The sequence below is a fragment of the Streptomyces sp. 8N114 genome (assembly GCF_052245835.1).
GTDB lineage: Bacteria > Actinomycetota > Actinomycetes > Streptomycetales > Streptomycetaceae > Streptomyces.
Genome location: NZ_JBQQBT010000036.1, coordinates 1 through 45,826, shown reverse-complemented (window position 1 = coordinate 45,826; position 45,826 = coordinate 1). Strand labels below are relative to the sequence as shown.

40 protein-coding genes, 1 tRNA gene and 1 pseudogene are annotated in these 45,826 nt (G+C 70.3%); 21 read left to right on the top strand and 21 right to left on the bottom strand.

The window, feature by feature from the left end; all coding sequences use genetic code 11:
• Window positions 1-158 precede the first annotated feature (158 nt).
• From ACTWQF_RS35010 to ACTWQF_RS34995, 4 genes are all read right to left on the bottom strand, one after another.
• Complete coding sequence (locus ACTWQF_RS35010) at window positions 159-1,163, bottom strand: hypothetical protein (RefSeq protein WP_443283796.1); 1,005 nt, start codon at window positions 1,161-1,163, stop codon at window positions 159-161.
• Between the two features lie 153 nt (window positions 1,164-1,316).
• A complete protein-coding gene (locus tag ACTWQF_RS35005; RefSeq protein WP_443283795.1) occupies window positions 1,317-2,048 on the bottom strand; it encodes an N-acetyltransferase in 732 nt (243 codons plus the stop codon).
• A gap of 90 nt (window positions 2,049-2,138) precedes the next feature.
• Entirely contained in the window at window positions 2,139-2,894 is a 756-nt protein-coding gene (locus tag ACTWQF_RS35000; RefSeq protein WP_443283794.1) for a class I SAM-dependent methyltransferase, read from the bottom strand.
• Between the two features lie 250 nt (window positions 2,895-3,144).
• A complete protein-coding gene (locus ACTWQF_RS34995; RefSeq protein ID WP_443283793.1) occupies window positions 3,145-3,474 on the bottom strand; it encodes a winged helix-turn-helix transcriptional regulator in 330 nt (109 codons plus the stop codon).
• A 180-nt stretch (window positions 3,475-3,654) separates the two neighbouring features.
• On the opposite strand from ACTWQF_RS34995, the gene ACTWQF_RS34990 reads away from it, so the two are divergent.
• Window positions 3,655-4,545, top strand: coding sequence for an NAD(P)-dependent oxidoreductase (locus tag ACTWQF_RS34990; RefSeq protein ID WP_443283792.1), 891 nt, complete (start codon window positions 3,655-3,657; stop codon window positions 4,543-4,545).
• Between the two features lie 368 nt (window positions 4,546-4,913).
• Here the strand turns inward: ACTWQF_RS34990 and ACTWQF_RS34985 are convergent, their stop codons facing one another.
• The 4 genes and pseudogenes from ACTWQF_RS34985 to ACTWQF_RS34970 all read right to left on the bottom strand — a co-directional run bounded on the left by ACTWQF_RS34985 (window position 4,914) and on the right by ACTWQF_RS34970 (window position 8,740).
• Entirely contained in the window at window positions 4,914-5,717 is an 804-nt protein-coding gene (locus ACTWQF_RS34985; RefSeq protein ID WP_443283791.1) for a MerR family transcriptional regulator, read from the bottom strand.
• Window positions 5,718-7,339: 1,622 nt separating this feature from the next.
• Window positions 7,340-7,528 (bottom strand): annotated as a pseudogene (locus ACTWQF_RS34980) (DUF488 family protein); the annotation flags it as partial.
• Between the two features lie 122 nt (window positions 7,529-7,650).
• Window positions 7,651-7,724, bottom strand: a tRNA-Pro gene (locus tag ACTWQF_RS34975).
• A 71-nt stretch (window positions 7,725-7,795) separates the two neighbouring features.
• Window positions 7,796-8,740 (bottom strand): metallophosphoesterase, encoded by a 945-nt coding sequence (locus ACTWQF_RS34970; protein ID WP_443283790.1) that lies wholly within the window; start codon window positions 8,738-8,740, stop codon window positions 7,796-7,798.
• A 220-nt stretch (window positions 8,741-8,960) separates the two neighbouring features.
• On the opposite strand from ACTWQF_RS34970, the gene ACTWQF_RS34965 reads away from it, so the two are divergent.
• On the top strand, window positions 8,961-9,425 hold the full coding sequence (locus tag ACTWQF_RS34965; RefSeq protein WP_443283789.1) for a GatB/YqeY domain-containing protein: 465 nt from the start codon (window positions 8,961-8,963) through the stop codon (window positions 9,423-9,425).
• A gap of 99 nt (window positions 9,426-9,524) precedes the next feature.
• Here ACTWQF_RS34965 and ACTWQF_RS34960 read toward each other — a convergent pair whose 3' ends face one another.
• Window positions 9,525-11,825 carry a transglycosylase domain-containing protein gene (locus tag ACTWQF_RS34960; protein ID WP_443283788.1) on the bottom strand — a complete coding sequence of 767 codons (2,301 nt, stop codon included), beginning with the start codon at window positions 11,823-11,825 and terminating at the stop codon, window positions 9,525-9,527.
• Between the two features lie 474 nt (window positions 11,826-12,299).
• On the opposite strand from ACTWQF_RS34960, the gene ACTWQF_RS34955 reads away from it, so the two are divergent.
• Complete coding sequence (locus ACTWQF_RS34955) at window positions 12,300-12,650, top strand: WhiB family transcriptional regulator (RefSeq protein WP_443246320.1); 351 nt, start codon at window positions 12,300-12,302, stop codon at window positions 12,648-12,650.
• A 204-nt stretch (window positions 12,651-12,854) separates the two neighbouring features.
• On the opposite strand, the gene ACTWQF_RS34950 is transcribed toward ACTWQF_RS34955, so the two are convergent.
• Together ACTWQF_RS34950 and ACTWQF_RS34945 are read right to left on the bottom strand one after the other, a co-directional pair.
• Window positions 12,855-14,303 carry an ArsA family ATPase gene (locus ACTWQF_RS34950; RefSeq protein WP_443283787.1) on the bottom strand — a complete coding sequence of 483 codons (1,449 nt, stop codon included), beginning with the start codon at window positions 14,301-14,303 and terminating at the stop codon, window positions 12,855-12,857.
• 77 nt (window positions 14,304-14,380) lie between these two features.
• Window positions 14,381-15,400, bottom strand: coding sequence for an ArsA-related P-loop ATPase (locus ACTWQF_RS34945; RefSeq protein ID WP_443283786.1), 1,020 nt, complete (start codon window positions 15,398-15,400; stop codon window positions 14,381-14,383).
• 111 nt (window positions 15,401-15,511) lie between these two features.
• On the opposite strand from ACTWQF_RS34945, the gene ACTWQF_RS34940 reads away from it, so the two are divergent.
• From ACTWQF_RS34940 to ACTWQF_RS34925, 4 genes are all read left to right on the top strand, one after another.
• Window positions 15,512-15,673, top strand: a complete 162-nt coding sequence (locus tag ACTWQF_RS34940) for a DUF4177 domain-containing protein (protein WP_003975360.1) — start codon at window positions 15,512-15,514, stop codon at window positions 15,671-15,673.
• Window positions 15,670-16,134 (top strand): RidA family protein, encoded by a 465-nt coding sequence (locus ACTWQF_RS34935; RefSeq protein ID WP_443246323.1) that lies wholly within the window; start codon window positions 15,670-15,672, stop codon window positions 16,132-16,134. Before ACTWQF_RS34940 ends, ACTWQF_RS34935 begins: the two co-directional genes overlap by 4 nt.
• A gap of 125 nt (window positions 16,135-16,259) precedes the next feature.
• Window positions 16,260-17,144, top strand: coding sequence for an NUDIX hydrolase (locus tag ACTWQF_RS34930; protein WP_443283785.1), 885 nt, complete (start codon window positions 16,260-16,262; stop codon window positions 17,142-17,144).
• The gene (locus tag ACTWQF_RS34925) at window positions 17,141-17,971 is read left to right on the top strand and encodes an MBL fold metallo-hydrolase (RefSeq protein ID WP_443283784.1); all 831 of its coding nucleotides are present in this window, start codon (window positions 17,141-17,143) and stop codon (window positions 17,969-17,971) included. Before ACTWQF_RS34930 ends, ACTWQF_RS34925 begins: the two co-directional genes overlap by 4 nt.
• A 124-nt stretch (window positions 17,972-18,095) precedes the next feature.
• Here the strand turns inward: ACTWQF_RS34925 and ACTWQF_RS34920 are convergent, their stop codons facing one another.
• On the bottom strand, window positions 18,096-18,770 hold the full coding sequence (locus tag ACTWQF_RS34920) for a Crp/Fnr family transcriptional regulator (protein WP_019355551.1): 675 nt from the start codon (window positions 18,768-18,770) through the stop codon (window positions 18,096-18,098).
• Window positions 18,771-19,035: 265 nt separating this feature from the next.
• On the opposite strand from ACTWQF_RS34920, the gene nth reads away from it, so the two are divergent.
• The 3 genes from nth to ACTWQF_RS34905 all read left to right on the top strand — a co-directional run bounded on the left by nth (window position 19,036) and on the right by ACTWQF_RS34905 (window position 22,324).
• Window positions 19,036-20,202 (top strand): endonuclease III, encoded by a 1,167-nt coding sequence (gene nth / locus ACTWQF_RS34915; protein ID WP_443283783.1) that lies wholly within the window; start codon window positions 19,036-19,038, stop codon window positions 20,200-20,202.
• On the top strand, window positions 20,199-20,921 hold the full coding sequence (locus tag ACTWQF_RS34910; RefSeq protein ID WP_443283782.1) for an NUDIX hydrolase: 723 nt from the start codon (window positions 20,199-20,201) through the stop codon (window positions 20,919-20,921). Before nth ends, ACTWQF_RS34910 begins: the two co-directional genes overlap by 4 nt.
• 203 nt (window positions 20,922-21,124) lie before the next feature.
• Window positions 21,125-22,324: a MarP family serine protease gene (locus ACTWQF_RS34905; protein ID WP_443283781.1), complete on the top strand. Its 1,200-nt coding sequence runs from the start codon at window positions 21,125-21,127 to the stop codon at window positions 22,322-22,324.
• A gap of 54 nt (window positions 22,325-22,378) precedes the next feature.
• On the opposite strand, the gene ACTWQF_RS34900 is transcribed toward ACTWQF_RS34905, so the two are convergent.
• The 6 genes from ACTWQF_RS34900 to ACTWQF_RS34875 form a co-directional block, all read right to left on the bottom strand.
• Window positions 22,379-22,564: a hypothetical protein gene (locus tag ACTWQF_RS34900; RefSeq protein WP_443283780.1), complete on the bottom strand. Its 186-nt coding sequence runs from the start codon at window positions 22,562-22,564 to the stop codon at window positions 22,379-22,381.
• A 129-nt stretch (window positions 22,565-22,693) separates the two neighbouring features.
• A complete protein-coding gene (locus ACTWQF_RS34895; protein ID WP_443283779.1) occupies window positions 22,694-23,683 on the bottom strand; it encodes an alpha/beta fold hydrolase in 990 nt (329 codons plus the stop codon).
• The gene (locus ACTWQF_RS34890) at window positions 23,680-24,150 is read right to left on the bottom strand and encodes a phage holin family protein (protein WP_443283778.1); all 471 of its coding nucleotides are present in this window, start codon (window positions 24,148-24,150) and stop codon (window positions 23,680-23,682) included. The genes ACTWQF_RS34895 and ACTWQF_RS34890 overlap by 4 nt, the downstream gene beginning before the upstream one ends.
• A 101-nt stretch (window positions 24,151-24,251) precedes the next feature.
• On the bottom strand, window positions 24,252-25,682 hold the full coding sequence (gene nhaA, locus ACTWQF_RS34885) for a Na+/H+ antiporter NhaA (protein WP_443283777.1): 1,431 nt from the start codon (window positions 25,680-25,682) through the stop codon (window positions 24,252-24,254).
• A 176-nt stretch (window positions 25,683-25,858) separates the two neighbouring features.
• Window positions 25,859-27,826 carry an acetate--CoA ligase gene (gene acs / locus ACTWQF_RS34880; protein WP_443283776.1) on the bottom strand — a complete coding sequence of 656 codons (1,968 nt, stop codon included), beginning with the start codon at window positions 27,824-27,826 and terminating at the stop codon, window positions 25,859-25,861.
• Between the two features lie 198 nt (window positions 27,827-28,024).
• The gene (locus ACTWQF_RS34875) at window positions 28,025-30,586 is read right to left on the bottom strand and encodes a SulP family inorganic anion transporter (protein WP_443283775.1); all 2,562 of its coding nucleotides are present in this window, start codon (window positions 30,584-30,586) and stop codon (window positions 28,025-28,027) included.
• A gap of 259 nt (window positions 30,587-30,845) precedes the next feature.
• On the opposite strand from ACTWQF_RS34875, the gene ACTWQF_RS34870 reads away from it, so the two are divergent.
• Window positions 30,846-32,099 (top strand): hypothetical protein, encoded by a 1,254-nt coding sequence (locus ACTWQF_RS34870; protein ID WP_443283774.1) that lies wholly within the window; start codon window positions 30,846-30,848, stop codon window positions 32,097-32,099.
• A gap of 87 nt (window positions 32,100-32,186) precedes the next feature.
• On the opposite strand, the gene ACTWQF_RS34865 is transcribed toward ACTWQF_RS34870, so the two are convergent.
• Window positions 32,187-33,185 (bottom strand): nucleotide-binding protein, encoded by a 999-nt coding sequence (locus ACTWQF_RS34865; RefSeq protein ID WP_443283773.1) that lies wholly within the window; start codon window positions 33,183-33,185, stop codon window positions 32,187-32,189.
• A gap of 106 nt (window positions 33,186-33,291) precedes the next feature.
• On the opposite strand from ACTWQF_RS34865, the gene ACTWQF_RS34860 reads away from it, so the two are divergent.
• On the top strand, window positions 33,292-34,167 hold the full coding sequence (locus ACTWQF_RS34860) for an oxidoreductase (protein WP_443283772.1): 876 nt from the start codon (window positions 33,292-33,294) through the stop codon (window positions 34,165-34,167).
• 421 nt (window positions 34,168-34,588) lie between these two features.
• Here the strand turns inward: ACTWQF_RS34860 and ACTWQF_RS34855 are convergent, their stop codons facing one another.
• Window positions 34,589-35,428 carry an HAD family hydrolase gene (locus ACTWQF_RS34855; protein WP_443283771.1) on the bottom strand — a complete coding sequence of 280 codons (840 nt, stop codon included), beginning with the start codon at window positions 35,426-35,428 and terminating at the stop codon, window positions 34,589-34,591.
• Between the two features lie 452 nt (window positions 35,429-35,880).
• Here ACTWQF_RS34855 and ssd point away from each other — a divergent pair, with 452 nt between their 5' ends.
• From ssd to ACTWQF_RS34820, 7 genes are all read left to right on the top strand, one after another.
• The gene (gene ssd / locus ACTWQF_RS34850; protein ID WP_443283769.1) at window positions 35,881-37,041 is read left to right on the top strand and encodes a septum site-determining protein Ssd; all 1,161 of its coding nucleotides are present in this window, start codon (window positions 35,881-35,883) and stop codon (window positions 37,039-37,041) included.
• A gap of 35 nt (window positions 37,042-37,076) precedes the next feature.
• Complete coding sequence (locus ACTWQF_RS34845; protein ID WP_443283799.1) at window positions 37,077-38,438, top strand: TadA family conjugal transfer-associated ATPase; 1,362 nt, start codon at window positions 37,077-37,079, stop codon at window positions 38,436-38,438.
• A complete protein-coding gene (locus tag ACTWQF_RS34840; RefSeq protein WP_443283768.1) occupies window positions 38,435-39,469 on the top strand; it encodes a type II secretion system F family protein in 1,035 nt (344 codons plus the stop codon). Before ACTWQF_RS34845 ends, ACTWQF_RS34840 begins: the two co-directional genes overlap by 4 nt.
• Window positions 39,470-39,504: 35 nt before the next feature.
• Complete coding sequence (locus ACTWQF_RS34835; protein ID WP_443283767.1) at window positions 39,505-40,329, top strand: type II secretion system F family protein; 825 nt, start codon at window positions 39,505-39,507, stop codon at window positions 40,327-40,329.
• Window positions 40,330-40,432: 103 nt separating this feature from the next.
• The gene (locus tag ACTWQF_RS34830) at window positions 40,433-40,645 is read left to right on the top strand and encodes a DUF4244 domain-containing protein (protein WP_443283798.1); all 213 of its coding nucleotides are present in this window, start codon (window positions 40,433-40,435) and stop codon (window positions 40,643-40,645) included.
• A complete protein-coding gene (locus ACTWQF_RS34825) occupies window positions 40,632-41,075 on the top strand; it encodes a TadE family type IV pilus minor pilin (RefSeq protein ID WP_443283766.1) in 444 nt (147 codons plus the stop codon). The genes ACTWQF_RS34830 and ACTWQF_RS34825 overlap by 14 nt, the downstream gene beginning before the upstream one ends.
• Window positions 41,062-41,547 carry an Rv3654c family TadE-like protein gene (locus ACTWQF_RS34820; RefSeq protein WP_443283765.1) on the top strand — a complete coding sequence of 162 codons (486 nt, stop codon included), beginning with the start codon at window positions 41,062-41,064 and terminating at the stop codon, window positions 41,545-41,547. Before ACTWQF_RS34825 ends, ACTWQF_RS34820 begins: the two co-directional genes overlap by 14 nt.
• Window positions 41,548-41,664: 117 nt before the next feature.
• Here the strand turns inward: ACTWQF_RS34820 and ACTWQF_RS34815 are convergent, their stop codons facing one another.
• Window positions 41,665-44,247, bottom strand: a complete 2,583-nt coding sequence (locus tag ACTWQF_RS34815) for a DEAD/DEAH box helicase (RefSeq protein ID WP_443283764.1) — start codon at window positions 44,245-44,247, stop codon at window positions 41,665-41,667.
• A gap of 189 nt (window positions 44,248-44,436) precedes the next feature.
• On the opposite strand from ACTWQF_RS34815, the gene bldG reads away from it, so the two are divergent.
• Together bldG and ACTWQF_RS34805 are read left to right on the top strand one after the other, a co-directional pair.
• Window positions 44,437-44,778: an anti-sigma factor antagonist BldG gene (gene bldG, locus ACTWQF_RS34810; RefSeq protein WP_016473000.1), complete on the top strand. Its 342-nt coding sequence runs from the start codon at window positions 44,437-44,439 to the stop codon at window positions 44,776-44,778.
• Window positions 44,779-44,914: 136 nt separating this feature from the next.
• Window positions 44,915-45,469 (top strand): ATP-binding protein, encoded by a 555-nt coding sequence (locus tag ACTWQF_RS34805; protein WP_443283763.1) that lies wholly within the window; start codon window positions 44,915-44,917, stop codon window positions 45,467-45,469.
• Window positions 45,470-45,826: the final 357 nt, after the last annotated feature.

Below are 45,826 nucleotides of genomic sequence, written 5' to 3'. Positions count from 1 at the left end.
ACGCCGTATCGTTGCCACCGGACGGGTGGAGACGCTAAACGCCTGTGGAGTGCCGGTAAGACGGGCACACGTGCCCGCACAGCGCAGTGAAGCAGGAAGCCCCCGGAAGGGTCAGGCGACCCAGGCCGGAATCCCTGGACTTCAGGCCAGGGAGCACGTCAACCCAACTCGCGATCAACCTGGTGCAGATAACTGAAGGGGTGCTCATTCCTCGCGCGGAACAGCGGGCGAACTTCACGGGTAGCGAGGTTGAATCCGATACTGCCCGCTATACCGGCAACCCAGGCGAGATCCGCGACGACCAAGGCACCTGCAGCAGCGGTAGCCACTCCCACCGTGACTGAGACGGACCTGTGCACCCAGGCCATACGGCTGGCCCGGGCAGCCGCCTGGTAGTCCTCGCGCGCCTGCTTCAGCCCCGCCCGCATGCGTTCCAGCACGTCGGCCGGGTGTTCCCATTCGCGGCGTAATTCGCAGAGCATGGTCTGGGTAGCGCCCATCAAGCGTTCCCGTTCGGCGGCGTACCAGTCACGGAAGGCCAGGACCTCTGATGTCGGAGTGGCCGGTGCCGGCATGGGCATGAGACGGCCGAGCTCAACTCGCCAGGCTGCCACACCGGTGGCAGGTGCCAGTGGCCGCAGCGACGTCTCGTGGGCGGATCGCTGATCGGTGTACGGCGTGTAGGCCCGATCAGCGCTCTTCGAGGCCACTTCCTGTGCCAGTGCGGCCAGCAACAGGAGTTGCACCTCCGTGGACGCGGCCAGACCTGCGCCGTCCCACATCCCCGAGCCCCCCAGCCTTCGCCCCAGGCCGAGGCGGACGATTTCGCCCTGCAAGAAGTGGCCGACCTTCGAGCGGAAGACGAACGCGTCCATGACGGAAGCCTGAGGACTGGGTGGCCTGTCGGCGAGTTCACCAAGTTCCTGGAGCAAGACGGGAAACTGCTCCGCGTCGTCGTCGAGTGGTCGGCGGTACTCGGTACCGAGGACGACGGGGTGGTAGAGCCCTCGCTCTTCGAGGTCCTTCAAATCCGCCGAGACCGCCGCCTCGTAAATGCCTGGATCCCCCGGCACCACGGACGCAATGGCGTCCCAGTACAACAGCGCCTGGTGGAGGACCTCCTGGGGCGGTCTGACCAGAGGGTAGTAGAGCAGCGTAGGCATCGGGTCCCTCTCGACACTTGCCGTACCGGCAGAGTGGTCAACCGTGGTGGGCCACCACCCACGCCGAGGCAACCAAGTGGCCGATGGCGCCCTCTGTCGCGCGCTCGCTGTGCCGTACGGCGCCGCGCCGAGCACCGCTTCCGGGGGCGAGCGTCAGGACAGGTCGTAGCGCACCCACACGTTGGGTTCGACGTACACCGCGTGCTGCTGAGACAACGAGCAGTACACCGGAGCCAAAGCCCGGGGAACCTCCACCGGTCCCTCAGTTGTGAAGGGCATTCCCGTCCAGCGGCGCCACTGCGCCAGCGACCCCGAGATGGTCATCGCTGCCGGGGCGACTCCGGTGATCTTTCCGCCCGCGCGCACGTGCGTGCGTAGCCAGGGGTCACTGGGCAGGCCGTCGTCCCGGACACGAGCGGCGTACTCGCTCATCGGCACGCTCGGCTCCTGAGCCTTGTCCTCAGGACGCACAGGCACCACGGCGGTCTTCAGGCCCTGTGAGCGGGCCAGGTCTTTCAGCGTCCCCAGCATCCGGCCCGCAAGACCCACCCCCCGCCGCTCGGCAGACACTGTCACGCTGATGAAGGCGATGGTGTCCACAGCAGTACCCTCCCGAGCGTCTTCGGCGGCCCACTGGAGCACCTGATACCAGCCTCGATCGGGAAGTTCCCGCCGATCGGGCCCGGACGCGGAGAACGGAACCGCTGAGCCTCGTGCGACGACGCCCTCGGGTTCAGTGGCCACGATACTGAAAGGCAAATGGAGTCCATCAGCAATAGCAGAGGGTTTGTCGTTCCCCTGAAGCATGAACTCCGGCCACTTGAAGGGCTGTACCAGAGGAACCTCGGCAAGCCAAGGCCGCTCCGCCAGAGTCGTTACCTTCATTCAAATTCCCTCCCGACTGCGCTGAGCAGTTGATCACCACAAGGGCGCCCCAATGGGCCCGGCAAATGTTCGGGCCGTGTGAATGAACCTTCAGATTCGGATGGCGTGGAGGTACCACATTTCAAGTTGTAGGTGGCCTTGGCTGTCGCGTTGCCAGCGGACGTTTCCGGCTGGATTGTGGTCAGATCCACGCTGGGAGAGAAGTTTGCCGCTGACTGCATCAAGGGAGTCGGGGGTGAAGGTCGTGCTGAATTGGATTTGTGTAATGTGGTCGATATTCCAATGGGCGTCGAATGTGGTACGCAATTTGTCTTGTGTGATGCCGGAGTTCAGGGGGTAGCTTTCGGGGAGATCATCTGCGAAGGTCAAAAGATGCAGATGTGCCCCAGGGGCGCTGACGCGGTGGATGGCTGCGGCGTACGGGAGGCGGCCGTGATCAGGCAGAGAGTGATACAGGGCACTGCTGAGGATGGAGTCGTAGCCGGTTCCGACATCGTCGAGCCGGGTGGCGTCTGCGACTCGGAACTCGACGAGGTTGGCGCCACGGGCTGAGGCACGGTCCCCGGCCTGGGAGATGGCAGCGGGAGAGCAGTCGACGCCCATAACGTGGTGTCCCCTGAGGGCGAGGTAGATGGCGTTGTCGCCAAGACCACAGCCAGTGTCGAGCACACGGCCATGGAATGCGCCCGCTTCTTCAAGCGCAATGACATGTGGCTGCGCTGCACCGATGTCCCAAGGGAGTGTTTCGAAAACAAATGGGCTGCCGGTTGCGGCGATTTGTTCTTTGCTTGCTGCGTAGAAGTCGATCTCCTCGGCCGAAGGTGAACCCTGGGTGGGGGTGTTCATGCCGACTCCCATTCTTGTTCCTTTTCTGCGAATGAAGGACCGTGGCTCGTGTTTACTGCCCACGAGGCGTCGATCCAGCCCGAGGTTCCCCCGAAGGTGTGAGCGGCCAATTTTGGCCCGCAAACACGCCGCGCAGCCCCAGCCGAATACCTGAGGAGGGCGTGACCGGCCAGCAGACCGCGACGAGACCTGACCGACATGGTGCCCGTCGGAGCGGCGGCGATCCCGAGCTCCCTCGGGTGTGCCCGGCTCACGGGAGGGTCTCAAGACGCTCCATGTGTTCTTCGCCCCACTGGCCGAGTGGTTCGAGTGCGGCGATGAGCGAGCCGCCGAACTCGGTCAGTGAGTACACCACCTTCGGTGGGACCTGGTGATGGACCTCGCGGTGCACGAGGCCGCTGGCCTCCAGTTCCCGCAGTTGCAGGATCAGCATCCGCTCACTGATGCCGGCCACGGTCCGGCGCAACTCGCCGAAGCGCAGCGGTCCTTCGCCGAGCCAGAACAGGATCAGTCCCTTCCATTTCCCTCCCATGACGTCGATGGCAGCGTCCAGCCCGCAGGTATAACTCCGCCTCTTCACCAGCACTCCCCCTAACAAGAATGTGGGTACCGGACAGAATTGTAGGTACTTGCAGAAACATTGGTGCCCCTCGCAGCATGGAGCAGGCATCGCACCGAGAGCGCAACAACTCCGTGCGAAGGACCTGTTATTGGCCCCTTTCCGGGCTCCAGGTAAATCGGCATCAGGCAGGAGCAACGTATGACCGGGCATCACCGCACTCCCGTAACTCTCATCGGGCTGGGCTCAATGGGCAGCGCACTGGCCGAGGCATTCATTGACGCAGGACACCCGACCACCGTCTGGAACCGGAACTCGTCGAAGGCCGCGCCGCTGGTGTCCAAGGGAGCTGTTCACGCGCACACGGTGGACGAGGCGGTCGCGGCGAGTCCGCTGGTCATCGCCTGCCTGACCACGTATGACAGCACCATCGAGGCCCTGCAACCGGCTGCTGCCACGCTCAAGGGGCGGGCTCTTGTGACGCTCAACAGCGGTTCACCAGCCGGGGCCCGTCAGATGGCCGCATGGGCACACGAGCATGGCGCACGCTACCTCGATGGAGCGATCAAGAACGTGCCGTCCGCCGTGGGTGCCGAGGACACCCTCCTGTACTACGGCGGCGACAACAGCGTCTTCGACGAGTTCGCATCGACGCTGCGGGTGCTGGGTGGCGACACCGTCTACCTCGGCACCGACGCGGACCTCGCCGCTCTGTACGAGATGGCGGTGGGCGGCACCCTGCTACCCGCGCTCGTCGGCTTCTTCCAGGGCGCGGCAGCTGTACAGGCCCGCGGCCTCACGGCTGCCTCGATGGTTCGGTTCAGCATCAAGTGGTTCGAGATGATCAACTCGATACTGCCGCTTTTCGCCGAGGAGATTGACCGCGGCGACTACAGCAAGCCCGCGTCCTCAGTAAACCTGTTCCTGGCCGGAGCCGCCCATGACGAGGAACTCGGCAAGGAAGCGAACCTCGACATGGAGTGGCACAAGCCCTTCCACGACCTGCTCAAGCGAGCGGCCGAAGCCGGCCATGGCGACCACAGCATCTCCGCCCTGACAGAAATCCTCAAAACCCCAACGCAGCCCGCATAGCCCAGGACCACATACGACTCTGCGGGAAGCGAATAAATCACCCAACTCGCCCGCATTACGGCCGAGGCCACAGCCCCAACAATCGCCACCCCGACCGCGAGTACCAGCGAACCACCTCTCGTCGGGAAGAGCGGTCCTGGAGTCCTGCGTCACCTTCAGTTGCGTAGCAGGTCGAGTCGGCGCTCACGCAGTGGCGAGCCACCCATGGCTGCAGCGCCGTGCGCCTGTGTCCAGCCCGCATGGACCGCTCAATGATCAGTCAGCCGCCTTCCGAGAGGGGTCAGACGGGCGCTGGGTGAGTCAGGAGACCCTCCGGGTTCGTAAAGGCGTCGGACGCCCCCACGGGTGCAGGCTTTTGGGCCCGCGCTCTACTGCCAGGTCGCGGTATCGGGGTCGATGCTGTGGGCGCGCGCACTGGCGTCGATGATTTGACGGAACCACGTGGCAAGGCCGGCGCGGATGCCGTCGTAGTGGGCAGCAAATCCCGGATCAGCCTCAAACATGCGGCCGAGACAGACCTGCATCTGTCTGGTGAGGGGAAAGTACGAAGCAAAAACTTCGCGGTGCCGCTCGACGAGTTGATTCGCTTCTGGGCTGCCAGGTGTGACGCCGGCGTCCATCGCATCCCCGAGTGTGCGGTCGAGGTCGGCAACGGCGTCGGCGATGGTCTGCCATTCCTCAGGATCGCGAGAGGCTGAGCGTTCGGCGTATTGCCGCCATTGCGTCGTGTCTCCGTAGCGCTGACGGGCTTGGGCGGGCCAGTCCGGGTTCCATTCGGGGCCGAAGATCGCGGCCTGCTGCTCGATGTTCAGCAGCAGGCCGCGCTCATGGGCGTCGATCATCCGATCCAGCCCGGCGCTGAGCTTCTGGAGGCGGTCGATCCGTTCAGCAACCTGCGCGCGTTGCGCGCGCAATGCGCCGGGCACATCTGCGGCCGAGTCGTCCAAGACGGCCCGAATCCTGTCCAGGCCGAGGCCGATCTCACGGTAGACGACGATGCGGTGCAGGCGTTCCAGATCACCAGCGGTGTAGAGCCGGTACCCGGCAGCCGTACGCAGCGACGGTCGCGCCAGACCGATCTCATCCCAGTGGTGCAGCGCGCGGACTGTCACGCCCAGACGCGCTGAGACCTGTCCGACGGTCAGGCCATCGGCGTCAGTGGCATCATGCATGCCCCTCATTGTCGCCGCGACCGACGCCCGGCGGTGAAGTGATCCCGATGGCTTCAAGGTTCCGCGCATTTTTCTTACTTCCGGCGCCTTTTGCGGAACCTACCCAGACCCAGCCCCCCCACAACGCCCCTGTCCAAGAGGCAAGTTCAACAGGCTTTCCGCGGATTCTGCGCTCTCTCCGGTGGCGGCTGCGTGGGGTTCTCGTGGCGGCATTCTGCGTGCCGGAGCCGAGCCCGCACGCAGGAGATCTGTAGCTCATGAGCGGTCGCTGTCGAGGGGCAGCGGGTTGGAAGCCGCGCGAGCTTCGTGCGCGAGAAAGCCACGGTGTGCGAGAAAGCCACGACGGACCAGGTCGCAATTAGGGATCGGGACGGTCGGTCGCGGCCAAGGAGAGGAGCATGGGCCGCCCACGGACTGTCGCTCGACCGTCGGTGTGGAGCCCGAACTGGTCGCCTCGCTCCAGCCCAGCCAGTTAGGGTGGCGAAGTCGCCTGCCTCAGACGTCTGTTCGCCGCGAGACTTCCTCACGGCACTGCGACATGGACGACGCTGACCACGCGTGGCGGTGGGCGGCGGCAAGACAAAAGGGGGAACGGCGGCCGGGCGGGGAGGTGTGACACCCACGGTCGGACCGCTGTGCTACACGAAAGGCATTGACATGCGAAGCACTCTTCGGCGGACCGGGGGAGTCCTGGCGGCGACCGTGATGGGCGGTGCCCTGCTCGCCCTTGCCCCATCGGCTCAGGCCGCGCCGCTCAGCGCTCAGGCCGGCGCTTCTGCGGAAGGGCCCAGGTGCACGCTGGTCCGCCATGACGCGGTCAACTACGAGGTCAGGAACGAATCGTCCGAGCCGTCGCTCTGTGAGGTCCAGCGGCGGGACGGCACACCGGCCGGCAGGCTCTGCGTAGCACCTCACAGCGCTATCCCGCAGACAGGGCTCTCGACCATGAACCCCGAAACGTACGCCGTGTACGTCGGCACCTGCCGCCCGTAATCCGCCGGATCGTCCGTAACCTGCTGGCTGCCCACCGACTTCCGCTGGGCCTCACGCCCAGCCACGATGAAGGGCCGGACCCCAATGGGCCCGGCCCTTCGTCCTGCCGGCTCACAGCAGTAGCAGTGGGATTTGAACCCACGAAGGAGTTGCTCTTCACTCGCTTTCGTGGTCTGTTCGGGCTGGTCAGGGGCTGTAAGGGGTCGTTCAGGTACGTTCAGAACGCGCGGGGGACGTTCTGTGCGAACCTGAGCGGACGGCGCTGGACGCCCATGAATGAGACCCAAATTGAGACCCGTGGCGCGGCCTCCTGACGTCCCTTCAGCCGAAGCTTCCGCTGGCAGGTAAGGGCTTTCCACCCCGGTCATCGTCCTTCTCGTCCTCGTCGGCTTCAACGGCCTCATAGTCCGCCAGGCGGTCACCTGCTGTCAGCGACGCGGAGCGCATCGGTCAGCGCCCGGTTGGAGGCTTCAAGTGCCTGGCGGAGCGCGCCCGCGTCTGCCGCGCCGTTGTCCAGCACTTCTTGCCCACCCTCGCGGGCCGCGTCAGTCGTCGCACAGTTGCTCCTCTTCGACCGCCTCGGCGAGCAGCGCAAGCACGCTCGCGCCGTCTCCTGGGCTGAGGAAGCAAGGATTGCCCAGGCCCCGCAGGTGCGTGTACTCGATGCCGACCCCGGCGAGCGCCTGACCGAGGCGGGTCTTGCTGAAGCCTTTCTTACGACTGATCGGCGTGAGCCGTACGTCCGCCACGACATCGATACGCTGGTCATGAACGTGCTGGTACGAGTGCCCGTGGTCGCTGACTTCACGTGGCCCCAGAGCACCCGGTGGGAGAAGCCGACCAAGATCTTCTCCCAAATTTCTCCCAAAACAGACCCCGAAACGAATCAGGGGCCCGACCCGCTCTCACGGATCAGGCCCCTGACCTGGTGTTTCCTCTGTCGGGGTGGCGGGATTTGAACCCACGACCTCTTCGTCCCGAACGAAGCGCGCTGCCAAGCTGCGCTACACCCCGAAGCAACGACGACTACTTTAGCCCAGGGGAGCGCTGAGGCGAAATCGGGTTTTGAGGGGGTCCGCCGGGGGTCAGGTCCGGCGGGGGGTGAGGGTGAGGAGGGTGGCTTCGGGGGGGCAGGCGAAGCGGACGGGGGTGTAGCGGTTGGTGCCGCAGCCCGCGCTGACGTGCAGATACGACTCGTGACCGCCCGCGCGGTGGGTGGAGAGGCCCTTGACGCGGTCGGTGTCGATGTCGCAGTTGGTGACGAGGGCGCCGTAGAAGGGAACGCAGAGCTGGCCGCCGTGGGTGTGACCGGCCAGGATCAGCGGGTAGCGGTCGGCGGTGAACGCGTCGAGTACGCGCAGGTACGGAGCGTGTACGACGGCCAGCGAGAGATCCGCGTCCGCTTCGGGGCCGCCGGCGACCTCTCCGTAGCGGTCGCGCTTGATGTGCGGGTCGTCCAGCCCGGTCAGCGCGATCTCCTGGCCGCCGTCCAGCTTGAGGCGGCCCCTGGTGTTGGAGAGGCCCACCCAGCCCGCGGTGTCGAAGGCGTCCCGCAACTCCTCCCACGGGTTGTGGACGGCGCCGACGGCGGGCGGATTGCCATTGAGGCCGTGTCGGCCGGTGGCCTTCTCCACCAGGTACTTGGCGGGGTTGCGCAGCTTGGGCCCGTAGTAGTCGTTGGAGCCGAAGACATAGGCGCCCGGGTACTCCAGCAACGGGCCCAGCGCGTCGAGGACTTCGGGTACGCCCTCGGGGTCGGAGAGGTTGTCCCCGGTGTTGATCACGAAGTCGGGCCGTAGCCCTGCCAGCTCCCGCAGCCACCGCTGCTTCTTCCGCTGGCCGCGGACCATGTGGATGTCGGAGACCTGAAGGACGCGCAGCGGGTGCATGCCGGGGGGCAGTACGGGCACGGAGACCCGTCGCAGGCGGAACGAACGGACTTCGACACCCGCCGCGTACCCGACGCAGGCCGCGCCGAGCGCCGTGATGCCGACGGCTGTCTTCAGGGGGATCCGGTATCGCGCGCGCATGGCCCCATGGTCGCAGACCCTGGAGGCCGCCCGCAGGGCCTGTGGAAGAGCTGCCCCGCACCGATGCTCCCGCCCCGAAGAGCCGTCCGGCCCCGATGCCCCGCCCCGGTGCTTCCGCCCCGAAGAGCTGTCCCGCCCCGATGCAAGCCCGCATGCCTCCGAGTCACCCGGCCCCGATATCTTCGGCGCGCCCCGGCACGGTCCTGGCACACTGGCCCCCATGACCACGCTCAAGTCCCGGCTGCAGGACGACCTGACCGCAGCGATCAAGGAGCGCGACGAGCTCCGTTCCGCCACTCTCCGGATGACCCTTGCCGCGATCACGAAGGAGGAGGTCGCGGGCACCAGCGCGCGCGAGCTCTCCGACGACGAGGTGCAGAAGGTGATCGCCCGCGAGGCGAAGAAGCGGCGCGAGGCGGCAGAGGCGTTCGCGGACGGGGGCCGTGCCGAGCAGGCGGAGCGGGAGCGGGCCGAGGGCGAGGTGCTGGCGGACTATCTGCCCAAGCAGCTCACGGACGAGGAACTGGACGCGCTGGTCGCCGAGGCTGTCGAGGAGGCCCGTGCGGCTGGTGCCGAGGGGCCGAGGGCGATGGGTGCCGTCATGAAGATCGTCAACCCGAAGGTCGCGGGCCGGGCGGAGGGCGGCCGGGTCGCGGCAGCGGTCAAGAAGCGCCTGGCGGGCTAGCCACCGGCTGTACCAGACGCGTAAGGGGCGCCCTCCCAGGGAGGGCGCCCCTTACATCTGGGCCGACTGGCGCTCGCAGCCGACAGGGCCCGCCGCGGGTTACGGCCAGCCACCACCGCCGTCCGTATCCCAGCCGCCGGCACCGTTGCCCCCATTACCGTTGCCGTTGCCGCCGGGCCAGCCGCCGCCTCCGATGCCGCCACCGTCACCGGTGCCGCCCATGGCGTCCCCGCCACCGATGACGTCCGGCGGTACGGAGGGGTCGGGCCACGGGTCGGTGGGCCGGTCGTCCCCGGCGTCGTCGTCCGGCTTCGGTGGGGAGGGCGGCTTGGGCACGCGGGGCTTCTTACCGCCGTCCCGGATCGGTACGTGGTGGAAGTCCGGCGCTGCCTCACCGGCCAGCGCGCCTGCCATCGCGTCCCGCCAGATCGGGCCCGGCACCTCGCCACCGAAGACCTTGTCGTGCCGGACGCCGCCGATGGAGATGTTGACCATCCGCGTACGGTGCGCCGGGTCTCCGACCCAGACGGCGCCGGACATGTTCGGGGTGTAGCCGACGAACCAGGCCGCGTACCTCTGGTCGGTGGTACCCGTCTTGCCCGCACTGTCGCGGCCGCTCAGGCCCGCCTTCTTGCCGGTGCCGTCCTCGACCACGCCGCGCAGCAGCGAGTTGACCGTATCGGCGGTCTTGGTCTTCATCGCGCGCTCGCACCTGGTCTTGGGCACGCTCAGCTTCTTGCCCTGCGCGTCGGTGATCGACTCGATGGCGACGGGGGTGCAGTGAACGCCGCGGTTGGCGAAGGTGGCGTATCCCTCGGCCATGGTCAGCGGCGACATCTCCTGGGTGCCGAGCGAGATGGACGGCACCTGGTCGATCTTCTTGCCGTCGGCCCGCTCGATGCCCATCTTCTTCGCCATGTTCGTCACCGGGCAGATGCCGGTTTCCCCTATCAGCGAGACGAAGTAGGTGTTGACCGACTTCGCGGTCGCCTCCTTCATCCGATAGGGGCCGACTTCAGAGCTGTTCTCGTTCTCGACCGGTGCCTTGCCGCGCCACTTGCCCTTGCAGGTGTTGACCGGCGAGGGGTACTGCATGCGGTACGGCGAAGGGTAGGACTTGTAGGGGCTCATCCCCTTGTCCAGCGCGGCCGCGGCGATCACGGGCTTGAACGTCGACCCCGGCTGGTATCCGGCGCCGCCGCCCGCGGACTTGTCCACCGAGAGATTTATCTGCGTCTCGTTCTTCCCGAAGCCGTACGGGCGCGACTGCCCCATGCCCAGGATCTTTCCGGTGCCCGGCTGCACTATCGTGGCGGCGGTCGCGACCTTGTCCGACTTGTTCACATGGGACTCGATCGAGTTCTTCACCGACTGCTGCGCCTTCGGATCCAGCGTGGTCCTGACGGTGAGACCGCCCCGGTTCCACCGCTTAGCGCGCTCCTTGCGGGTCTTGCCGAACGCCTCGTCGTTCAGGAAGACCTCGCGTACGTAGTCACAGAAGAAGCCCGCACCGTTGGTTGCGGTGATGCAGCCGTTCTTGGGCTCGCTGACGTCCAGCCCGAGGGGCTTTTCCTTGGCGGCCTCGGCCTGCTTGCGGGTGATGTCGTGGTGCGTCGCCATCCTGTTGAGCACGGTGTTGCGCCGCTTGGTCGCCTCGTCCTTGTGGATGACCGGGTCGTACCGGCTCGGGGACTGGACGATGCCCGCCAGCAGCGCCGCCTGCTCCAGGTTCAGCTCCTTGGCCGACTTGGAGAAGTAGCGCTGCGACGCCGCCTCCACGCCGTACGCCTGCTGGCCGAAGAAGGTGATGTTGAGGTAGTTCTCCAGGATCTTCTTCTTGCCCAGCTCCTCCTCGACCTGGATCGCGTACTTCAGCTCCTTGATCTTGCGGCCGATCGTCTGCTGGGTGGCCTGGGCGACCTTGTCCGGGTCGTTGCCGGCCTCCTCCACGAAGACGTTCTTGACGTACTGCTGGGTGAGCGTCGAGGCGCCCTGGGAGACCTGGCCCGACTGTGCGTTCCGGTTCAGCGCCCGCAGTACGCCCTTGAGGTCGACGGCACCGTGCTTGTAGAAGCGCGCGTCCTCGATGGCGACGATCGCCTTGCGCATGTACGGGGAGATGTCCTTGAGGTCGACCACCGTGCGGTCACGGGAGTAGACCTTGGCGATCTCGCCGCCCTCGTTGTCCAGGATCGTCGTCCGCTGGCTGAGCGGCGGGCGCTTGAGATTGACCGGCAGCTCGTCGAAGCCCTCCACGGTGCCCTTCGTCGCCAGGCCGAGCGTCCCGACAGCGGGCAGCGCGAGTCCGGCCATCACCGTGCCCGCCAGCACACTGACGCCGACGAACTTGGCGATCTGCTGGGGCTTGCTGACTCCGCTGCCCGCGCGCTTCTTAGCCATGGGGAAGAGCCTACGACGCGTCGGTGTCAGAGCCTACGATGCGTCGATGTGACCGCACCGGCTGGGAAGCATGGCAAACGCCGGACAGCGTCGCGCCGGTCACTTAGGCTGAGACTGTTGTCACTCTGACACCTCCCTTCACCTCCCCTTACCTCCCTTCCTTCGCACTTCACCCCTCACCCGTCGCCCCTCTCTCTCCCTCGCGCCGCCGCGCGCCGCACGTTGTCGCCTTACGTCTGAGGCGACCGTCCCGTCGTCCGCCCCCCTGTCCGCCCCCGGATTCTGCGCAGCGCTTCCGGCTCACTCCGTTGGGTGATGTGCTGGGCACGCATAGTCCGTTCGGGCCATTCAAGATTGGGCCCGAAGGGGGTGTTGCGTGCTGTGCGCTCTTCCGTAACGTCCTCAACTGGCAACGGTGAATATGCCGTTCGCCGCCGTGGGGGAGCCTCGATTCGGGAGAGGACGGCACCGGCAATGAGCTGGGTAACAGACTGGAGCGCGCAGGCTGCCTGCCGCTCTACGGATCCGGACGAACTGTTCGTGCAGGGCGCCGCGCAGAATCGCGCGAAGGCCGTGTGCACAGGCTGCCCGGTCCGCACGGAATGTCTCGCCGACGCTCTGGACAACCGCGTGGAGTTCGGAGTCTGGGGAGGAATGACCGAGCGCGAGCGGAGAGCCTTGCTGCGCCGCCGCCCGACGGTCACCTCCTGGCGCCGCCTGCTGGAGACGGCGCGTTCGGAGTACGAGCGCAGCACCGGCGTGGTGCTGCCGGTCGACGTGGACCTGGAGACGGACGAGCACGAGCGGTACGCCGCGGTGGGCTGACCACCCGGCGGAACGGTACTGCGGCACGGAGACGCCGCACGGGCCTGTGGCCAGACGGGCCCCGGTGGTGCTGACTCCTGCATCGGCTGCATCGACTGCATCGATGTCGACTCGCCGTCAGACGTCAGACGGGAGAGTCGTCAGACGGGAGAGTGACGCGCCGGTCGCTTGTGGCGACGGCGCGGTCAGCCGGCGACGGCGCGGTCAGCCCGCGTCCGTGGCGGCCCGTCGACGCCGGTGGGCGAGCCGTTCGCCGATCGTGCGCAGACCGCCCAGGTCGTGTACGTCACCGGGCAGTGCGGCCACCTCGGCCATAGGCACGTCCGGGTGCAGTGCCGTGAACCGGTCACGCGTGCGCCGTTCACGTGCCAGCAGCCGCATGCGGTCGGCATGCAGCCGCAGCAGCCCGGCTGCCAGCACGGCTACGGCGTCCTCGCTGTGGTCGCTGTCACGGCTGTCGTCGCAGTCGGTGGTGCCGTCGTGCGCGGACACGTGGTCGACGGCCGACCGCGCGTCAGGGATCGTTCGCTCGGTTTTCGTCTCGGTCGTCGTATCGGTGGTCTCGTTCCCCCCAGGTGTGGTGACGGACCGGGCTGGGCCGGGGCGCTCGGGGGCGGGGGAGCCGTCCTCGGAATCCGCTGGGCCGGCCGATGGAGCGTCGCGATGCAGACTCTTCCCCCCGGCGCGATCCACAATGCCGCCGTCCTCAAGATTTTCGGCCGCCGCCATTGCCCGCTCGGCGCTCAGCCCGGCCGCGTCACTGCCGTGCATCCGGTTGAGCACCAGCCCGGCCAACGGCATCCGGTCGGCGGCCAGCCGCTCCACGAAGTACGCGGCCTCGCGCAGCGCGTCCTGTTCCGGTGCCGCCACGACGAGGAAGGCGGTGCCCGGCGCCTGGAGCAGCCGGTAGGTGGCGTCGGCGCGGGTGCGGAAGCCGCCGAACATGGTGTCCATGGCGGCCACGAACGTCTGCACGTCCCGCAGCAGGCCCGCGCCCAGCAGCTTGTTGAGGGCCCCGGTGAACAGGGAGAGCCCGGCCATGCCGAGGTTGACGACCTTCATCCCGGCCCGGCCGCCGACCCGGGCCGGGGCCATCATCAGCTTGATGAACTTCCCGTCCAGGAACGACCCGAGGCGCTTGGGCGCGTCCAGGAAGTCCAGCGCGGAGCGGGAGGGCGGGGTGTCCACGACGATCAGGTCCCACTCGTCGCCCGCACGCAGCTGGCCGAGCTTCTCCATCGCCATGTACTCCTGCGTACCGGCGAAACCGGTGGACAGCGACTGGTAGAAGGGATTGTCCAGGATGGCCTTGGCGCGGTCGGGATCGGCGTGCGTCTCGACGATCTCGTCGAACGTGCGCTTCATGTCGAGCATCATGGCGTGCAGTTCGCCGCCCGCGGCTTTGTCGATGCCGGGGACCTCGCGCGGGGTGTTGTCCAGCTCGGACAGGCCCATGGACTGGGCGAGCCGGCGTGCGGGGTCGATGGTCAGTACGACGGTCCTGCGCCCGCGCTCGGCTGCGCGTACGCCCAGGGCAGCGGCTGTGGTGGTCTTGCCGACGCCTCCTGAGCCGCAGCAGACGACGATCCGGGTCGTCGGATCGTCGAGCAGGGGGTCGATGTCCAGCGCGTCGGCGTCCGGCGGTGTGGCCATGGATGCCTCTCCTTCCCCGGATATCGCGGATGGCTGCGGCCTCTTGGGAGTCTGCGTCGGGTGCGGGGGACCTGGGGTCACGGGTGCTTCCCGCCCGTCCCGGCTGTCCGCGCGGCGGTCCCCGCGGTCTCCCACTGGCCCCGCAGCTCGCGGGCGAGCCCGTACAGGCCCGCCAGTTCGACGCCCTCGCTGAGCAGGCCGAGCTCTCGTACCGGCAGGCCCTGTGCGGACAGCTCAGCGCGCAGCCCGCGCTCCAGCTGCACTCGCTCGGCGTGCTCTCTGCCCTGCTCCAGGAGGGGCGCCACAAGCCGTTCGGCACGCCCTCCACGGCGTGCGCCCCCGAGTCCGGCGCGGGCGAAGGTGCGCGCGATCTCGTCCGTGCGCTCCTCGGCGGTCAGCAGCTGTTCCTCGCCCGGCAGTGCCGGGCGCACCATGTTCACCACCACGGAGGTGGCGGGCAGTCCGGCGGCCCGCAGCTCGGCGATGCCGTCCACCGTCTCCTGGACCGGCATCTCCTCCAGCAGCGTCACCAGGTGCACCGCCGTCTCCGGCGATTTGAGGAGGCGCATGACGCCTTGCGCCTGGTTGTGCACGGGGCCGACCTTGGCGAGCCCCGCCACCTCCTCGTTGACGCCGAGGAAGCGTGCGATGCGGCCGGTGGGCGGTGCGTCCATCACCACGGCGTCGTAGGCGGGCCGCTGCCGCTTGTCCCGGCGGCGTACCGCCTCGCACGCCTTGCCGGTCAGCAGTACGTCGCGCAGGCCGGGCGCGATCGTCGTCGCGAAGTCGATGGCGCCCAGCCGCTTGAGGGCGCGGCCTGCGCTGCCGAGCTTGTAGAACATCTGGAGGTAGTCGAGCAGCGCCCGCTCGGCGTCGATGGCGAGGGCGTACACCTCACCGTTGCCGTGCGAGACGGCGATCTTCCGCTCCTCGTACGGCAGCGGCTCGGTTTCGAAGAGCTGTGCGATGCCCTGGCGGCCCTCCACCTCGACGAGCAGCGTGCGCCGGCCGCCGTGTGCCAGCGCCAGCGCGAGTGCGGCGGCGACCGTCGTCTTGCCGGTCCCGCCCTTGCCGGTCACTACGTGAAGCCTGCTCACGGCTGGGAGCCTAATTCGTCGCCCGGCGCTCCGGCGAGACCGGTCACCGTCGGCCGCCCGGACGGCACTCGCGGCGGCTCTGCCCGCGGTTGCGTTCGTTAGGGTCTCCCCATGACGAAGTGGGAATACGCAACCGTGCCGCTCCTCGTGCACGCGACCAAGCAGATCCTCGACACCTGGGGCGAGGACGGTTGGGAACTGGTCCAGGTCGTTCCCGGACCGAACAACCCCGAGCAGCTGGTGGCCTACCTGAAGCGGGAGAAGCAGGCATGAGCGCGGTCGAGGACAAGCTTGCGCAGCTCGGGCTGGAGCTGCCCGAAACCGCCACCCCGGCCGGTGCGTACGTACCGGCGGTGCAGACCGGCCCGTACATCTACACCGCAGGCCAGGTCCCGCTGGTGAAGGGCACCCTGCCGATGACCGGGAAGGTCGGCGCGGAGGTCACGCCCGAGGAGGCGAAGGATCTGGCGCGTACGGCGGCGCTGAACGCGCTGGCCGCCGTCAAGTCCGTGGCCGGGGACCTGGACCGGATCGCCCGCGTCGTCAAGGTCACCGGTTTTGTCGCCTCCGCACCGGACTTCACCGGCCAGCCCGGCGTCATCAACGGTGCCAGCGAGCTGCTGGGCGAGGTGCTGGGTGATGCGGGCAAGCATGCCCGCAGCGCGGTGGGCGTGGCCGTGCTGCCGCTGGACGCGCCGGTCGAGGTCGAGATGCAGGTCGAGCTGGCCGACTGAGCCGGCTCGAGAGAGAGGGCGGCCCTCTCGCCGCCGCAGCCGCGGGGAAAGGGCGTGGCGGGGAGAGGGGCCCGGCAGGGAAAGGGCCTCTCGAACATCCGGGCGGTGGGCCGTAGCATCCGGCCATGTCGTCATCGTCGTCGTCCAGTCCGCCCGACCAGGGCGGCCAGTGGTATCCGCCCGAGTGGCCGGAGCGTATCCGCGCTCTGGCCGCAGGGGAGCTGACTGTGGTGACGCCGCGCAGAGCCGCCACCGTGATGCTCCTGCGGGATACTCCGGACGGGCCGGCCGTCCATATGCTGCGGCGGCGGACCTCGATGGCGTTCGCGGGCGGCGCGTACGCGTATCCGGGCGGCTCCGTCGATCCACGGGACGCGCGTGCCGTGGAGGCGGCGGGACCGACGGCCGCGTGGTGGGCCGAGCGGTTGGGTACGGACGAGGCCACGGCACGCTCGACAGTGTGCGCCGCCGTCCGCGAGACCTTCGAGGAGGCCGGTGTCCTGCTGGCCGGGCCCGACCCTGACACCGTCGTCGCCGACACCACGGGGGAGGACTGGGAGGCGGACCGCGCGGCGCTGGTCGCCCGCGAGCTGTCCTTCGCCGACTTCCTCGACCGCCGGGGGCTCGTTCTGCGTGACGATCTGCTGGGGGCCTGGGCCCGCTGGATCACGCCCGAGTTCGAGACCCGGCGCTACGACACGTACTTCTTCGTCGCCGCGCTCCCCGAGGGCCAGCGCACGCGCAATGCCTCCACCGAGGCCGACCGCACCGTCTGGGTCCGGCCCGAGGAGGCCGCGGCGGGCTACGACAGGGGCGAGCTGCTGATGATGCCGCCCACCATCTCCACCCTGCGCCAGCTGACGCCGTACGGGACGGCAGCGGAGGCACTGGCCGCCGCCGGGCAGCGCGATCTGGCGCCCGTACTCGCGCGCGCTCGCCTGGAGGGCGGTCAGGTCGTGCTGAGCTGGCCAGGACACGACGAGTTCACCAAGAGGATCGATCCCGCATGACCGACGCCGCAGCACTCCCCGGCCAGCCGCGCGGCGGCGCACTCGACGGCCAGGCCAGCCCTCGCGCCTACTGTGTGCTCGCCCCCAACCCGTCGCCCATGACGCTGGACGGCACCAACACCTGGATCGTCGCCGAACCCGGCTCCGATCTCGCCGTCGTCATCGACCCCGGCCCGCTGGACGACGCACACCTGCGCAATGTGATCGCCACCGCCGAGCGGCAGGGCAAGCGGGTCGCGCTCACCCTGCTCACCCACGGCCACCCGGACCACGCCGAGGGCGCCGCGCGGTTCGCCGAGCTGACGGGCTCGCCGGTCCGCGCGCTCGACCCGGCGCTGCGCCTGGGCGCCGAGGGGCTCGGCGCGGGGGACGTCATCACCACGGGCGGCCTGGAGCTGCGGGTCGTCCCCACTCCCGGGCACACCGCCGACTCGCTCTCCTTCCACCTCCCCGCGGACGCCGCGGTGCTGACCGGCGACACGGTGCTCGGCCGGGGCACCACGGTCGTCGCCCATCCGGACGGCAGGCTCGGCGACTATCTCGACTCCCTGCGCGCCCTGCGGTCCCTGACCGTGGACGACGGCGTCAGTCAGGTGCTGCCCGGCCACGGGCCCGTGCTCAACGACGCACAGGGCGCCATCGACTTCTACCTCGCCCATCGCGCCAAACGGCTCGCCCAGGTGGAGACGGCTGTCGAGCAGGGGCACCGCTCAGCCGCCGAGGTGGTGGCCCACGTCTACGCGGACGTGGACAGATCCCTGTGGCCCGCGGCGGAGCTGTCGGTACGGGCCCAGCTCGACTATCTGGTCGAGCACGGGCTGGTGTGAGCCCCTGCCGAGAGCGCGCCGCCTGGCACACGTACGGGCCGCCTGGCACGACGTAAGGGGCGCCCTCCCTTGGAGGGCGCCCCTTACACGTGCGTACGGATCGGGACGGGTCCCGGCGCAGGTGTCAGCGCGAGCGCTTCGCCAGCCGCTCGATGTCCAGCAGGATGACGGCGCGGGCCTCCAGGCGCAGCCAGCCGCGTCCGGCGAAGTCGGCCAGCGCCTTGTTCACCGTCTCGCGGGAGGCGCCCACCAGCTGGGCCAGCTCCTCCTGGGTCAGGTCGTGGACGACGTGGATGCCCTCTTCGGACTGCACGCCGAAGCGGCGGGACAGGTCCAGCAGCTGCTTGGCCACCCGGCCGGGCACGTCGGAGAAGACCAGGTCGGACATGGAGTCGTTGGTACGGCGCAGCCGCCGGGCGATGGCCCGCAGCAGCGCCGAGGCCACCTCCGGCCGGGCGTTCAGCCAGGGCTGAAGGTCGCCGTGGCCCAGCCCCAGCAGCCTGACCTCGGTCAGTGCCGAGGCCGTGGCCGTACGCGGGCCCGGGTCGAACAGTGACAGCTCGCCGATCAGCTCACCGGGGCCCAGCACCGCCAGCATGTTCTCCCGGCCGTCCGGCGAAGTGCGGTGCAGCTTCACCTTGCCTTCGGTCACCACATAGAGGCGGTCGCCCGGGTCACCCTCGTGGAAGAGGGCCTCGCCGCGAGCGAGCGTCGTCTCCGTCATGGAGGCGCGCAGCTCAGCGGCCTGCTCCTCATCGAGCGCCGCGAAGAGCGGGGCGCGCCGCAGAACGTCGTCCACGAGTTCTCTCCTTGTCGACCTGCCCATGGGGTCCGTGGAACCCATGATGCCGGACGGTGAAACCATGCGATCAGTCACAGCAATCAGTCACAAGTTTGACGCACGCATGCTGTCGCCCCCAACGCGGGGCGCGCTAGGGCCCCGGATCCGCCGCGTGTGCCACGAATGTCGGTGGGGCGCCTTACGCTGGCCGAGTGTCCACTACCCCGGGAAGCGCACGTACAGAGAGGGGGCTGGGCGGGTGACGGCAACAGAGGATTCCGCTGTGAGCGAACACGAGACGGCGGCCGAAGCGCCGGCGAAGAAGGCTGCCGCCAAGCAGGCCACCAAGGCCGGCAGGACGGCCGCCGCGAAGAAGGCTGCCGCCGCGAAGAAGTCTCCGGCCGCCAAGGCCCCGGCCAAGAAGGCTCCCGCGAAGAAGGCTGCCGCCGCCACGAAGTCCGCCGCCAAGAAGGCCCCTGCCACTAAGTCCGCCGCGAAGAAGGCTCCCGCGAAGAAGGCTCCCGCTCAGTCGTCCGCCGCGAAGAAGGCGTCCGGGGGCAGGCCGGAGTCGCAGGCGTCCAGAGCGAAGCGTGCCGCGCAGCTCAACGAGGCGCTGGCGGAGGTCTACTACTACGCGCATCCGGAGCTGGACTTCGAGAATCCGTTCGAGCTCCTGGTGGCCACCGTCCTCTCCGCGCAGACCACCGATCTGCGCGTCAACCAGACGACGCCCGCTCTCTTCGCCGCGTATCCCACCCCCGAGGACATGGCGACGGCCAACCCGGAGGAGCTGGAGGAGCTGATCCGTCCCACCGGCTTCTTCCGCTCCAAGGCCAAGTCCCTGCTCGGCCTCTCAGCGGCGCTGCGGGACAACCATGGCGGCAAGGTCCCCGACTCGATAGACGAGCTGGTGAAGCTCCCCGGCGTGGGCCGTAAGACGGCGTTCGTGGTGCTCGGCAACGCCTTCGGTGTCCCCGGGCTGACTGTCGACACCCACTTCGGCCGACTGGTGCGCCGCTGGAAGCTCACCGAGCAGACGGACGCCGTCAAGGTCGAGCAGGAGATCGACGACCTGCTGCCGGAGAGCGAGTGGACGATGTTCTCGCACCGCACGATCTTCCACGGCCGCCGCATCTGTCACTCCCGCAAGCCCGCCTGCGGCGCCTGCCCGATCGCGGAGCTCTGCCCCTCCTACGGCGAGGGCGAGACGGACCCGGAGAAGGCGAAGAAGCTGCTCAAGTACGAGATGGGCGGTCAGCCGGGGCAGCGTCTCAAGCCCCCGGCCAACTACCCGGGGCGCCCCGCCCCGCCGCTCCCCTCCCGCGACCCGGCCACGGAGTCCGCAACCACCTCCGAAGCCGAGCCCGCGACAGCCTCCGGAACCGAGTCCGCAACCGAGTCCGGACAAGCCGGGCCGACGACCGATTCCGCTCTCGGAGCGGCCCGGTGACGCGTGCCGGGCAGTCCTCGGACCGGGCAGCGGACGCCCGCGCGGCCTCGGTGCCGGTCGAGGTCAGTGGCCGGGGGCTGCCGGAATGGCTCGTCCCTGTGCGGGACGCGGCGGAGACCGTCGAGGCGGGCCAGCTCAGCCGCTTCCTTCCGCCGCGTGACGGCAAAGGCCGGCCCTCCGCCGTCCTGGTGCTCTTCGGGGAAGGACCACGCGGCCCCGAGCTGCTGCTGATCGAGCGTGCCTCCAGCCTGCGCTCGCACGCCGGGCAGCCCTCCTTCCCCGGCGGGGCGCTCGATCCGGAGGACGGCGATCCCGAGGGCGACGGCCGGCTGCGGGCCGCGCTGCGCGAGGCCGAGGAGGAGACGGGGCTCGACCCCTCGGGCGTGCAGGTGTTCGCCGTGCTGCCCAGCCTCTACATCCCCGTCAGCGGTTTCGTCGTCACGCCGGTGCTCGGCTGGTGGCGGCGTCCCACGCCGGTGGCGCCGGTCGACCCGGCGGAGACGGCCCGCGTCTTCACGGTCCCCGTCTCGCACCTGACCGACCCCGCCAACCGCGCCATGGCCGTCCACCCGGCCGGCCATGTGGGGCCCGCCTTCATGGTCGGCCCGGCGCTGGTGTGGGGGTTCACGGCGGGCCTGATCGACCGGATCCTGCACTACGCCGGGTGGGAGCGACCCTGGGACCGCGACCGCCGGGTCCCCCTCGACTGGCACGCGTGACTCACGGGTGACCCTCGCATCGACCGGATCGACGGGTACGCGTGACCCTCGCACCCGCGCGCGCATGAGACGGTGTCTCTTCCGCTCTCCTGGGCAGCCCCGTACACGCGGCCGCCTGTACCTTGCGCGGACCGCATACGGTGCGCCGCCGGGGGGCGGGGAGTGGACTACTGCGGAGATGGACCCGAGGCGAGGCTGATTCGGTGAACGTGCTGGACGTACTGCTGGTCGTGACTGCCGTATGGTTCGCGATCGTCGGATACCGCCAGGGCTTCGTCGTCGGCATCCTGTCGGTGCTCGGTTTCCTGGGGGGCGGCCTGGTCGCGCTGCTCGTCCTGCCGCTGCTGTGGGACGAGTTCACGGCGGGCAACCGGCCGGGGACGGGGCTGGCGATCGGTGCCGTGATCGTGGTGATCATCTGTGCCTCCGTCGGCCAGGCCCTCACCACACATCTGGGCAACAAGCTGCGGCAGTACATCACCTGGTCGCCCGCGCGGGCCCTGGACGCGACGGGGGGCGCGCTCGTCAACGTCCTCGCGATGCTCGTCGTCGCCTGGCTGCTCGGCTCCGCGCTGGCCGTTACGTCGCTGCCGACGCTGGGCCGGGAGGTGCGTGACTCCAACGTCCTGCTCGGCGTCTCGCGAGTCATGCCCCAGCAGGTCAACGCCTGGTTCGCCGACTTCTCCTCCGTACTGGCCGAGAACGGCTACCCGCAGGTCTTCTCGCCCTTCTCCAACGAGCCGATCCGCGACGTCCGGCCGCCCGACCCGGAACTGGCGGGCAGCCCCGTCGCGGCGCGCGCCAAACGCAGCATCGTCAAGGTCGTCGGTACGGCACCGAGCTGCGGGAAGGAACTGGAGGGCACCGGGTTCGTCTTCTCGCGGGGCAGGGTGATGACGAACGCGCATGTCGTCGGCGGGGTACGCCACCCGACCGTGCAGGTCGGCGGGGAGGGGCAGCGCTATCTGGCCCGCGTCGTGCTCTACGACTGGAAGCGCGACATCGCCGTCCTCGACGTCCCAGGGCTGACCGCGCCTGCGCTGCGCTTCGCCGAGCAGGACGCGCAGAGCGGTGACGGCGCGATCGTGGCGGGCTTTCCGGAGAACGGCGGCTTCGACGTCCGCTCGGCCCGGGTACGCGGCCGTATCCAGGCCAACGGCCCGGACATCTACCACCGGTCCACCGTCAGCAGGGACGTCTACTCGCTCTACACCATGATCAGGCAGGGCAACTCTGGCGGCCCGCTGCTCACCCCGGACGGCCGCGTCTACGGCGTGGTCTTCGCCAAGTCGCTGGACGACGACAGCACCGGCTACGCCCTCAGCGTCGACGAGGTGCGCCAGGACATCACCCGAGGGCGCACGGCCCAGCGGACGGTGAACAGCCAGGGCTGTGCGATCTGACGGGACCGGACCGATGCCGTCCTACGGGGAAACCGGATCTCCGGATCTCGGCGCTCAGGAGCGGTGGTGCCGCAGTCTGGCGCCGACCCAGCGTGCGCGGCGACGCAGAATGCGGGGGATACCCAGCTCGGCATCGGCGGGATGCAGCCGGGCCATGGCGCGCGGGGAAGCCTGGCCGCGCGGGTCCCTCAGAAGGCTGCGGTTACGTGCCACGTCACGGAAGTCGTGCGTCAACCCCATACCCGGGTCCCTGCCCCCGCCTCAAGGTCAGTAATCGCCGCCGCCCCCCTCAATCGGCCTATGCGGCGGGCACATGTACGAGGCGGCAGGGCACGCCGGTGCCGGCGGTCCGGGCCCGGCACAGACCGGTCAGCGGTCCGGCTCCGGGTCGCTCAGCCAGTGGACCAGCTCCGAGGTGAAGGTCTCCGGGTCCTCCTCGTGCGGCCAGTGCCCCAACCCGTCGAAAAGCCGCCAGCGGTATGGGGCTTCGACGTACTCACCCGACCCCGCGGCGCTGCGCGTACGCATCACCGGATCGAGCGAACCGTGCAGATGCAACGTCGGCACCCGGACCGGCCGCTTCATCCGCCGGTAGAACTGCATCCCGTCCGGCCGCGCCAGCGACCGCACCAGCCACCGGTAGGGCTCCACCGAACAGTGCGCCGTGGAGGGTACGCACATCGCGCGCCGGTAGTTCTCCACCGCCAGTACGCCCGCGTCGCCGGTCGGGCCGGGCAGGTCGTCGGACGGGTTGTCGTTCGGGATGCCGGTGGGGCCGGGCGGCTTGGGTCCGGCCCAGTTCAGGATCAGCTGCTCCACCAGCGCACCGTCGTCCGCCACGAGTTGACGCTCCGGCAGCCACGGGCGCTGGAAGCCCCAGATGTAGGAGCTGGCCGCTGTCTGCCGTACGTCACCCAGCATGGCAGCGCGCCAGCGGCGGGGGTGCGGCATCGAGGCGACGACGAGGCGGCGGATCAGCTTGGGCCGCATCACCGCCGCCGTCCACGCCAGGTAGCCGCCGAGGTCGTGCCCGACCAGTGCCGCGTCGGGCTCGCCCAGCGAGCGGATGACACCGGTCACATCGAGCGCGAGGTTGGCCGGGTCGTAGCCGCGCGGCGTACGGTCGCTGCCGCCCACACCGCGCAGGTCCATCGCCACGGCCCGGTAGCCGGCGTCGGCCAGCGCGGGCAGCTGGTGCCGCCACGCCCACCAGTACTGCGGAAAACCGTGCAGCAGCAGCACCAGCGGGCCATCGCCCATCTCGGCGATGTGGAACCGTGCTCCGTTGGCGGCCACGTCCCGGTGCGTCCAGGGGCCCTCGGGACGGATCACGGCCGCGGGACTGTCTGCGAGCGTCATACGGACGAGCGTGTCACACCCTGAAGCTGCGGGCGCTCCTTGCCGCCGTCCTCCCCCGCGCGGGGGTGCGGCCTGGCGTACGAGAGGACGGCCGCGCTCTGCCTGGCGGAGGCCATCGACTTCTGCGGGCTCTTGCTCTTGGAGACCTTCTTGAACTTCGCCAGCGCCAGCAGCAGCAGGAGCAACGCGACAGCGATGAAGGCGCCGCCCACGATCAGGAACGACCAGGCGAGACCGAGCCCCAGGTTGTGGATGCCGTAGGCGGCGGCGAAGCTCAGCACCGGCAGTGCGAAGAGCAGGAAGACCCCGGCGATCAGGGCCGCACCGCTGCCCAGCACGCCGCGCTTGACGTCCTGCCGCAGTTCGGCCTTGGCCAGCGCGATCTCGTCGTGCACCAGTGCGGACATCTCCGCAGTGGCCGCTGCGACCAACTGGCCGAGGCTACGGCCGTCGTCGGCTGCGCTCATCGCTGTCTCTCCCTCGCGGTAGTGAAGGCCCGCCACGGTGCGGGCCCCGGGCTTCCCCTGGCCGTCGTGCCGGCTTCCCCTGGTAGCCGGTCAGGCTCAGATCATGCCGGACCATCGTCCGTCACGTCGTGGCGCGTGGCCACCTCGGCGAGCCTGCGGTGCTCGGCCGCCTTCGCCTCGTAGAGCGCCGCCATCCGCAGATGGAACTGAGGGTTGTCCTCCTCGTACACGTCGGGGATGCCGTCACCGTCCTCGTCCCGGTCCTCGGCCTCCACCAGCGAACGGTACTTACGGGCCCGCAGTTTGAGCACGATCCCCGCGAACACCGCGGCCAGCAGCGAGCCGATCAGCACCGCCGCCTTGGCTTCGGCGGCGAGTACGGCGTCCTCGGTGAAGGCCAGCTCGCTGACCAGCAGCGAGACGGTGAAGCCGATACCGGACAGTGCCGCGACGGCCAGTACGTCGGCCCAGCCCAGGTCACGGTTCAGCTCCGCCTTGGTGAAGCGCACCGCAGCCCAGGCCCCGCCGAACACGCCGAGGGTCTTGCCCGCCAGCAGCCCCAGCACCACGCCCAGGGTCTCCGGCTGGGTAAACACATCGGTCAGCGCTCCGCCCGAGACCGCCACCCCCGCCGCGAACAGCGCGAAGACCGGCACGGCGACTCCCGCCGAGAGCGGCCTGACCAGGTGCTCGATGTGCGCGGCGGGTGAGGTCCCCGGCTCGTCGCCCGGCCGCGGCGTACAGCGCAGCAGCAGCCCCATCGCCACCCCGGCGACCGTGGCGTGCACCCCGCTGGCGTGCATCAGCCCCCAGACGACGAGGGCGAGTGGTACGTACACGTACCAGCCGCGCACCCCCCGCCGGTGCAGGAACCAGAAGAGCACCAGCCCGGCGACCGCGCCCGCCAGCGCCCCGAAGCTGATGCCCGCCGAGTAGAAGACGGCGATGATCACGATGGCGCCCAGGTCGTCGACGACGGCCAGGGTCAGCAGAAAGGCCCGCAGCGCGGAGGGCAGCCCGGTGCCGAGCACGGCCAGCACTCCCAGCGCGAACGCGATGTCGGTCGCCATCGGGATCGCCCAGCCGCGCAGATCACCACCTCCGCTGGCCGCGAAGGTCACATAGACCAGCGCCGGGACGGCCATCCCGCACATCGCCGAGACGATCGGCAGCGCGGCGGCCCGTGGATCGCGCAGCTCACCCGCGACCAGCTCCCGCTTGAGCTCGATCCCCGCGACGAAGAAGAAGAGGGTGAGCAGCCCGTCCTTGGCCCAGTCGGCGACCGAGAGATGCAGATGGAGCGCCTCGGGGCCGAAGTGGAAGTTCTTGACGTCCTCGTAGACGCCGCCGGCGCCGGTGTTGGCCAGCAGCAGGGCGACGATGGCGGCGGCCAGCAGCAGGGTGCCGCCAACGGTCTCGGTGCGCAACGCGTCCGTGAGGAACCGGCGTTCGCCGAGCGGGAGCCTGCCGAGAAAGACGGAGCGGCGGCTCTGGTCGTTGTCGCCGTGGGGCGGGGCGTGGGGCGGAGCCATGGCGGGCCTCCAGAAGATGGCATGGACACACCTGTGGTGTGTGCCGACCAGACTTCCCGGCTCGCCCAAGGTCTTGTCGCGTTCTTGATGCGGTGCGACGGCGCAAGCTTAACCAAACGAGTGAGGGCACCGGCCTGCAGGCCGGTGCCCTCACTCGCGCAGCTGTCCGTGCCGGCTCAGTCCTCGCTGGGCGCGCTCGGCAGCTTGGACTGGATGAGATCCATCACGGAGGAGTCGGTGAGGGTCTGGGTGTCACCCAGCGTCCGGTTCTCCGCCACGTCCCGCAGCAGCCGACGCATGATCTTGCCGGAGCGGGTCTTGGGCAGCTCCGCGACCGGCAGGATGCGCTTCGGCTTGGCGATCGGGCCCAGCTGCTTGGCGACATGGGCGCGCAGCTCCTCCACCAGCGCCTCGTCCTCGTCCGCGCCGCCGCGCAGAATGACGAACGCGCAGATGGCCTGCGTCGTCTGCGGGTCGGTCGCGCCCACGACCGCCGCCTCGGCCACCTTCGGGTGCGAGACCAGCGCCGACTCGACCTCGGTGGTGGAGATGTTGTGCCCGGAGACGAGCATCACGTCGTCCACCCGGCCGAGCAGCCACACGTCGCCGTCCTCGTCCTTCTTGGCACCGTCGCCCGCGAAGTACTTGTCCTCGAACCGCGACCAGTAGGTGTCCAGGAAGCGCTTGTCGTCGCCCCAGATGGTGCGCAGCATCGACGGCCACGGCTCGGTCAGTACGAGGTAGCCGCCGCCCCCGTCGGGCACCTCGTTGGCCTCGTCGTCTACCACCGTCGCCGCGATGCCCGGCAGCGGCACCTGCGCCGAGCCCGGCTTGGCCTCGGTGACGCCTGGCAGCGGGCTGATCATGATGCCGCCCGTCTCCGTCTGCCACCAGGTGTCCACCACGGGGGTGCGGTCGCCGCCGATGTGGTGCCGATACCACACCCACGCCTCGGGGTTGATGGGCTCGCCCACCGAACCCAGGATGCGCAGCGACGACAGGTTGAACTTCGCGGGGATGTCGTCGCCCCACTTCATGCTCGCGCGGATCGCGGTCGGCGCGGTGTAGAGGATGGTGACGCCGTACTTCTGCACGATCTCCCACCAGCGGCCCTTGTGCGGCGAGTCGGGCGTGCCCTCGTAGAGCACCTCCGTCGCGCCGTTGGCGAGCGGCCCGTAGACGATGTACGAGTGCCCGGTCACCCAGCCGACATCGGCGGTGCACCAGAAGACGTCGGTTTCCGGCTTGAGGTCGAAGACCGCGTGGTGCGTGTAGGCGACCTGCGTGAGGTACCCGCCGGTGGTGTGCAGGATGCCCTTCGGCTTACCCGTGGTGCCGGAGGTGTACAGGATGAACAGCGGGTGTTCGGCGTCGAAGTCCTGCGGCGTGTGCTGCTCGGACTGGCGGCCGACCACCTCGTGCCACCACAGATCGCGGTCCTCGTTCCAGGAGATGTCCTCCTGGCCCGTCCGCTTGACGACCAGCACGTTGCGGACCTTCTCGGTGCCCGGCCGGGTCAGCGCCTCGTCGACGGCGGGCTTGAGCGCGGACGGCGCGCCCTTGCGGTAGCCGCCGTCGGAGGTGATGACCACGCGCGCGTCCGCGTCCTCGATCCGGGTCGCCAGCGCGTCCGCCGAGAACCCGCCGAAGACGACCGAGTGCGGCGCTCCGATACGCGCGCACGCCAGCATCGCCACGATCGTCTCGGGGATCATCGGCATGTAGATGGCGACCCGGTCGCCCGCCTGTACGCCCAGCTCCGTCAGCGCGTTGGCGGCCTGCGAGACCTCCCGCTGGAGGTCGGCGTAGGTGAGCGTACGGGTGTCACCGGGCTCGCCCTCGAAGTTGATGGCGACGCGGTCGCCCCGGCCGGCCTCCACATGGCGGTCAACGCAGTTGTAGGCGACGTTGAGCTTCCCGTCCTTGAACCACTTGGCGAATGGCGGGTTCGACCAGTCCAGCGTCTCGGTCGGCTCGGTCCCCCAACTCAGGCGCCGCGCCTGCTCCGCCCAGAACCCCAGCCGGTCGGCCTTGGCCTGCTCGTACGCCGCAGCCGTGACATTGGCGTTCGTGGCCAGCTCGGCGGGCGGGGCGAACCGCCGCTCCTCCTTCAGCAGGTTGGAGAGGGAAGGACTCTCGTTCATGTCGGCTCCCGTTCCGGCAAGTGGTGTAGACCAGTACGTGACAACTGGCATGCTTCGTGATCGCGGGAGCCCGGTCAACCCCCAGCCGATCCTGGCACCTCGGACCCTGCTGGGTACAGCCGCAATCAGGGAGTCGTTGCGTGTCGCATTGCGCCAAACCTGAGTGTTGCCGCGGCCCCGTGCTGTGTGGGGCGCCTTTCAGGAGGCCACAGGGTCGGGTCTGACAGCGGCGAACACCGGCTCGCTCTCCGGGGCGTCGGGGCCCGCCGTGTCCAGCACATACGTCTGGGCCTCCCCGACGTGGAAATACATTCCGTGCAGCTCCAGCGTCCCCTCGCGAAGCCGCCGGGCCACGCACGCGTGCCCTGCCAGGTGCTCCAACTGCTGGACGACATTGGTCAGGCAGAGCGCCTCGAGTTCGTCGGCCGTCTCCCGGTCGGCGAGGCGCGGGGCGGCATCCCCACAGGTACGGAACCGTTCCAGGGTGGGCCGGCCGTGCCGCAGCCATCGGCCCAGCGGGGTCGCACGGCGGGCCTCGCCGCTCTCCTGGTCCGCCGCCCCGCTGTGCAGCGCCTGCATGGCACCGCAGCCCGAGTGCCCGCATACGGTCACCGATTCGACCCGGAGCACGTCGACGGCGTACTCGATCGCCGCTGCCACCGACTGGTCACCGCACTCCTCGCCGGGCGGCGGAACCAGGTTGCCGACATTGCGGACGGTGAACAGGTCGCCGGGACCGCTGGAGGTGATCATGCTGGTGACCAGGCGGGAGTCGGCACAGGCGAGGAACAGCTGGGAGGGCCGCTGCCCCTCCCGGGCCAGCCGCGCCAACTCGTCCCGTACGAGCGGAGCCGTGGTGCGCTGGAAATTACGCACCCCGCCCAGCAGTTGACCGCGCCGGGACCGGGCGTGTGCACGCTGCGTGCTGTCCGGGGAAGGGCCGCCTGCCCCCGCATCCTGGGCGGCGGACCCGATGTCGGCGGAGCCGGTGTCGGCGGAGCCGGTGTCGGCGGAGCCGTCACTGTGCGGGAGGCCGTCGCCGTTCGGGGGGCTGGCGCCGTGCGGGCTGGTGCCTGAGCGGCCGTCGGGGTGCGGGCTGGCGCCCGGTGCCGGGCCGTCATGGGAGCTCTCGGACTCCTCGGCGGACGGGCGCATGCACTGATGGTTGCGCCAGGGTGTCCACGGCGAGCACGCGTGCGCCGCCGAGGGCTCGCCGATCTCTTGTCCCGCGCGGCCTCTGATCTCCGCCTCGCCGCCCGTGGCCGTATGGGCGGCTCGCCAGTCCTCCAGCGCCTCGAACGCCGCGTGGTCCATGAACGATCCCTCCAGTTCCACCACTGCTTTCGCCCCCTCGGGGACCTGCGCCAGCGCCCGGCTCAGCCGCGGCACCGCCAGAAACGTCAACTGCCCCCGCACCAGCACCCGACAGCCGTCGCCGCGCCGAGGCGCGAGACCGCTTCCCTCATCGCGCTTCACGGTGATCCGCGCCCCCGCCAGCCGGCGCAGCGCGACGGCCACCGCCACCGCGATCCCCAGGCCGACCCCCTCCAGTACGCCCAGCAGCACCACCGCCACTGCCGTGGTGCCGAACACCAGCGCCTCGCGGTGCCGTACCAGCGCACCGATGTGGCCCGGATTGACCATCCGCACGCCCACGACCATCACCAGTGCCCCCAGCGCCGCGAGGGGGATCAGCTCCAGCGCCCCCACCAGCAGTCCAGCCGCCAGCAGCACCCACACCCCTTGCAGCAGTGCCGAGTTCCGGCTGGTGGCCCCGGCGTTGATGTTCGCCGTGCTGCGCACCGCGACCCCGGTGACGGGCAGCCCGCCCAGCGCGCCCGACACCGCGTTCGCCACACCGTGCGCACGCAGCTCCCGGTCCAGGTCGCTGCGCGGCACCCGGGCCCCGGTGCCCCGGGCGGCGGTGAGCTTGTCGGCCGCGACGGCGGACAACAGGGCCTGCACGCTGGCCACCAGAGTGAGCGTCAAGACCGCGGTTCCCAGCCCGAGCACCGGTCCTTCCGGAAGCTGAGGCAGCGCGTGCGAGCGCCAGGAGGGAAGGTCGACCCGAGGCAGCCGCGTATCGGCCAGCACGGCGGCGAGGGTGGCCAGGCCGACCGCCGCAAGCGCGGCCGGAACTCTCCCGATGACCGCGCCGAGCGGCCCGCCGTGCTCCTTCAGCAAGGGCCAGGCCAGCAGCACGACGACGGTCAGTCCGCTGACGGAGAGGGCGGCGGGCTGCACCGATGTGATCCGTCCGGGCAGCTCCAGCGCATTGGTGAGCGGCGAGCTGTCAGGGGCGCCGCCGAGCATCACATGGAGCTGGGCCAGCGCGATGGTGGCCCCGATCCCCGTCAGCATCCCGTGCACGACAGCAGGACTGACGGCAAGGGCGGAGCGCGCCACCCGCAGGAAGCCGAGCCCCAGCTGGGCGAGCCCGGCGAGGACGGTGATCGCGCAGGTGGTCTGCCAGCCGTAGCGCTGGATCAGCTCCGCCGTGATCACGATCAGCCCCGCCGCGGGACCGGTGATCTGCAGGGGAGCGCCGCCGAGCCAACCGCAGACCAGTCCGCCGACGGCTCCTGCCACCAGCCCGGACTGGAGCGGGGCACCGGCGGCCAGCGCGATGCCGAGGGAGAGCGGGAGCGCGATCAGGAAGACCGTGACGGACGCGGAGAGGTCCGCTGACCAGCGCTGACGTGCGGTGGAGCTGTCCTGGCGGGCGACCGGACGGCTGCACACCGGGGTGCGGTGGGGCATCGCGCTCCTCCCGAGGTCGGCACTTTGCGTGATCGTCTGATTACTCCCAGGCGGAAGTAAAAGAAGAGTAATGCCAAGTAAAGCCTTGGCGAAGCGCGGAGTGGGGCCTGGCCGTCCGTGTTCCACCCATCGAGTGAATGGGGTCTAAAAAGCAGCTTGTCCTATTTGTCTTATTAATATCTCGTGTCACTTTTATCCGAGTGGCAACGCCGGTCCCGTCCGGTGACCGACGAGACAGGCGAGAGGACGAGGTGAGCCGATGGCAGCCACGCGGAAAAGACCCGCTCTCACCACCGCGGTCCCGGCGGCGCTGGCGTTGTCCCTGGCCGCCGGCGGTTGCTCGGGCGGCGACGGTGCGCGACGGCCGGAAGATTCTCCCCGCGGAGCGCCGCAGGCCAGGCCGCAGAACAAGGTCCAGCTGCTGGGGGACGGTTCAACCTCGCTGACGGGGCGCCAGCCCTTTCAGCCCACCCCGCGCAGGCTTGCGTCGGGTAAGAAGCCTCCGCAGTTCGTCGTCTTCTCCTGGGACGGCGCCGGCGAGGACGGCAAGAGACTCTTCTCCCGCTTCCGCAAGGCAGGCAAGAAGTACGGCGCCGCGCAGACCTACTTCCTCAGTGGTGTCTACGCGCTGCCGGAGGACGAGGCGAAACGTTACTCCCCGCCCGGACACGCCCAGGGCGCTTCCGACATCGGCTACCTCAAGGACAAGAACGTGCGTGCCACCCTCGGGCAGGTCCGTAAGGCGTGGCTGGACGGCAGCGAGATCGGAACCCACTTCAACGGCCACTTCTGCGGGCCCGGCGGCGTGGGCTCCTGGTCCGTCGAACAGTGGAAAAGCGAGATCAGGCAGGCCCGCTGGTTCGTCGAGAACTGGAAGACGACGACGGGGTGGGACAAGGCCCGAGCGCTCCCGTTCGACTACGAGCGGGAGCTGGCCGGCGGTCGCACGCCCTGCCTCGAGGGCCAGGAGAACCTGCTAAAGGCCGCGAGTCAGATGGGCTTCCGCTACGACTCCAGCGGCAACGGCACCCAGGTGTGGCCGGGTAAGCGGCACGGCCTGTGGGACCTACCGCTCCAGAAGGTCCCTGTCCCCGGACGGGAGTTCGAGACGCTGTCGATGGATTACAACTTCCTCGCCAACCAGTCCGGCACGGTCAACGGGGCGGTGGGGAAGCGGCCCGCCTGGAAGCGCCAGATGCGGGACGGCCTGCTGCAAGGCTTCCAGCGCGCCTACAAGGGCAACCGTGCACCGCTGATCATCGGCAACCACTTCGAGGACTGGAACGGCGGCATCTACATGGACGCTGTCGAGGACGTCATGAAGACCGTCTGCCGCAAGGACGGCGTCCGCTGTGTCTCGTTCCGCCAGCTCGTCTACTGGCTGGACGCGCAGGATCCGCGCATGCTCGCCAGGCTTCGCACCCTGGGGGTGGGGGAGAAGCCGGCGGGCGGTTGGCGCGCCCTCCTCTCACGGCCCGTGACGCAGAACGCGAGGGCCGCGAAGACCGGCTGACCGAGCACCCCGTTCCGGGTCGGGTCGGCTTGGAATGGGGCTCGGGCAGCCGGACGACGGGACCGCGCCGCCAGGTATCCGCAACTGTCAGGCGGGCTGGGGAGCAGCCGCGGTCTCCCGCCGGTCCTCATGCAGGACGAAGGAGGGGTCGACCTGGGCTGCGAGGTCGGCTCCGGTCTTGGCGTTCCCCCAGCTCTCCGCGTTGCGCAGATGGAAGTGGACCATCTGCCGGGTGTAGCGCTCCCAGTCGCGCAGTGCGTAGGAGGCGTCGGCCGTCTCGTACAGCGTGGCCAGCGAGCGGGAGTTGTCCTCCTCCAGCTCGGCGAAGGGACGCGGGCGGCCCTTTTCCATCGCGCGCACCCAGTCCGAGTGGCCGAACGTCACCAGCAGGTCGTCACCCACTTCCTGGCGCAGGAAGTCGATGTCGTCCCCACTCTGCACCTTGTTGCCGACGACCTTCAGCGGAACGCCGAAGTCCCGTGCGTACTCCTTGTACTGCCGGTAGACGGAGACGCCCTTACGGGTTGGCTCGGCCACCAGGAACGTCATGTCGAAGCGGGTGAACATCCCGGAGGCGAAGGAGTCGCTGCCCGCCGTCATGTCGACGACCATGAACTCCTCGCGGCTGTCGACGAGGTGGTTCAGCATCAGCTCCACGGCACCGGTCTTGGAGTGGTAGCAGGCCACCCCCAGGTCCGACTCGGTGAACGGACCTGTGGCCAGGAGCCGGATGTCTCCGCCGTTCAGCGCGACAGTGCGCGCACAGGCGTCGTAAACCGGGTTGTCCTCTTGCAGGCGGAGCAGCCGGGACCCCTCGCCGGGAGGCGTCGTCTTGATCATCTTGTCGGCGGAGGCGATCCGCGGGTTGCTGCCCCGCAGGTACTCCTTGATGAGCGGAAGGTGTGCGCCCATTGCGGGCAGTCCCGCCGCCTCGGAGTCGTCCAGTCCCAGTGCCGCGCCGAGGTGCTGGTTGATATCGGCGTCGACGGCGACCACGGGCGTGCCCCGGGCAGCGAGGTGGCGCACGAACAACGAGGACAGCGTGGTCTTGCCACTGCCGCCCTTCCCTACGAAAGCGATCTTCATGTTCAATAGCGTAATCCGCCGCCGGTGCCGGATCGGCAGGCGCGAGTGAAGAAGACCACTCGATCGTGGGGTTGGGGCGCCCGGCCGGGTGCGTAGGGTCGTACGCATGAGTAGCACCGCTCGCCCCGACGACGGCGACACGTCGAAGACTTCGGCGCCCAGCACCCCCGCGGCCGACCCGCTGGCCCCTCTCGCCGCGCTGCCGGGCGTGCCGGAGGCCGTCGAGTCCGTGCGCAAGGCCGTCGACCGGGTCTACGGGCACCGCATCATGCGCCGTCGCAGCAGTGAGGTCAGCGCGGAGGCCGCACTGCGCGGAGCCCGTGCCACAGCCGCAGTGGAAGGCGTCGACTGGGCGCTCGAAGAGGTGCGCCGTCGCAGCGACTTCGGTACCGAGCCCGAGGCCCGCACCGTTGGCGCGGCGCTGCGCGTGACGGCCGAGGCGGGGCAGCTGCTCGACATCTGGCAGCAGTCACCGCTGCGCGTGCTGGCCCGGCTGCATCTGGTGGCCGCCGGCGGCGTGGCACCCGAGGACACCGTCGGCCGCCCACGGCGTCCCGGAGAGCCGGTCGACAGCCCGGATCTCGGCCTGGAGCTGCCCGGCGCGGACGAAGTCGCGGCACGCCTGGACGGCCTGGCGCAGCTCATGGCGGGCAGCACCTCGGCTCCGGCGCTGGTCGCCTCTTCGGTGGTGCACGGCGAGCTGCAGGTGCTGCGCCCGTTCGGCTCGTACAACGGGCAGGTCGCGCGTGCGGCCGAGCGCGTCGTGCTGGTCGGCAGCGGCCTCGACCCCAAGGCCATCTGTCCGGCCGAAGTGGGCCATGCGGAGCTGGGCCGCGAGGCGTATCTGACGGCCCTGGCCGGCTATGCCTCGGGAACACCCGAAGGGATGACCGCGTGGATCGCACACTGCGGCCGTGCAGTCGAGCTCGGTGTACGGGAGAGCACCGCCGTCTGCGAGGCGATGCAGCGGGGCGCGGCCTGAGGGCCAAGGGGACCCTCTCGAGGGCCTGAAAGGACGTGAAAATGCGCCGACCCCGCCACAACGGGCGGGGCCGTCACTGGCATGTCCACCGGGTTACCAGTGCGTGCTCCACATTGCGTCCGGTCATCAGGTGGGTCTTGCCCTTTCCTGACGGGACCTGCCCGATCGCGGGCTCTGCGTCGCGTGGGTGCCCGGTATTCATGCATGCGGTCCGTGGGGCCATTGAGAACGGGATCCTTTCGGATTCCGCCGGTCTCGCGGGCCGTCAACTCCTTTGTACTCCGTGCTGGAGCTGAGCGGAAGCCCTGCCCGCACATCTTTACTTTTGCCCTCAACTGCGGGCGTACGGCGTCGAACCGGACATCCCTTGTTGAAGCGGATCCAGGGAGGCGTCCAGCAAGGCAGCGTCCAGCAAGGGGGCTCAGAAAGGGCGGAGTGGTGGCCGCCGCCGGTTGTTGAGCCATACGAACCCCGCCGTCGCAGCGGCGGCTCCCACCGCGACGGCCGTCAGTGCGAGTGTCGGGCGGGACGGCATCGAGAGCGAGGGGATGCGCTGCTTGAGCCGTACGGGCCGGGAGAACGTCAGGACGGGCCAGTCGCGCGCGAGCGCCTCTTTGCGCAACGCCCGGTCCGGATTGACGGCGTGCGGGTGGCCGACGGCCTCCAGCATCGGCAGGTCCGTGACCGAGTCGCTGTAGGCATAGCAGCGTGCCAGGTCGTAACCCTCGGACTCCGCCAGCTCCTGGATGGCCTCCGCCTTGGTGGGGCCGTAGGCGTAGTACTCGATCTCCCCGGTGAAGCGGCCGTCCTCGACGACCATCCGCGTGGCGACCACCCGGTCGGCACCGATCATCCGGCCGATGGGCTCGACAACCTCTGCGCCCGAGGACGAGACGATCACCACGTCGCGGCCGGCCAGGTGGTGCTTCTCGATGAGGGAGGCGGCCTCGTCGTAGATGATGGGGTCGATCAAATCGTGAATCGTCTCCGCGACGATCTCCCTGACCTGCTCGACGTCCCAGCCGCGGGCGAGTCCCGAGAGGTACTCGCGCATCCGCTCCATCTGGTCGTGATCGGCGCCTCCGAGGAGATATACGAACTGCGCGTAGGCAGTCCGCAGTACGGCGCGGCGATTGATCAGGCCACCCTGGTAGAAGGACTTGCCGAAGGTGAGCGTGCTCGACTTCGCAATGACCGTCTTGTCCAGATCGAAGAAGGCGGCCGTGCGGGGCATCGCGAGATTTTCCACGCCCATGAGCATAGGCGCCCACCATTCGGCGTACTCTGGGGCGCGTGGGTTTGCCTGAGAAGGCTCTCGGGTACACCATGGAAGTCACGGATCGTTCGCGACCGTGCTAACCCGGCCCGACTCCTCCCCCCCCGAGTCGGCCGTGGGGACGACCCCCGCTCTCCCCCCCGGCGGGGGTCGTCGCATGTCCGGGGGCATTTCTCGGCCTCGGCCCATAGCGGCCGGGGCTTTTTCGATCTTTAGGGACCGGAGCCTCTGATTCCTCCGAGCTGTAACGGTGTGTAATCGCAGGGCTGCTCTCCGATAGTCACTGGTTTGGGTGAGCGAGTTATTCACAGTCTCTGGGTTGTCCACAGTTTTCGACCATGATCCACAAGTTTTTCGGGTTCGCTGCACCGTGAATCCCGTCGGCGTCCGCGGCTGTTTGCGGACGCGAGTGCTCAACTGACGGGAGGGGCTGGAGCGTGGCCGAAAACATTCTGATTGTCACCGAGGACGAGGAACTCCTCGATGACCTACTGCGACTGTGCGCAGCCGCCGGAACGGAGCCCGAGGTCGCGCACGGAGGCCCGGAGAGCCGGACGGGATGGGCGTCCTGGAGCGGAGCCGCCTCATGGGAGCGGGCGCCCTTGGTGCTGGTCGGCGACGACTGCGCCGGCGCTTCTGGCTTCGGCGACGCCCCCGACCCCGGGCACGGCACGCCGAGTGCGGGTGGAGCGGTGCCACGGCGGCCAGGAGTGCTGCTGGTGGGGCGGGACTGGGACGACCCCGGCGTATGGGAGCGGGGAGTCCGCGTCGGCGCCGAGAGCGTGGTCCTGCTGCCGGACGCGGAGAGCTGGCTGACCGGCCGTATCGCTGACGCGCTGGAGGGAGTCGGGCAGGCGGCGCTGACCGTCGGGGTCGTCGGCGGCCGGGGCGGAGCGGGCGCCTCCACCCTGGCTTGTGCTCTGGCGGTCACCGCGGCTCGCGCCGGAGAACAGACCATGCTCATCGACGCCGACCCGCTCGGTGGGGGCTTGGACATCCTGCTGGGCGCTGAGCGGACGCAGGGACTGCGATGGCCGGACTTCGCGGAGTCCCGGGGCCGGGTCGGTGGCGCGGCCCTCGCCGAGTCCCTGCCGCGCTCCCATGACCTGAGCCTGCTCAGCTGGGACCGGGGCGAGCGCGCGCTGGTTCCCGCCGACGCGATGAAGTCGGTGCTCTCAGCCGCGCGGCGGCGCGGCGGCGTGGTCGTCGTCGACCTTCCCCGGCAGGTGGACGAAACCGTCGCCGAAGCACTGGTCCAGCTCGACCTCGGGCTGGCCGTTGTCCCAGCCGAGCTGCGTTCCGTCGCCGCCGCGCACCGGGTGGCCGCCCGTATGCAACTGGTGGTCCGCGATCTGCGGGCAGTGGTGCGGGCTCCCGGCGGACCGCGCGGCGCCCACGGATACGGCTCGGGACTGGACGACACGGAGGTCGCCCGACTGCTCGGGCTGCCGTTGGCCGGGGAGCTGCCCTGGGAGCGCGGCCTGCTGGAGGACATCGACCGGGGCAGGCCACCCGGCTTCGCGAAAGACGGCGCGCTGGCCCGCTTCTGCGGCCGGTTCTGGGAGCGCGCGCTCAGCGGGGGAGGGGTGGCAGCGTGAGCGGGCCGGACAAGAGCTTGCGGGGCGCCGTGGCGGTGCCAGGGGCCGCCCCGCCTGCGGACACCACCGGAACGGGCGCCCGGCTGCTGGACTCGGTACGGCGCAGCCTCGCCGAAGCCGGGGCCGAACCGACCCCCGCCCGGGTGGCGGCCGCGCTGCGGGCCCAGGGACGGCTGATGGGGGACAGCGCAGTGCTGGGCGTCGTGGAGGCCCTTCGCTCCGAACTGGTCGGCGCCGGCCCGCTGGAACCCCTGCTGGCGGACCCGGAGGTCACCGACGTACTGGTGACCGCACCCGACCAGATCTGGGTCGACAGGGGCCGAGGGCTGGAGCTCACCCGGGTGCGTTTCCCCGACGCGGCCGCGGTCCGCCGCCTCGCACAGCGGCTGGCGACCTCGGCGGGGCGCCGACTCGACGACGCCCGCCCCTGGGTCGACGCCCGGCTTCCGGACGGCACCCGGCTGCACGCGGTGCTGCCTCCCGTAGCCGTGGGGTCCACCTGCCTGTCGCTGCGGGTGGTGCGCCCCCGGGCGTTCGATCTCGACGAGCTCGTCGCGGCCGGGACGGTGCCACCGGGCGGGGAGCGGCTGCTGCGAGCAGTGCTGGACGCACGCCTCTCGTTCGTCGTCAGCGGCGGCACCGGCTGCGGCAAGACGACGCTGCTCTCCACGCTGCTGGGATTGGTCGCCCCGGACGAACGCATCGTCCTCGCCGAGGACTCGGCGGAACTGCGCCCCGACCACCCCCACGTGGTGCGGCTGGAGGCACGCCCGGCCAACCAGGAAGGCGTGGGCCGTGTGGAACTGCGCGATCTGGTGCGGCAGGCGTTGCGCATGCGGCCCGACCGGCTGGTCGTCGGCGAGGTGAGGGGCCCCGAAGTCACAGATTTGCTGGCCGCCCTGAATACGGGCCACGAGGGCGGTTGCGGCACCGTGCACGCGAACGCCGCGGCCGATGTCCCGGCGCGGCTGGAGGCACTCGGTACGACGGCGGGGCTCGACAGGGCGGCACTGCACAGCCAGTTGGCGGCTGCGCTGGACGTGATCGTGCACCTGGTACGTGGCCGCGACGGCAGGCGCCGGATCGCCCAGATTCACGTGCTGGAACGGGACGCCGCCGGGCTGGTGACGACGGTACCGGCCGCCGTGTGGCGCGGGCCGGACGGGCGTCGGCCCGGGGCCGGAGCCGCTGGAAGCGGATTCGTCCGCGAACGGGGCTGGCGGCGGCTGGAAGAGCTGTGCATGCGGCGCTGCCCCGAGGGCGGGGACGCCGCGGAGGGGCTGCCCGGGAGCGGCGGTTCTCCCGGTGGCCTCAATGGGCGGTCGCCCGTGGTGGCCGGTGGTCCGGTCGGGGCGGCGGCAGGGCCCTGGACCGGGACTGTGGAGGGAGTCCGATGACAGTGGCGACCGGTTCCGGAGTGGCCGGGACGGAGTCCGCGGTGGCATACGCCGCGTATGCCGCGGTGCTGTGCGCCGGGGCGGCGGCCTGGTTGATGACGGGGCGGCATGAAGGAACGCGCCGAGCCAGGCTGTTGCTCGCCGGTGGGGGAGAGGTGGCGGCCCGCCGGTCGGCCTTCGAACCGCCCGGCTGGTGGCAGGGCGCCACTGCTGCGGCGCGGGGACGGCTGGGTGGCGGACGGCTGGCTGAGTGGGCGGGGCGCGAGTGGTGGTGCCTGGCCGTAGGGCTCCTCGTGGCGCTGCTGGGCCGGTCCTGGATCCCGCTGCTGGCCGGGCTTGCCGCGGTTCCTCTGCTGCGCGGCTGGCTGCGGCGGCGTGCTGCGGACCGGGCGGCCCGGGAACGGGAGACCGCCGTGGCCGGGCTGTGCGCGGCGGTGGCGGGCGAACTGCGGGCGGGCAGGCAGCCGGACGGCGCACTGCTGGCCGTCGACCGGGCTGTGGTGCGGAGCTTCGGGGACTCGGGAGCTGCGCTGCTCGCAGCGGCCCGATTCGGTGGTGATGTGCCCGGAGCGCTGCGCCAGGCGGCGCTGCTGCCTGGCGCCGAGGGGCTTGCCGGGGCCGCGGCCTGCTGGCAGGTGGCGGTCGAGGGCGGAGCCGGACTGGCCGAGGGCCTGGAAAAGGTGGCCGGAGCGGTGCGTGCCCAAGGAGAGCAGCGCGAGGACTTGCGGGCACAACTGGCGGGCCCTCGCTCCACCGCCTTGGTGCTCGCCGTGCTGCCGGTCTTCGGGCTGGCCATGGGCGCCGCCATGGAGGCCGATCCACTGTGGATTCTCCTGCACACCCCCGTCGGCTTCCTCTGCCTGGCGGTCGGGCTGCTGCTGGAGTGGGCGGGGCTGTTCTGGGTCGCCCGCATCGTGCGCTCGGCGGAGGGCACGGAGCGGCCCGGGAGGACGCCGGATGCCGGGTCGGCGGAGCGCGGGACGGGGCCCACGGATCACGGGGCGGCGCCGACGGGGAGCCGGTCGAGGTGAGCGCCGGGTGGGCGGATGTTGTCCCCAGGGTGTGGATGTGGACTCCGGCGGCCGTGGCGGTGCTGGCGGCCGTCTGGTGCGTGGCGGGGGTCGCGGAGGTGGCCCGGCGAGAGGGGGCCGTGCGGCGGCGAGCTCGCCTCGTGTGCGGAGCCGCTGTCTGCGGAGCCGCAGAGGGAGGGACACCGGGAGGGGTGTGGGCCGGAGCGCCGCCGGGCCGTTGGACGGCGGCCAAGCGGAAGTGGGAGGGAGTGCTGCGGACGAGACGCGTACGGGAGGGCGCGGGGGTGGCCGGTGCCGGGGTGCTGGGCGTGCTGCTGATCGGCGGTCCGGTGGGGTGGCTGGTGGGCGGCGGGGCTGCTTGGGGCACCTGGCGGTGGCTGCGGCGGCAGCCCGGCGCGGAGGACGCCCGGACGGTGGCGGAGCGGGCCGCCGAAGCGCAACTTCCGCTCGCTGCCGAACTGATGGCGGCCTGCCTGGCGGCGGGCGCCGGGCCTGAGCGTGCGGCGGAGGCTGTCGGAGGCTCGCTGGGCGGGCCGTTGGGAGGGCGACTGACCAGGGCCGCGACGGAGCTGCGGCTGGGGGCCGAACCGGCGTTGGTGTGGGGGCGGTTCGCGGAGCGGCCGTGGGGGGTGGAGTTCGCCCGGTGCATGGAGCGGGCCGGGACCGCCGGGGTGCCTGCGGTGGAGTCCGTGACCCGGCTGGCGGCCGGACTGCGCGGCAGCCGGGCCCGGGTCGCCGCAAGCCGCGCGAGACGGGCGGCGGTGCTGGTCACCGGGCCGCTGGGGCTGTGCTTCCTGCCCGCGTTCCTGGCGGTCGGAGTCGTCCCCGTGCTGCTGGGGCTCGCGCGGTCGATGTGGTGAGGGCCGGGACAGGAATTCGGGCCGGAATGGCGAGTCGGCCGGATGAAGAGCTGGCCGGATGAAGAGCCGGCCGGAAGAAGAACTGTGCGAAGTAAGGGGAGACATGGCGGTGCTGGTGAGGATGCGGCGGTTGTGGGAGAGGGCGCGGGCAGCTCGGAGGCTCAGCGGGGACAGGGGGATGAGTACGGCCGAGTACGCGATGGGCACGCTCGCGGCGGTCGCCTTGGCCGCAGTGCTCTACAAGGTCGTCAACAGTGGTCCGGTGGGAGCCGAGTTGCAGGGGCTGGTCGAACGGGCGCTCCGTGCACCGTTCTGAGCGGACCGAGGGCACGGGCACGGAGGTGCGTGGGGGCGCGGTCGTGGGCTCGGGCGGCGGACGGCTGCGGCGCGGTGACCCGAGTGCGGGCTATGTGACTGCCGAGGCCGCCGTCGTGATCCCGGCTCTGGTGTTGCTGGTGGCGGGCCTGTTGTGGGGGCTGATGGCTTCGGTGGCCCGGATCCAGTGCGTCGACGCCGCCCGCGCCGGGGCGCGCGCTGCGGCCCGTGGTGAACCCGGAAACGCGGTCGCGCAGGCCGTGCGGTCCGCGGCGCCGCCCGGGGCCCGGGTTGAGATGACGAGGGAGGGCGAGCTGGTGAGAGTCGCGGTACGGGCGAGGACGGTCGGTCCCGGTCCGCTGGCCGTGCAGCTGCGGTCGGAGGCGGTCGCGCTGGACGAGAAGAGGGCAGGTGGCGGTGAGACTCCGTAGCGACCGGGGATCGGCGTCGGTGTGGGCGGCGCTGAGCGTGGTGGCGCTGTGCGGAGTGTTCGCGGCGGTACTCGGGTTCGGCCAGGCCGTCTACGTACGCCATCGGGCGGGCGCCGTCGCCGACCTGGCCGCCCTCGCGGCAGCCGACCGCGCGCTGGAGGGCCCGGCCCGAGCCTGCGCGGTGGCCCGCCGGGTGGCCCGGGTGCAGGACGCGCGGCTGTCCCGGTGTGCGGTCCGCGGAGAGGTCGCGGACCTGGACGCGGGGGTGCGCTGGGGCCCTTACACAGCGCGGGTACGGGCCCGCGCGGGCCCGGCCGACGGGCTCCCCGACGGTCCGTCCGACAGCCCACTCGGCCCGGCCGACGGCCCGCAGGACAGTCCCGCCGATGGCCCGGCTGAGAAGACGCCCGACAAGACGACGGAACAGGACGACGGAGAAATCCCTGAGATGACGACAGAGAAGACGCCCTGAGAAGAAGACCGAGGAGGCGGTCGGGGGAGTGGCTGAGGGGGCGGCCGGCGGGACGGACGGTGGAAGGAGGCCCGGAGAGGGGCATCCCAGAAGAACGGCGCGCCTGGGGGACGGGCGTCAGCTGGCGGAGCGGAGGAGTTCGGTGAGGAGGCGGATGGCGCCGCGCTTGTGGAGCGGGTCATTGGCGTTGCCGCACTTGGGCGACTGGATGCAGGAGGGGCAGCCCGCCTCGCATTCGCAGGCGGCGATGGCGTCGCGGGTGGCGGTGAGCCAGGCACGGGCAGTGTGGAATGCCCGCTCGGCGAAGCCGGCCCCGCCCGGCTGGCCGTCGTAGACGAAGACGGTGGGAAGGAGGGTGTCGGGGTGCAGGGCGATGGAGACGCCGCCGATGTCCCAGCGGTCGCAGGTGGCGAACAACGGCAGCATGCCGATCGCGGCGTGTTCCGCGGCGTGCAGCGAGCCCGCGAGGATCTCCGGGTTGATGCGGGCGGCATCGAGCTGGTCCTCGGTGACGGTCCACCACACGGCGCGGGTGCGCAGAGTGCGGGGAGGGAGGTCCAGCTTGGTCTCACCGAGGACCTCGCCGGTGATCAGGCGGCGGCGCAGATAGGAGACGACCTGGTTGGTGACCTCGACGGAGCCGAAGCACAGCCGCGCCTCGCCCCAGGGGACCTCGGCCTCGGTCTCCAGTACGGCGAGAGAGGTGGTGTCGCGGGCCATCGTCGTCCACGGCGGGCTGGATTCCTCGACCAGCGCGGCAGAGTCCTCCAGATCGAGCTGTCGCACCACATAGGTGCGCCCCTGGTGCAGATGGACGGCGCCCTCGTGGACGGTGGTGTGTGCGGCGCCGGCGTCGACGGTGCCCAGCAGCCGGCCCGTGCCCGCCTCCACCACCTGCACCGGCTTTCCGCCGCTGCCGCGGATGTCGGTCAGATCGGCGGCCCGCTCCTTGCGGGTCCAGTGCCAGCCGGAGCTGCGGCGGCGGAGCAGCTTGCGCTGTTCGAGCTTGCTCAACAGTTGCGGGCTCTCGGGACCGAAGAGGGCGAAGTCGGCCTCGGTGAGCGGGATCTCGGCTGCGGCTGCGCACAGGTGAGGGGCCAGGACGTAGGGGTTGTGCGGGTCCAGGACGGTGGACTCGACGGGAGTGCGGAAGATGGAGTCGGGGTGGTGGACGAGATAGGTGTCCAGCGGTTCGTCCCGGGCGATCATGATGGCCAGCGCGCCCTGACCGGCTCGGCCGGCGCGGCCGGCCTGCTGCCAGAGGGAGGCGCGGGTGCCGGGATAGCCGGTGATGAGGACGGCATCCAGCCCTGAGATGTCGATGCCGAGTTCCAGCGCGTTCGTGGCGGCGAGCCCCAGCAGCTCACCGGTGTGCAGGGCTCGCTCGAGGGCGCGCCGCTCCTCGGGCAGATAGCCGCCGCGATAAGCCGCGATCCGCGACGACAGTCCACCCCGCCGCCCAGCACCAGCCCCCGGCCCGCTCCCGCCATCCCCCCACCACGCGGCGCCCTCGCCCCGCGTCGGGGCATCGGCGGCCTGCCCCACGAGGCCGCCCCTCTCGCCCCTCTCGGGCCCCGCGGGCTCCTCGGCCGTCCCCGTAGGCGTGCCGTGGGCTTCGCCCGGGTGGCGGGGGGCGGGGATGGGGGCGGAGACGGAGGAGAGGCGGTCCTGGGCGATGAGGGAGATCAGTTCGGCGCCGCGGCGGGAGCGGACGAAGGCGACGGTGCGTACGCCCTGGACTGCGAGGTCGGTGAGGAGCTCGGCGGCCTCGGCGGTGGCCGTGCGGCGCACCGGGGCACCGCGTTCGCCCTCCAGTTCGGTCAGCGGCGGCTCCCACAGCGCGAAGACGGTCTCGCCGCGCGGGGAGGTGTCCTCGGTGATCTCGACGGGGCGTACGCCGGTGAGCCGGGCAGCGCCCTCGCCGGGCGCGGCGGCGGTGGCGGAGGCCAGCAGGAAGACGGGTTCGGAGCCGTAGCGCGCACACACCCGGCGCAGTCGGCGCAGGACCTGGGCGACGTGCGAGCCGAAGACGCCACGGTAGGTGTGGCACTCGTCGATGACGACGTAGCGCAGCGCGCGCAGGAAGGAGGACCACCGGGTGTGGCCGGGCAGCAGGCCGCGGTGCAGCATGTCCGGGTTGGTGAGCACGTAGTTGGCGTACAGCCGCACCCATTCGCGTTCTTCCATCGGGGTGTCCCCGTCGAAGACAGCGGCTCGCACCGCCGTGCCCAGCGGCGCTGCCAGGTCGGCCACGGCACGCCGCTGGTCGGCGGCGAGCGCCTTGGTGGGGGACAGGTACAGCGCGGTGGCGCCGCGGCCGTTCGGGGCCTCCGAGCCGTCCAGCAGGGTGCCGAGGACGGGGACGAGATAGGAGAGCGACTTGCCGGAGGCGGTGCCTGTGGCGATGATCACCGAGTCACCGTCGAGGGCGTGTGCTGCGGCCCGGGCCTGATGCTCCCAGGGACGGTCGATGCCCGCGTGACGTACGGCATCGATCACTTCCGGCCGGATCCGGTCGGGCCATTGCGCATGGCGACCGTTTCGCGGGGGCAAGTGCTCCGTATGGGTGACACGCCCGGCGCGGTCCGCCCCCCTGGTGAGACGAGCGAGCACATCGCGAGGGTCGCCACGGGAGGCCGAACCGTGGGGCTCGACTCGCGGGCGTACGCTCGCGGACCGGGTGTGCTGTTCGTTGGCCATCGGTACCGAGTGTGTCACTGGCGAGGCGGACAATGGTCGTAAGGCGTCGTCCTCGCCTGCTGGTAAGTGATTGAATGCCTCTGCGGCTGCCGATCCGTCCCCTGCCTTTGGGGGTACCTCCCTCCGTCAGGGCAGGGGGAGGGAGAACCGAGGGGGCTGACCGCTCGATAGCAAGGTGCTGGAGGATCCGTGGACCTGTCCCTGTCGACCCGTACCGTCGGCGATCGCACGATCGTCGAGGTCGGTGGCGAGATTGATGTATACACCGCGCCCAAGCTGCGCGAGCAACTGGTCGAGCTCGTGAACGACGGCAGTTACCACCTCGTCGTGGACATGGAGGGTGTCGACTTCCTCGACTCCACCGGACTCGGCGTGCTTGTCGGCGGGCTCAAGCGGGTGCGTGCCCACGAGGGCTCGCTGCGCCTGGTCTGCAATCAGGAGCGCATTCTCAAGATCTTCCGGATCACCGGTCTGACGAAGGTGTTCCCGATCCACTCCTCGGTCGACGAGGCCGTAGCGGCCACTGACTGATGTGGCGGGCCGTCGGACCGCCCCGCCTGGGGCGGCCCGGCGGCTTACCGGTTGACTGGTGCGCGGTCGCTGGGGTCCGGCTCTCCGAGTCCCCGGCGGACCCCGCAGACACTCAGGGAAGACCGAGGGGGATGGCATGGCCACCGTTGAGCTGCTCTTCAGCGCACTGCCGGAGCACGTCCGTACGGCGCGGCTGGTGGCCGCCGCCGTGGCGCGGCGGGCCGGGGTCGACGAAGCCGTGCTCGACGAGGTGCGGCTGGCTGTCGGCGAGGCGTGCACGCGTGCCGTCGGGCTGCACATGAGCCACGGCCTCAGCAGCCCGGTGCGGGTGTCGCTCATCGAGGACGAGAAGAAGTTCTCGATCGAGGTGGGGGACGAAGCGCCGCACCGGCGTTTCTCGCTGCCCGGCGGCACTCTCGGCACCGGCGCCTCCGCGGCGCCTCAGGCCGGCGCCAAGGCCAACGAGAACGGAAACGGCCCCGGCGGGGGCGGCCTCGTGGAGGCCGAGGGCGCGCTGCTGCCCGGAGCGCGCGACGAGATCCCCGAGCCGGTCCCCGAGGAGGACGAGGGCGACGGCGAGATGGGACTCGCGGTCATCAGCGGGCTGGTGGACGACGTCGAGGTGACGACCGACGAGCACGGCGGCGTGATCCGGATGAGCTGGCCCACCACGGAGCCCGTCCTCCCCTGAACCGGAGCTTCTTCAGCTGAACCGGAGCTTCCTCATGCGCTGAGGCCGCCTGTGCGCGGTCGTCCGGCTCACCGACGTACGGGGCGGTGTCGACGTATGGGGCGGCGACGACGTACGGACCACCGGTGTCGACGTATGAGGCGGTTGTCGACGTACGGGGGCGGCGATACAGGCCGACGGCACAGACTGGCGATTCGGCCGAAGCAGCTTTCCGCGCACTCAGGACCGTGCCTCAGCCCTGCGCCCTTCCGCCCCGCGCCCTCAGCCCTGCGCCCTTCCGCCCCGCGCCCTCAGCCCTGCGCCCTTCCGCCCCGCGCCCTCAGCCCTGCGCCCTTCCGCCCCGCGCCCTCAGCCCTG

What these genes read in the sequence shown, in the direction of transcription:
- ACTWQF_RS35010 (WP_443283796.1), bottom strand. Translation starts at nt 1,163, where the DNA reads ATGCCTACGCTGCTCTACTACCCTCTGGTCAGACCGCCCCAGGAGGTC.
- ACTWQF_RS35005 (WP_443283795.1), bottom strand. Translation starts at nt 2,048, where the DNA reads ATGAAGGTAACGACTCTGGCGGAGCGGCCTTGGCTTGCCGAGGTTCCT.
- ACTWQF_RS35000 (WP_443283794.1), bottom strand. Translation starts at nt 2,894, where the DNA reads ATGAACACCCCCACCCAGGGTTCACCTTCGGCCGAGGAGATCGACTTC.
- ACTWQF_RS34990 (WP_443283792.1), top strand. Translation starts at nt 3,655, where the DNA reads ATGACCGGGCATCACCGCACTCCCGTAACTCTCATCGGGCTGGGCTCA.
- ACTWQF_RS34985 (WP_443283791.1), bottom strand. Translation starts at nt 5,717, where the DNA reads ATGCATGATGCCACTGACGCCGATGGCCTGACCGTCGGACAGGTCTCA.
- ACTWQF_RS34970 (WP_443283790.1), bottom strand. Translation starts at nt 8,740, where the DNA reads ATGCGCGCGCGATACCGGATCCCCCTGAAGACAGCCGTCGGCATCACG.
- ACTWQF_RS34965 (WP_443283789.1), top strand. Translation starts at nt 8,961, where the DNA reads ATGACCACGCTCAAGTCCCGGCTGCAGGACGACCTGACCGCAGCGATC.
- ACTWQF_RS34960 (WP_443283788.1), bottom strand. Translation starts at nt 11,825, where the DNA reads ATGGCTAAGAAGCGCGCGGGCAGCGGAGTCAGCAAGCCCCAGCAGATC.
- ACTWQF_RS34955 (WP_443246320.1), top strand. Translation starts at nt 12,300, where the DNA reads ATGAGCTGGGTAACAGACTGGAGCGCGCAGGCTGCCTGCCGCTCTACG.
- ACTWQF_RS34950 (WP_443283787.1), bottom strand. Translation starts at nt 14,303, where the DNA reads ATGGCCACACCGCCGGACGCCGACGCGCTGGACATCGACCCCCTGCTC.
- ACTWQF_RS34940 (WP_003975360.1), top strand. Translation starts at nt 15,512, where the DNA reads ATGACGAAGTGGGAATACGCAACCGTGCCGCTCCTCGTGCACGCGACC.
- ACTWQF_RS34935 (WP_443246323.1), top strand. Translation starts at nt 15,670, where the DNA reads ATGAGCGCGGTCGAGGACAAGCTTGCGCAGCTCGGGCTGGAGCTGCCC.
- ACTWQF_RS34930 (WP_443283785.1), top strand. Translation starts at nt 16,260, where the DNA reads ATGTCGTCATCGTCGTCGTCCAGTCCGCCCGACCAGGGCGGCCAGTGG.
- ACTWQF_RS34925 (WP_443283784.1), top strand. Translation starts at nt 17,141, where the DNA reads ATGACCGACGCCGCAGCACTCCCCGGCCAGCCGCGCGGCGGCGCACTC.
- ACTWQF_RS34900 (WP_443283780.1), bottom strand. Translation starts at nt 22,564, where the DNA reads ATGGGGTTGACGCACGACTTCCGTGACGTGGCACGTAACCGCAGCCTT.
- ACTWQF_RS34895 (WP_443283779.1), bottom strand. Translation starts at nt 23,683, where the DNA reads ATGACGCTCGCAGACAGTCCCGCGGCCGTGATCCGTCCCGAGGGCCCC.
- ACTWQF_RS34890 (WP_443283778.1), bottom strand. Translation starts at nt 24,150, where the DNA reads ATGAGCGCAGCCGACGACGGCCGTAGCCTCGGCCAGTTGGTCGCAGCG.
- nhaA (WP_443283777.1), bottom strand. Translation starts at nt 25,682, where the DNA reads ATGGCTCCGCCCCACGCCCCGCCCCACGGCGACAACGACCAGAGCCGC.
- acs (WP_443283776.1), bottom strand. Translation starts at nt 27,826, where the DNA reads ATGAACGAGAGTCCTTCCCTCTCCAACCTGCTGAAGGAGGAGCGGCGG.
- ACTWQF_RS34875 (WP_443283775.1), bottom strand. Translation starts at nt 30,586, where the DNA reads ATGCCCCACCGCACCCCGGTGTGCAGCCGTCCGGTCGCCCGCCAGGAC.
- ACTWQF_RS34870 (WP_443283774.1), top strand. Translation starts at nt 30,846, where the DNA reads ATGGCAGCCACGCGGAAAAGACCCGCTCTCACCACCGCGGTCCCGGCG.
- ACTWQF_RS34865 (WP_443283773.1), bottom strand. Translation starts at nt 33,185, where the DNA reads ATGAAGATCGCTTTCGTAGGGAAGGGCGGCAGTGGCAAGACCACGCTG.
- ACTWQF_RS34860 (WP_443283772.1), top strand. Translation starts at nt 33,292, where the DNA reads ATGAGTAGCACCGCTCGCCCCGACGACGGCGACACGTCGAAGACTTCG.
- ACTWQF_RS34855 (WP_443283771.1), bottom strand. Translation starts at nt 35,428, where the DNA reads ATGCTCATGGGCGTGGAAAATCTCGCGATGCCCCGCACGGCCGCCTTC.
- ACTWQF_RS34840 (WP_443283768.1), top strand. Translation starts at nt 38,435, where the DNA reads ATGACAGTGGCGACCGGTTCCGGAGTGGCCGGGACGGAGTCCGCGGTG.
- ACTWQF_RS34835 (WP_443283767.1), top strand. Translation starts at nt 39,505, where the DNA reads ATGTGGACTCCGGCGGCCGTGGCGGTGCTGGCGGCCGTCTGGTGCGTG.
- ACTWQF_RS34830 (WP_443283798.1), top strand. Translation starts at nt 40,433, where the DNA reads ATGGCGGTGCTGGTGAGGATGCGGCGGTTGTGGGAGAGGGCGCGGGCA.
- ACTWQF_RS34815 (WP_443283764.1), bottom strand. Translation starts at nt 44,247, where the DNA reads ATGGCCAACGAACAGCACACCCGGTCCGCGAGCGTACGCCCGCGAGTC.
- ACTWQF_RS34805 (WP_443283763.1), top strand. Translation starts at nt 44,915, where the DNA reads ATGGCCACCGTTGAGCTGCTCTTCAGCGCACTGCCGGAGCACGTCCGT.